Source organism: Kitasatospora sp. NPDC028055 (assembly GCF_040637885.1).
GTDB lineage: Bacteria > Actinomycetota > Actinomycetes > Streptomycetales > Streptomycetaceae > Kitasatospora.
Window position 1 is genome coordinate 57,672 of record NZ_JBEZXE010000020.1, and the last position, 57,671, is coordinate 115,342.

The following is a 57,671-nucleotide window of genomic DNA, read 5'->3' on the forward strand; positions in this document are numbered from 1 at the left end:
CTCCATGTTCCGGGCCTTGACGGCCGAGGTGCCGCGCTCCGTGGTGACGCGCAGGCTTCCGAGCAACTGGTATCTCACAGTGGGCCTCCTGAGGGCGGGTCGTCCGGCTCAGGGTGTCCCACGGGGGGCCGTCCGCGCATCAGCGGAACTACGTACGGACGGCCCCGGTGCCGCGGCTCCGCTCCGCTCTACCGCCGGTCCAGCGCGCGCAGTTCGGCGCCGAGGGCGAGTCGGCGGTCCAGCGGGCCGCCGCTCATCCGCAGCACCGTGAGCAGCGTCCACAGCCGGGTCTGCGGGAAGAACCGGGGCGAGCCGTGCACGTCGTCGTGCACCCGCAGGCGCAGGCTGCGCAGCGAGCGCCGCAGCCGGTCGGTGTCGGAGGGCGGGATGATCTCGTCCCGGGCGCTGGCGACCAGGCCGACCGGTACGTCGACTTTGCTCAGCCGGTCCGGGTCCAGGGCGAGCGGGGCGAGGGCGTCGAACACCGAGCCGGCGTCGGTGCGGGCGAGGTGGGCGAGGGTGTCCACGGTGACCCGGGGAACGGTGGCGTGCCACGCCCGGTCGGTGAAGAAGTCGTGCACCGGCAGGCCGGCGCCGACCACCCCGCGGATGCGCGGATCGGTGAGCGCGGCGTGCAGCGCCAGGTTGCCGCTGAAACTGAGCGCCAGCGCGTACGTCCGCGCGGTGTCGGCGCGGTCGGCGACGGCGTCCAGGACGGCGGGCAGCAGTGCGGGCGCCGTCAGGTCGTACGGCAGCGGGTTCTCGCCGACGCCGGGCATCTCGGTGACCACCCCGGCCAGGCCGAACTCGGCCAGCTGGAGCAGGACCGGCGCCCACTGCTCCTTGAGGCTGATGATCCCGCCGGACATCAGCAGCAGCGGCTTCGGCCGCTCCGCCGACGGCCCGCCCGCCGACAGCCGTTCCGCCGTCAGCCCGCCCGCCGTCAGCCCGCCCGCCGACGGCCCGCCCGCCGACGGCCCGCCCGCCGTCAGCCCGCCCGCCCAGGCGGCGACCGGGCCGGCCGCGGTGGGCACCTCGATCCGTTCGATGCCGGGGAAGTCGGCGGCCCAGCGGGCGAACACGTCCCGGGCGCGCTGCTCGGCCTCGCGCCGGGCCGAGCCGGACGGGTAGGGGAAGCGGGCCATCGTGTAGTAGCGGCCGGCCTCCAGCAGCCGGCCCTCGCGTTCCAGCCGGTCGCCCGCCTCGGTCCAGCGGCGCACCCAGGAGCCGGGGCCGCCGTCGCCGTCGTCCACGACACCGTCCAGCACCGCGCCGTACTGGGCGGGGGTGATGCCCTGGGAGGTCGCCTGGGCGACCACGAACTGCTTGAGTTCGGCGAGGTCGTTCGCCGGGGCACGGCCGGTCATGCCGTCGCCTCCGATCGGACGGGGGCGGGCGCTCCGGCCGCCGCACCGGCGGTCGTTCCGTCCTCCCCGGGAGCGGGCCACTCCTCCAGCGCGGCCCGGATCTCGGTCAGGACGTCCGCCGCCTCCGCGCCGTCGATGACCCGGTGGTCGAAGGCCAGGCTGAGCCGGAACACCGGCGCGGCGACGATCGCGCCGTCCCGGACCACCGGCCGTTCGACGATCCGGCCGACGCCCAGGGTGACGGTCGTGCCGCCCACGGAGTGGAAGCCGTCGACCGGTCGGTGGCCGAGCGAGGTGACCGCGAAGGTGCCGGTGATCAGCGGGCGCAGCCGCAGGTCGCGGGCTGCGCGGGCGAACCGCAGCCGGCCGCGCAGCCAGGACAGCCGGTGCAGGGCCCGGATGCCGGCGAACTCGGGCAGCTCGGCCGGGTCGCCGTCCAGTACCCGGTCGAGCCGGCGCTGCACCTCGGCGAGGCCGGCGGTGTGCGGCTCGGGGACGACGGTGGACAGCACCACCCGGGTGCCGCCCAGGGTGCGGTCCAGGGTGACCTTGCCGGACACCGTCGGGAAGGTGGCCACCCGGGGGCGCGGGCCGCCCCGGTAGGCGGAGTTGGCCTCCGGGTGGCGGGCCAGCACCCCGCCCGCCGCCACCAGCAGGTAGCCGACCACCGAGCGGCGCTGTCCGGCCGCGCGGGCCGCGGCCCGGTCGGCGAGCAGCCGGGTGGCGTCCACTTCGGTGTCCAGGAAGACCGGGGAGAAGTCCCGGATCGCCTCCAGGAAGTACAGGGTGTGCCGCCGCTCGCGCGGCGGCGGTGCGAGCCGCGGATCGGCTCCGCTCGGACTGGTCATGACGGGCCCCTCGGGTCGGATCGGTCCGGTCGGTCGGTGGTCACGGGTCGGACCGGTGGTCACGGGTCGGTCGGTGGTCACGGGTCGGACCGGTGGAGGGGTCGAGCCTGGCGCACGGGGCCAAACAGGCTCTGAACGGAGTCGTCCCCGGGTTCGTGAAATCCTTGTTACGTCCGGCCAGTTGATCGGTAGTCGAAGCTACGATCGGCCGAGGTTGGGGGGATCCGCCAGTTCCGCCCGCCACGGGGGAGGGGGAAGGGACAGCAACCGTGATCGCAGTCCGGCAGACCCGAGACATCCGAGAAACCCGAGACGCCAGAGAAGCCCAGGACGCCAGAGACGATCGAGAAACCCGGGAAACCCGCGTCGTGACCCGTGACCGTGCCCGCACGGACACCGTCAGACGCGCCGAACTGAGCCAACTCCAGTCCGTCCTCGACGAAGTGACCAACGGCCGCCAGCAGGTGGTGGAGCTCGCCGGAGACCCGGGCAGCGGCAAGTCCCGCCTGCTCACCGCGCTCGCCGAGGAGGCCGCCGCCCGCGGCTTCACCGTGCTGCGCGCGCTGGCCGACCCGGCCGAGCAGGGCATGGCCGGCAGCCTGTTCGTGCAGGTCCTGCGCGCCTGGATCGGCCTCGCCGACCGGGCCGGGCTGCGCGACGAACTGCTCGCGGTGATCCGCCGGATCGCCGGGTCCGTGGGTGATCCGGCGAGCGGCTGCCCGGTCCCCGAGCGCCTCTGCGCCCTGCTCGAACAGCACACCTGCCGGGGCCTGTTGATCGTCCTGGACGACGTCCACGCGGCCGACCCCGGCTCGCTCGCGCTGCTCGACCGGCTGATCCGCTGGCCGGTGCGCGCCCCGCTCGCGCTGGTGGTCGCCCACCGGCCCCGGCAGGCCCCGCAGGGGCTGCTCGCCACCCTGGCCCGCGGCAGCCAGCTCGGCACCACCCGGCGGATCGAGCTCGGCCGGCTCGACCTGGCCCGGGCCGCCGAACTGCTCGACCTGCCCGCCACCGACCCCCGGATGCGTGCCCTGCACCGGGACGCGCACGGGAACCCGCTCTACCTGCTGGCCCTCGCCCGGGTCTGCCCCGGCCGGCTCTCCGGCCGTCCCGAGGGCTCGCTCGCGGACCTGCGGGGCCTGCCGCCGGACGCCGCCCTGCCGGACCGGCTGGTCCGGCACCTGGTGACCGAGCTCGCCGTCCTCGGCCCGCGCCAGCGGCTCGTCCTCGCGGCCGCCTCGGTGCTCGGCACCGAACTGGACCCGCACGGGGTCGCCGCGGTCGCCGGCACGACCCAGGACGAGGCCTGCCGGATCCTCGACGAACTGCGCCGGCTCGACCTGCTGCGACCGCTCCCCGGCAGCCCGCACAGCGGCTTCCGGCACCCGCTGGTGCGGTGGCTGGTCTACGACGGCGCCGACAGCTGCTGGCGCGCCGACGCCCACCGCCGGGCCATCGAGGTCCTCGCGGCCCGGGGCGCCCCTGCCGACCGGCTCGCCCCGCACATCGAACGGGCCACCCCCGGGCAGGACCCGCAGGACGCGGCCGTGCTCACCGCGGCCGCCCGGACGGCGCTGCGCACCGGGGACACCGAGCTGGCCGGGCACTGGCTGGGCGCCGCCCTCACCGCGCTCGGCCGCCGGGGCCCGGCCGACGACCGGGTGGCCCGTCAACTGCTGGCCGCGGCGGACGAGGTGGCGGCCCGCACCGGATCGCGCGCCCTGCTCACCGAGGCCACCGTGCGGCTGGGTGGCGAGGACCGCCCCGACGGGGCCGCGGCCGGCCGCCCGCCGGGCGCGAAGCCGCGGGGCCGGGGTGACTCCGCCCGGGCCCGTCCCACCCGCGCGTCGGCCGCCGCCCAGCCGCCCGCGCCCGGCGCGCCGACCGGGGCCGGTCCGTACGGCGGACCGACCCTGGACCTGCTCACCGGGCGGGAACGGGAGATCGCCGAGCTCGCCGGCACCGGCCTGCGCAGCCGCGAGATCGCCGACCGGCTCGGGCTGAGCGCCCGTACCGTCGAGGTGCACATCGCCCGTACCTACCGGAAGTTGGGCATCGGCTCCCGCGCCGCGCTGGTCCGGCTGGTGGTCGAGGAGCACCGCCGGGCGTCGTGACCGGGGCCGGTCCGGTTCGGCCCGGGGGTCGGACACCGGCCGGGACCCGGCCCGGACCCGGCCCAGCCCGGCCCGCCTCAGGGCGGTCCCGCAACCGCACCGGAAGCCGTCCTGCGGAACGGCCGCGCGGCGGGAATAGCCGTCCGCCGAGGACTGTTGAGGCGCTGGACGGCTGCCGACGGCCGCCGACGACCGCGGTGCGCCGGCCTGTGCGCCCGTGTGCGCGGCGGGGAGGGCGGCAGGGTGAGCGCGGAGGAGGAGCACCGGTGAGGTACGAGGTACTCGGCCCGCTCAGGGTCAGCGACGCGGACGGCCAGGTCGTGATCACGTCCCGCAAGACCGAGACGGTGCTGGCCGTCCTGCTCGCCCGGATGGGCCAGGTGGTCTCGGTGGACGACCTGGTGAGTGAGCTGTGGCCCGCCGGTCGGCCGCAGCGCGCCCGGGACGCCGTCTACGTGTACGTCTCGCAGCTGCGCAAGCTGCTGACCCGCCCCGGCGAGCCCGATCCGGTCATCACCCGGGCGCCCGGCTACGTCCTGTGGACGCCGCCGCGGGCCGTCGACTTCCAGGCCCTCCAGGAGCAACTGCCGACCGCCCGGGCGATGATGCGGGAGCGGCGGTACGAGGAGGCCTGCGAGCTGCTGGAGGAGATCGTCGCCCTGTGGCGCGGCCCGGTGCTGGCCGGGCTGCAGGCCGGCCCGGTGGTCAACACGTTCGCGGCCTGGCTCCAGGAGCTCCAGCTGGAGTGCAGCGAACTGCTGGTGGAGTCCAAGCTGATGCTCTCCCGGGACCGCGAGGTGGTCTCCCAGCTGCGCTGCCTGATCCGCGAGCACCCGTTGCAGGAGAGCTTCTACGCCCAGCTGATGCTGGCCCTGTGGCGCTCCGGCCGGCAGGCCGAGGCGCTGGGCGTCTACCACTCCGCGCGCGACACGCTCAACCGGGAACTCGGCCTGGAGCCGGGCTGCTGGCTGCGCAACCTGCAGCGCACCATCCTGGAGGTACGCGGCGAGGGCCCCGCCCGGCGGACGCCCGCGGCCGTACGGGCCTGACGGCGCTCCGCCACCGACGCCGCCGCGCCACCGATCTCGCTCCGCCGCCACCGCCGCCGCTCCGCGACCGTTTGGGTGCGGTTTAGGCCCCTTCGGCACCCTTGGGGAGGCAGTACCGGAACCCCGAGCGATGACGGAGCGATTCGAGTGAACGATGTCCCCACCCGCCGCCTGGGCGGTCTGGAAGTCGGTGCCCAGGGGCTCGGCGCCCTCGGCCTGAGCGAGTTCTACGGCCCGACCGACCCCGAACAGGCCGTCGCCACCATTCGTCGGGCGCTCGACCTGGGAGTCACCCTGATCGACACCGCCGACGTCTACGGGCACGGCCTGAGCGAGGAGTTGGTCGGCCGGGCGGTGGCCGGCCGGCGCGACGAGGCGGTGGTGGCCACCAAGTTCGGGGTGCTGCGCACCGGCGACGGGATCGGGCAGGCGGTGCGCGGCGACGCCGCCTACGTGCGGGAGGCCGCCGACGCCTCGCTCAAGCGGCTCGGGCTGGACCACATCGACCTCCTCTACCCGGCCCGGGTCGACCCCTCGGTGCCGATCGAGGAGACGGTCGGCGCGCTGGCCGAGCTCGTCCGGGCCGGGAAGGTCCGGTACATCGGGCTCTCCGAGGCCGCCCCGGCGACCATCCGCCGGGCCCACGCCGTGCACCCGCTGGCCGCCGTGCAGACCGAGTGGTCGCTGTTCTCCCGCGAGCTGGAAAGCGAAGTCGTGCCGCTGGCCCGCGAGTTGGGCATCGGCATCGTGCCGAACGCGCCGCTCGGCCGGGGCCTGCTCACCGGGCGCTACCGGGCCACCGAGGTGTTCGGGCCGACCGACTTCCGGACCGTCGCCCAGCCGAGGTTCACTCCGGAGAACTTCCCGGGCAATCTCGCGCTGGTCGACCGGCTGGAGCCGCTCTCCATCGAACTCGGCGTCTCCGTCGGCCAGTTGGCGCTGGCCTGGGTGCACCACCGGGGCGAGGACGTGGTCCCGATCCCGGGTACCCGGCGGATCGACCACCTGGAGGAGAACCTCGCCGCCGCGACGCTGGCCCTCGGTGCCGAGGAACTGGCGGCGATCGAGGCCGCGGTGCCCGCCGAGCAGGTCGCCGGTGACCGGCTCACCGAGTTCAGCCGGCAGTTCGTCGACCGCTGATCGGCGGCCGACCGTACGCACGGCACGCACGGCACGCACCGCACCCGCTCCGCACCCGCACCGTACGAACTGCACCCGCACCGCACGCACCGGACGGACCCTCGGGCCCGTCCGGTGCGCGCTGCTGTCCGCCGGTCAGGAGGTCACCGGCTCACCGCTGTCCTGCGGGCTGACCTCCTCCAGCACCGGTTCGGCCGCGAAGGCCTTGGGCCGGCCCGGGAGGAGCAGGCCGACGGCCACGATGACCGCGGTCATCGCCAGCTCCCACCAGAAGGCGGAGGAGTACGCGTCCCGGACCGAGTGGCCGTCGGCGACCCCGCGCTGGACCAGCAGCGCGACCAGGGCCACGCCGAAGGAGCCGCCGACCTGGTTCAGCGACAGCATGGTGCTGGTCGCCCCCGAGGTCTTCTCCAGCGGCACGGTCCGGTAGAGCGAGGCGAGCGTGGGCGCACCGACGCAGCCGAGGCCGAGGCCCGAGACCAGCGCGTAGAGGCCGAGCACCAGTTGGCTGGTGGCCCCGTCGGACAGCGCGTTGCCCAGGGTGCCGAGCACCACCAGCGCGGCGCCGACCGGCACCAGCAGGTTGGCGCCGAGCCTGTCGCTGAGCCGCCCGGCCAGCGGCATCCCGAGGAAGGTGCCGACCCCGAAGGGCGCCAGCAGCAGCCCACTGGCCATCAGGCTCTGCCCGTGCACCTGCTGCTGGTACAGCGGCAGCAGCACGTACAGCGAGAACACCGCCGCGCCGGTGAGCGCCATCGCGACCACCGCGGCCGTGAAGCCCTTGTTGGCGAGCAGGCGCACGTCGATCAGCGGGGTGCGGCGGGTGGTGAGCGCGTGCACCACGAAGCCGGCCACCAGCGCCACCCCGATGAGCAGCGACACCAGCACGGTGGGGGAGCCGAAGCCCTTGTGGGCGGTCTGCGACAGCCCGTACACCAGGACGGCGAAGCCGGGGCTCAGCAGCACGGTGCCGAGCACGTCGAAGGTCGCGCGCTCGCCCTCGGCGGGGGCGTCGGCGGGCACCACCTTGAACGAGAACACCAGCGCCGCCAGCACGATCGGCACGTTCACCAGGAACAGCCAACTCCAGTGCAGGTTGTCCGCGATGACCCCGCCGAGGATCGGGCCGATCACCGGGCCGAGGGTCATCGGCAGCGCCAGCAGGCCCATCACCCGGCCGAGCCGGGCCGGGCCGGCGGCGCGGGCGGTGAGCGTCATCATGACCGGCTCGATGATGCCGGCCGCCACGCCCTGGAGGATGCGGAAGGTCACCAGCGCGCCGATGTTCCAGGACAGCGCCGAGGCGACGGCCGTCACGGTGTAGAGCACCAGGCCGAACAGCCAGACCTTCTTGCCGCCGAAGTGGTCCACCGCCCAGCCGGTCACCGGGATGGTCGCGGCCACCGCCAGCAGGTAGCCGGTGATGACCCATTCGGCGGTGGTGAGCGTGGTGTGGAAGTTGTCGGCCAGCGGGCTCAGTCCGACGCCGACGATGGTCGCGTTCAGCGTCGCGGTGACCGATGCGAGCGCCATGACGACGATCAGCTTGACCAGCGGACCGTCCAGCCGATTCTCGGCCGATTGCGTCATTTCAGTCCTTAGCGATAGCAGGGGAGGAGAAAACGGAGGAGGGGGCGGTCGCGAACCGCGTGGCGCCCCGTGGCCGCGGAATGCGGTGGGGGATTTCCGGCGAATCCGGAGAAGGGGCGTTCCGAGAACCGGCGTGCTGAAAGAGCGTATAAACAAGTCAGGCCCGGCGGCCATCGTCCCTTAGACACCGTTAAGGCCGTCGGCCCGGAATGCGGGTCGACGGCCTTCGGCGGGGCGCCCGGCCGCCGGTCGGGCATCGGTGACCTGCGGATACGCCCCGCCGGCCGGGGGTCGGGAGGGTTCCCGGCGGCTTTAGGATCGCTCCTCTCAGGCCGGGTCCGGTCGGGCGGCCTCCACGGTCAGGGCCCGGGCCGGGCAGAGCTGGTGGGCGAGCCGGACGTCCTGCTCCCGCTCGGCCGGGGGCTCCGGCTCCAGCAGGGTCACCAGCCCGTCGTCGTCGTGCTCGAAGACGTCCGGCGCGGTCAGCACGCACAGGCCCGCGCCGATGCAGCGGTTCCGGTCGGTGGAGATCCGCACCCCGGCCGCGCTCACCAGGCCACCGGCAGACGCTCGACGCTCTGCATGGTGCCGGTGCGGCGCATCACCAGCTCCTCGGCCGGCACCGCCAGCCGCAGCCCGGGCAGCCGGCGGACCAGCGTCTCGAAGGCGATCTCCAGTTGCAGCCGGGCCAGGTTCTGCCCCAGGCACTGGTGGATGCCGTAACCGAAGGTCAGGTGCTGCCGGCTGGCCCGGGCCAGGTCGACCTCGTAGGGCTCGGCGTGCACCCGGTCGTCCCGGTTGGTCATGGTGGAGGAGACCACCAGGCCGTCCCCGGCCTTCAACACCAGGCCGTCGATCTCGATGTCGTCGGTGATCCAGCGCACCCCGGCGAAGTCCGTCACCGCGGTGATCCGCAGCAGCTCCTCGATCGCGGTGGCGGCCGGCACCACGCCGTCGCGCAGCGCCGCCAGCTGCTCCGGGTGCTCCAGCAGGGCCAGCACGCTGATCGGGATCATCGAGGAGGTGGTCTCCAGGCCCGCGATCAGCAGCACCATGGTCAGCTGCACCACCTCGTCGTGGGTCAGCTCGCCGCTCTCCACGTGGGCCACCAGCCGGCCCACCAGGTTCTCGTCCGGCTTGCGCTCCTGGGCCGTCACCAACCGGTCCAGGTAGCGGACCAGTTCGGCGGCGGAGGCCTCGGTGTGCTCCGGGTCCCGGCCCTGCATGACGCCGGCGGTGGCGGTCTGGAAGAAGGCGTGGTCCTCGTACGGGATGCCCAGCAGCGCCGACATGACGAGCGACGGGATCGGCGCCGCGAAGTGCTCCACCAGGTCGGCGGGGGAGCCGAGTTCCTCGATCCGGTCGATCAGTCCGTTGACGATCCGCTCGATGTCGGGGCGCAGCGCCCGCGCGTGCTTGAGGCTGAACTCCGGGTTGAGCAGCCGTCGGTGGTGGTGGTGGACCGGCGGGTCCTCGCCCACCAGCACCAGTTTGCGGGCGGCCGGCGCGCCCAGGTGCGGGGCCATGGTGGGGTAGGCGTCGTAGCTGCGGTCGGAGGACAGCCGCTCGTCGGCGAGCAGCCGGCGGGCCTCCGCGTAGCCGGTGATCAGCCACACCCGGCGGTCGTCCCACAGCGTGACCTGGTTGATCGGGCCCCGTGCGCTGATCTCCCGGTAGACGTCCGGTGGCTGGTAGGGGCAGGTACGGCGCACCGGGAACGACGGTGCTTCGACGGAACTGGCGGACAACGCGGCCTCCCGGTCGGATTTCCCGGAACGGTTTTCCGGGGGGAATTCTGGTTGCTCCGGCGCATGCTAGTTCCGCTCCCCGGGCGCGGGCCACGGCAGTTCCGACGGGAATCAACGGTAATTCAATGAGCGTTTGTCGCGGATTCAGCGGCGCATTCGCCGGGCGACGGGGGGCGGTTCAGCGGACGCGCCGGGCCGGTTTAGCTCCGTTGCCTAGCGTGATCGGTGCGCCGTTCCACCGGCGCCGTCCCCGTCCTTGTGCTGATCGGAGTTGTCGCATGGCATCGATTTCCCTCCCCGGCCCGCTGGCCCCCGCCGCAGCGGCCCTGCGGGGCCGGCTGCTGGCCTGGCTGGCGGTGCCGCCGCTCGGCCCGACCGGGCCGAACCCGCCGGTCGGCGACCCCGACAACCTGCTCCACCTGACCGACCTCGCCGAGACCCTGATCAGCTACGAGTCCACCAACTCCGATTTCAGCGGGGCCACCCCGACGCTGGACGACCTCGCCCACGTCCGCTACGAGCTGCGCGACCAGCAGGGCGCGCTGGTCGGGACGACCAGGGGGATCGGACGGATGCTGCGCAAGGGCCCGGAGGGCAACTTCCTGGGCTACTTCTCGGAGGAGATCCGGCTGATCGACGGCAACGTCATCCGCACCGGCGGCATCGTCGACGACGCCCGGCTGACCCTCGGCGAGCAGCAGACCATCAAGGCCGTCGCGGTGGCCGGCCCGCTGCGCGGGGCGATCGGCTTCCGCCAGTTCCGGCCGGTGGAGACCCACAAGTCGTACGCCTCGGCGATCGTCCTCTACCGCTGAACACCCTTGCTCCGGGCCGCCGTTCGGCCCGACGCGCACTCCGACCGATGCGCACTCCGACCGAGTACTCCGATCGACGCGCACTCCAACCCGACGCGCACTCCGACCCGGCTGGGAGCAGACCGCAGATGGACCCCGCAGAGATCCGCCTCCTGGCGGCCGGCACCGCGTTGCCGGGCCCGCCCATCGACAACGCCGCCCTGGGCCGCCGGTTCGGCATGGACGCGCTCTGGGAGCAGTGGGTGGACGCCTTCATCGGCACCCGCACCCGGCATCTCGCCCTCGACCTGGAGACCGGTGAGCAGCGCGACACCCTGGCCGACCTCGGCACCACCGCCGGTGGGCGCGCGCTCGCCGCGGCCGGCACCGACCCCGCCGACGTCGACCTCGTGGTGCTCGGCACCGCCACCCCGGACACCCTGATGCCCGCCACCGTCAACCTGATCGCCGACCGGCTCGGCATCGACGGCGTGGCCACCTACCAGTTGCAGTCCGGCTGCTCCGGCGCTGTCCAGGCGATCGACGTCGCCCGCCAGCTGCTCTCCACCGGCCGGCACCGCACCGCCCTGGTGCTGGGCGGCGACGTCATCGCCAAGCACTACGACCTGACGGCCGACCTGCGCGCCGTCCCCCCGGCCGAACTGGTCAACTACGTGCTGTTCGGCGACGCCGCCGGGGCCGCGGTGCTGAGCGCCGACCCGGCCGCCGGCCCGACCGCCGTCCGGGCCTCCTTCGTCCAACTGGCCGGCCGGGGACGGGAACCGGGCCAGGTACTGGAATGGTTCGGCCCGGTCGACCGGCACAGCGGGCGGCCGACGGCCCGGGAGGACTACAAGGCGATCGAGGAGACCGTCCCGCTGTTCGCCGAGCAGATCCTGCACCGGCTGCTCGCCGAGGCCGCCTGGCAGGAGGGCGAGGTGACCCACCTGCTGCCGCCGCAGCTGTCCACCCGGATGACCGCCCGGATCGTCGAGCGCCTCGGGCTGACCGGCGCCGAGGAGATCAGCTGCGTCGGCGAGACCGCCAACACCGGCAACGCGCTGGTCTTCTTCCAGCTCGAACAGGTCCTGCCGAAGCTCTCCCCGGGTGACCGGGCCGCCGCGATCGCGGTCGAGTCCAGCAAGTGGATCAAGTCCGGGTTCGCCCTGGAACACGTCTGACCCCTCCCGGCCCAACCCGCCGCCTCCGGGCCCCGCCGCACCGCCTCCCGGCCCCGCCGCACCTCTCCGGCCCCGCCGCACCCCGAACCATCGAAGGGCAGAGCACGCATGTCGAACGACGAGAAGCTCCGCGACTACCTCAAGCGGGTCAGCGCCAGCCTCCAGGACAGCCGCCTGCGGCTGCAGGAGGCCGAGGCCAGGTACACGGAGCCGATCGCCATCGTCGGGATGGCGTGCCGCTACCCGGGCGGGGTCGGGTCGCCGGAGGAGCTGTGGCGGCTGGTCGCCGAGGGCCGGGACGCGATCTCGGAGTTCCCGGCCGACCGGGGTTGGGACCTGGACGGGCTGTACGACCCGGACCCGGAGCGCACCGGCACCTCCTACACCCGGCACGGCGGCTTCCTGGCCGAGGCGGCCGGCTTCGACGGCGAGTTCTTCGGCATCAGCCCCCGCGAGAGCAGCACCATCGACCCCCAGCAGCGGCTGCTGCTGGAGACCACCTGGGAGGCGCTGGAGAGCGCCGGCCTGGACCCGGCCGCGCTGCGCTCCACTCCGGTCGGCGTCTTCACCGGGATCATGTACAACGACTACGGCTCGCGGCTCAACCCGCTGCCGGCCGCCGTCGAGGGACAGGTCGGCATCGGCAGCGCGCCCAGCGTCGCCTCGGGGCGGATCGCCTACACCTACGGCTTCGAGGGGCCGGCGGTGACGGTGGACACCGCCTGCTCCTCCTCGCTGGTGGCCCTCCACCTGGCCGCGCAGGCCCTGCGCTCGGGCGAGTGCACACTGGCGCTCGCGGGTGGGGCCACCGTGATGGCCACCCCCAACACCTTCGTCGAGTTCAGCCGCCAGCGCGGGCTGTCGCCGGACGGCCGCTGCAAGGCGTTCTCGGCGGGCGCGGACGGCACCGGCTGGGGCGAGGGGGTGGCCCTGCTGCTCCTGGAACGGCTCTCCGACGCCCGGGCGAACGGGCACCCGGTGCTCGCGGTGGTGCGCGGCTCGGCCGTCAACCAGGACGGCACCAGCAGCCAGCTCTCCGCCCCGCACGGGCCCTCGCAGGAGCGGGTGATCCGGGCGGCGCTGGCGGCGGCCGGGCTGGGTACGGCGGACGTGGACGTGGTGGAGGCGCACGGGACGGGGACCAGGCTGGGGGACCCGATCGAGGCGCAGGCGCTGCTCGCCACGTACGGGAAGGGCCGTTCGGCCGGACGGCCGTTGTGGCTGGGGTCGGTGAAGTCCAACATCGGGCACGCCCAGGCGGCGGCCGGGGTGGCGGGTGTGATCAAGATGGTGCAGGCGCTGCGGCACGGTGTGCTGCCGGCCACCCTGCACGTCGACGAGCCGACCGGGGAGGTGGACTGGTCCACCGGCGGGGTGGAACTGCTGCGCGCGCCCGTGGACTGGGCGCCGGGCGAGCGGCCGCGCCGTGCGGGGGTCTCCGCCTTCGGGATCAGCGGGACCAACGCGCACGTGATCCTGGAGGAGGCTCCGGCCGCGGCTGAGGCGGAGGCGGAGGCGGCTCCGACCGAGGGCCCGGCGGTTGCCCCGGTGCTGCTCTCGGCGCGCTCGGAGGCGGCGTTGGGCGCGGCGGCCGAGCGGCTCGCGGACTGGTTGGAGAACGGCGAGGGCGCGCAGGTCGGGCTCGCGGAGGTCGCGGCCTGGACGCTCACCCGGAGCGCCCGGCACCGGATCGGGGCCGCCGTGGTCGCCTCGGACCGGGCCGAACTGATCGGCGGACTACGGGCGTTGGCCGGGCAGTCGGCGCACCCGGCGGTGGTGTCGGGGCGGGCGGCGTCCTCGCCGGGTCGGGTGGCGTTGGTGTTCCCGGGTCAGGGTTCGCAGTGGGTGGGGATGGGGGTGGCTCTGGCCGAGTCCTCGCCGGTTTTCGCGTCCCTCCTGGCGGACGCCGGAAGGGCGCTGGAGCCCTACGTGGATTGGGAGTTGGAGCAGGCACTGCGGGATCCGGTCCTGTTGGAGCGGGTGGATGTGGTGCAGCCGGTGCTGTGGGCCGTGATGGTCTCGCTCGCGGGGCTGTGGCGCTCGTACGGACTGCCGGTGGACGCGGTGGTGGGTCACTCGCAGGGCGAGATCGCGGCGGCTGCGGTGTCCGGGGCGTTGAGCCTGGAGGACGCTGCGGCGGTGGTCGCCTTGCGCAGTAAGGCGATTCGGGCAGTGGCGGGTGACGGCGGGATGGCGTCGGTGCCGCTTCCGGTGGTCGAGGTGGAGTCCTTGATCGCCCGCTGGGACGGCGCGTTGGAGGTCGCGGCGGTCAACGGCCCGTCCTCGACGGTGGTTTCCGGAACGGCTACGGCGATCGGCGAACTGGTGGCCTGGGGTGAACAGCAGGAGGTACGGGTGCGGCGGGTCCCGGTGGACTACGCCTCGCACTCGGCCCAGGTCGAACCCCTCCAGTCCGAACTCCTCGACCTGCTGGGCCACATCAACCCCAAGTCCTCCGACATCCCGTTCTACTCCACCGTCACGGGAACCCTGCTGGACACCAGCGCCCTGGACGCCGGGTACTGGTTCCGTAACCTGCGCAGCCGGGTTCGCTTCGAGGACACCGTCCGCGTCCTGGCCGCTGAGGGCTTCACGACCTTCGTGGAGGCCAGCGCCCACCCGGTGCTGACCGTCGGCATCCAGGAGACCTTGGCCGACCACCCCGACACCTTGGTTACCGGCACCCTGCGCCGCAACCGCGAGGACGACCAACCCCTGCTCCAGGCCCTGGCCGCCGTCGAACTCCACGGCCACCGCCTCACCTGGCCCCTCGCCACCCCCACCACCCCACCCGGCCTCCCCACCTACCCCTTCCAGCACCGCCACCACTGGCTCGACGCCCCCACCCCCGCGGGCGGCCCGGACGCGTCCGCCCACCCCCTGCTCGGCGCGACCGTCGAACGCGCCGACGACGGCGGGCTGGTGCTCACCGGCCGCCTCTCCCCGCGCAGCCACCCCTGGTCGGCCGAGCACACCGTCGCGGGGACGGTCCTGTTCCCGGGTACGGGCTTCGCCGAACTCGCCCTGGCCGCCGCCGAGTCCGCCGGGTCCTCCGCCGTGGACGAGCTGGTCCTGCTGGCACCGCTGACCCTCGGCGAGGCGGTGCTCGACCTCCAGGTCCTCGTCCCGGCCGCCGACCAGGACGGCCGCCGGACCTTCGACGTCTACTCCCGCCCCGAGCACGGCGGCGCGGGCGACTGGACCCACCATGCGACCGGCACCCTGGCCGCCGCGTCGGCCGAACCGGCAACCCCCATCGAGGAGTTCCCCGCCGACTGGCCCCCGGTCGAGGCCGTCCCCCTCGAACTGGCCACCGCCGCCGCGCGGTTCGCCGCCGCCGAGGTCGGCTACGGCCCGACCTACCAGGGCCTGCGCGCCGCCTGGCAGCACGGCGACGTGCTCTACGCGACCGTCGAACTCCCCGAGCCCGCACACCCGGACGCCGCCCGCTACGGCATCCACCCCGCCCTGCTGGACGCCGCCCTCCAGGCCGAGGCGGCGGCCGACGGCCCGGACGGCCCGGACGGCCCCGACGGCCCCGACCGCCCCGACCGCCCCGACCGCCCCGACCGCCCCGCCGAACTGCGGCTGCCGTTCGCCTGGAACGGCCTCGGCCTGCACGCCGTCGGCGCCACCGCGCTGCGGGTGCGGCTGGACCGCCTGGACCAGGACACCCTCAGGGTCCTGGCCGTCGACCCCGAGGGAGCCCCCGTCCTCACCGTCGACACCCTGGTGCTACGCCCGGTGGCCGCCGACCGGCTGACCGCCCCCGCCCCCCGGGGCCCGGCCCGGCCCACCCGCACCCCGGCCCGCCGGGCCGCCGGGCGCACGGCGGGGGAGGGCGGCGCCGTCGAGCGCCTGCGCCGGCTGTCCGGCCCCGACCTGGAGCGACAGCTGCGCGAGCTGGTGCGGGGCGAGGTCGCCGCTGTCCTGGGCTACGCCACCCCCGCCGAGCTCGACCCCGACCGGGCCTTCCGCGACCTCGGCTTCGAGTCCCTCACCGCCGTCCAACTGCGTGACCGGATCGCCGCCGCCACCGGCCTCAAGCTGCCGCCGACCCTGGTGTTCAACCACCCCAGCCCGCGCGCCCTCGCCGAGCACCTCGGCGAGCTGCTGCGCCGCAGCGGCAGCGCACCGGCCACCGCGCCCGCCCGTACCCGGGCCGCCGCCGACGAACCCCTCGCGATCATCGGGATGGCATGCCGCTACCCGGGCGGGGTCGGGTCGCCGGAGGAGCTGTGGCGGCTGGTCGCCGAGGGCCGGGAGACGATCTCGGAGTTCCCGGCCGACCGGGGCTGGGACCTGGACGCGCTGTACGACCCGGACCCGGAGCGCACCGGCACCTCGTACACCCGGCACGGCGGCTTCCTCACCGGCGCCGCCGACTTCGACCCGGCGTTCTTCGGCATCAACCCGCGCGAGGCCGTCGCGATGGACCCCCAGCAGCGCCTGCTGCTGGAGACCTCCTGGGAGGCGCTGGAGAGCGCCGGCCTGGACCCGGCCGCGCTGCGCTCCACCCCGGTCGGCGTCTTCACCGGCCTGATCTACACGGAGTACGGCGGCCGGGTGCGCGGCTCCGCCCCCGAGGCGGAGGGCTACCTCGGCACCGGCAGCGCGGGCAGCGTGGCCTCCGGCCGGATCGCGTACACCTACGGCTTCGAGGGGCCGGCGGTGACGGTGGACACCGCCTGCTCCTCCTCCCTGGTCGCCCTGCACCTCGCGGGCCAAGCGCTGCGCTCCGGCGAGTGCAGCCTCGCCCTGGTCGGCGGCGCCACCGTGATGTCCACCCCGGACACCCTGATCGAGTTCAGCCGCCAGCGCGGCCTGTCGCCGGACGGCCGGTGCCGGGCCTTCGCGGCCGCCGCCGACGGCACCGGCTTCTCCGAGGGCGTCGGCCTGCTGCTGGTCGAACGGCTCTCCGACGCCCGGGCGAACGGGCACCCGGTGCTCGCGGTGGTGCGCGGCACCGCCGTCAACCAGGACGGTGCCTCGAACGGTCTGACCGCCCCGCACGGGCCCTCGCAGGAGCGGGTGATCCGGGCGGCGCTGGCGGCGGCCGGGCTGGGTGCGGCGGACGTGGACGCGGTGGAGGCGCACGGGACGGGGACCAGGCTGGGGGACCCGATCGAGGCGCAGGCGCTGCTGGCGACGTACGGCCAGGACCGGCCTGCGGAACGGCCGTTGTGGCTGGGGTCGGTGAAGTCCAACATCGGGCACGCCCAGGCGGCGGCCGGGGTGGCGGGTGTGATCAAGATGGTGCAGGCGCTGCGGCACGGTGTGCTGCCGGCCACCCTGCACGTCGACGAGCCGACCGGCGCCGTCGAATGGGGGAGCGGTGCGGTCGAGCTGCTGCGCGCACCCGTCGAGTGGGCGCCGGGCGAGCGGCCGCGCCGCGCGGGGGTCTCCGCCTTCGGGATGAGCGGCACCAATGCGCACGTGATCCTGGAGGAGGCCCCGGCCGCCGACGTGTCGGCGCCGGAATCGGAGTCGGAGCCGGTTCCGGTGCTCGCCCCGGTGCTGCTCACGGCGCGCTCGGAGGCGGCGTTGGGCGCGGCGGCCGAGCGGCTCGCGGACTGGCTGGAGGGCCCGGGTGCCCAGGTCGGCCTGTCCGAGGTGGCGGCCTGGACGCTGACGCGCGGAGCCCGGCACGGGTACGGCGCCGCCGTCGCCTCGGGCGAGCGCGCCGAGGTGGTGGCCGCACTCCGCGCGCTGACCGACCATCCGGCGGTGGTGTCGGGTCGGGTGGCGTCCTCGCCCGGTCGGGTGGCGTTGGTGTTCCCGGGTCAGGGTTCGCAGTGGGTGGGGATGGGGGTGGCGCTGGCCGAGTCGTCTCCGGTGTTCGCGTCTCTCCTGGCGGACGCCGCTCGGGCGCTGGAACCGTATGTGGATTGGGAGTTGGCGGAGGCGTTGCGGGATCCGGTCCTGTTGGAGCGGGTGGATGTGGTGCAGCCGGTGCTGTGGGCGGTGATGGTCTCGCTGGCGGGGCTGTGGCGTTCGTACGGGTTGCCGGTGGGCGCAGTGGTGGGTCACTCACAGGGTGAGATTGCGGCGGCGGCGGTGTCGGGGGCGTTGAGCCTGGAAGACGCTGCGGCGGTAGTGGCCTTGCGCAGTAAGGCGATTCGGGCGGTGGCAGGTGACGGCGGGATGGCGTCGGTGCCACTGCCGGTGGCAGAGGTGGAGTCGCTGATCACCCGCTGGGACGGCGCGTTGGAGGTCGCGGCGGTCAACGGCCCCTCCTCGACGGTGGTTTCCGGCACCGCGACGGCGATCGGCGAACTCGTGACCTGGGGCGAACAGCAGGACGTACGGGTCCGGCGGGTTCCGGTGGACTACGCCTCGCACTCCGCCCAGGTCGAGCCCCTTGAGTCCGAACTCCTCGACCTGCTGGGCCACATCAACCCCGGGCCGTCGGAGATCCCGTTCTACTCCACCGTCACGGGAACTTTGCTGGACACCAGCGCCCTGGATGCCGGGTACTGGTTCCGCAACCTGCGCAGCCGAGTCCGTTTCGAGGACACCGTCCGTACCCTGGCCGCCGAGGGCTTCACCACCTTCGTAGAGGCCAGCGCCCACCCCGTACTGACCGTCGGCATCCAGGAAACCCTGGCCGACCACCCCGACACCCTGGTGACCGGCACCCTGCGCCGCAACCGCGAGGACGACCAGCCCCTGCTCCAGGCCCTGGCCACCGTCGAACTCCACGGCCACCGCCTCAGCTGGCCCCTCACCACCCCCACCACCCCGCCCGGCCTGCCCACCTACCCCTTCCAGCACGACCACTACTGGCTCGACCCCGCCCCGGACATCAGCGACCCAGGCCACCTCGGCCTGCAGAGCGCCGACCACCCGCTACTGGGCGCCACCACCGACCTGCCGGACGGCACCGCGCTCTACACCAGCCGGATCTCCACCGGTACCCACGCCTGGCTGCTCGACCACGCCGTCACCGGCACCCCGCTGCTGCCCGCGACCGCGCTGGTCGAACTCGCCCTGCACGCCGGCCACCGCGCCGCCGTCCCGGCCCTGGCCGAACTGACCCTGGAGGCACCGCTGTTGCTCGACGACGGCGCCGTGCACCTGCAGACCACCGTCCAGCCCCCGGACGCCGACGGAGCCCGTGCCCTCGCCGTCCACTCCCGCCCGGCCGCCGCCGGCCCGCAGGAGCCGTGGACCAGGCACGCCACCGCCCTGCTCCTGCCCGACCGCCGGTCGGCCGCCGCCCCCGAGGGCCGCCCGGCGGCCTGGCCCCCGCCCGGCGCCACACCGGTGGACCCGGCCGACCTCTACCCCGGGCTCGCCGACCGGGGTTACGACTACGGCCCGGCCTTCCAGGGCGTCCGCGCCCTGTGGCGCGCCGGTGACGCCGTCTACGCGACCGTCGAACTCCCCGAGGCCGCGCACCCGGACGCCGCCCGCTACGGCATCCACCCCGCCCTGCTGGACGCCGCCCTGCACCCGCTCGCCGCCGGCCTCACCGCCCCCGAGCCCGTCGCCCCCGAGGACGGCACCCCCGAGCCCGTCGCCCCCGAGGACGGCACCCCCGAGGACGGCACCCCCGAGGACGGCACCCCCGTGGACGCCGACCGGGGAACGGCGCTCCCCTTCGCCTGGACCGGCGTCACCCTCAACGCCACGGCCGCCACCAGCCTGCGGGTCCGGCTGACCCGGCACGGCGCCGACTCGGTCGCACTGTCCGCCACCGACCCGCTCGGCGGGCCGGTGCTCTCCGCCGAGCGGATCGCCCTGCGCCCGCTCGCCCCCGGCGCACTCACCGCCGCCCGCCCGGTCGGGCGGGCCGACGGCCTGTACCACCTGGACTGGACGCCCGTGCCCCCGCCGACGGCCGCCCCCGCCGGGCAGGCGGTGGTCGAACTGCCCGAGCACCACCTCTCGACCAACCCCGCAGACCCCACCGACCCCACCACCACCGAACTCCCCGACCCCGCCACCCTGTTCACCACCGCCCCACCCGCCCTCGCCGTCCTGCCACTCACCCTCCCCGAGCACCCGCATCCGCACCCGGCCCCGGCCCCGGACCCGGGCGCCGCCACCACCGCCCTGCTCGCCTTCGTCCAACGCTGGCTCGCCCAGGACCACCTGGCCGACACCCGCCTCGCCGTGCTGACCCGCGACGCCCAGCACACCGGCCCCGCCGACCGCCCGGTCCAGCCCGTCGCGGCCGCCCTCTGGGGCCTGCTGCGCAGCGCCCAGACCGAGCACCCCGGCCGGTTCCGCCTGCTGGACACCGACGGGCACCCCGACTCCCGGGCGGCGCTGGCCACCGCCCTCGCCCTGGACGAGCCCCAACTCGCCCTGCGCCGTGGCACGGTGCTCGCCCCGGCGCTCGCCCCGCTGCCCGCCCGGCCCGAGCTCACCGCCCCCGGGGACGGCCCCTGGCGGCTGGCCCCCACCGGGGACACCCTGGACGCGCTGGCCCTGCTCCCCGCCCCGGACGCCGCCCGCCCGCTCGCCCCCGGCGAGGTGCGGATCGCCGTGCGGGCCGCCGGACTGAACTTCCGGGACGTGCTGATCACCCTCGGCGTCTACCCGGACCGCGCCCTGCTGGGCACCGAGGCGGCCGGTGTGGTCACCGAGGTCGGCCCGGAGGTGACCGGCCTGGCGCCCGGCGACCGGGTCACCGGCCTGGTGTCCGGGGGCATCGGCCCGGTCGCGGTCACCGACCACCGGCTGCTGGCCCGCGTCCCGGCCGGCTGGAGCTTCGCCCAGGCCGCCGCCGTCCCCGCCGCCTACCTGACCGCCCACTACGCCCTGGTCGACCTGGCCGGGCTCCGCGCGGGCGAGCGGCTGCTGGTGCACTCGGCGGCCGGCGGTGTCGGCATCGCCGCCGTCCAGCTCGCCACCCAGCTGGGCGCCGAGGTGTACGGGACGGCCGGGCCCGGCAAGTGGGACACCCTGGCGGCGCTCGGCGTCGACCCGGCCCGGACCGCGTCCTCCCGCACGCTCGACTTCGAGGGGCTGTTCCTGGCCGGGACGGCCGGCGCGGGGGTGGACGTGGTGCTGAACTCCTTCACCGGGGACTTCGTCGACGCCTCGCTGCGGCTGCTGCCGCGCGGCGGCCGCTTCGTCGAGATGGGCAAGGCCGACCTGCGCGACGCCGACCGGATCGCCGAGCAGTACCCGGGCGTGCGCTACCGCTCCTTCGACCTGCTGGAGGCCGGCCCGCAGCGGATCGGCGAGCTGCTGACCGAGCTGCTGGCGCTGTTCGAGCGCGGGGTGCTGACCCTGCCGCCGATCACCGCCTGGCCGGTCGCCCGGGCCGGGGAGGCGCTGCGCCACCTCGGCCAGGCCCGGCACACCGGCAAGGTCGTGGTGACCGTCCCCGCGCCGCTCGACCCGGCCGGCACCGTGCTGGTCACCGGCGGCACCGGCACCCTCGGCGCACTGACGGCCCGGCACCTGGTGACCGAGCACGGCGCCCGGCACCTGCTGCTGGCCGGCCGGCGCGGCCCCGAGGCGGCGGGCGCCGCCGAGCTGGCCGCCGAACTCACCGGACTGGGCGCCGAGGTGACCGTCGCCGCGGTGGACGTCGCCGACCGGGCGGCGCTGGCCGCGCTGCTCGACTCCGTCCCCGCCGAGCACCCGCTGACGCTGGTGGTGCACGCCGCCGGCGCCCTCGCGGACGGCGTCCTGGAGGCCCTCGACCCGGCCGCGCTGGAGGCGGTGCTCGCCCCCAAGGCCCGGGCCGCCCGCCACCTGGACGAGCTGACCCGGCACGCCGACCTCGCCGACCTGGTGCTGTTCTCCTCCGTCTCCGGGGTGCTCGGGGGCGGCGGACAGGCCAACTACGCGGCGGCCAACGCCTACCTGGACGGCCTCGCGCAGCGCCGCGCCGCCGAGGGCCTGCCCGCGACCTCGCTCGCCTGGGGCCTGTGGCAGCGGGCCAGCGCGCTGACCGGGCAGCTCACCGACGGCGACCGGGCCCGACTGGCCCGGGGCGGCCTGGTGCCGCTCACCGACCGGGAGGGCCTCGCCCTGCTGGACGCGGCCCGCGCCACCGGCCGGGCGGCCGTCGTCACCACCCGCTTCGACCTGCGGGCGGGCCGCGCCGCCGGCACCGTGCCCGCGCTGCTGCGCTCCCTGGCGGGCGCCCCCGCCCGGCGCAGCGCCGCCGGTGCGCCCGCCACCGGGGCCCCGGCCCCGCTGCTGGACCGGCTGGCCGGCCTCGACCCGGCCGGGCGGGCCGAGGCCCTGCTCCAACTGGTGGTCGGCCAGGCCGCCGCCGTGCTGGGCCACGGCGGCGCCGGGACCGTCGCCGCCGACCAGGCCTTCAAGGAGATCGGCTTCGACTCGCTCACCGCCGTCGAACTGCGCAACCGCCTGGGCGCGGCCACCGGTCTGCGGCTCGCCCCGACCACGGTGTTCGACCACCCGACCCCCTCGGCGCTGGCCGCCCACCTGCACCGGACCCTGGCCCCCGAGGACGAGGCCGCGCCGGACCCGTTCCTGCGCGAGCTCGACCGGCTGGAGTCCCTGCTGCCCGCGCTGGCCGCCGCGGACGGCGTCCGGGGGGCGGTCGGCCGGAGGCTGCGCGAGCTGCTCTGGCGCCTGGACGACACCCCGGCCGAGGACGACGGCGAGCGCACCGAGGACCTCGCGACGGCCAGCGACGAGGAACTGTTCGCCGCGCTCGACGACGAACTCAACCATCCCGGAACGGAGGTCTGAGATGCCCGGGACGACCGAACCCACCGCCACCCCCGGCGGCACCGAGGAACGGCTGCGAGACTACCTGCGCCGCGCGACCGCCGACCTGCGCCAGGCCAGGCGCCGGATCGAGGCCCTGGAGGAGCGCGCGCACGAGCCGATCGCGATCGTCGGCATGGCCTGCCGGCTGCCCGGCGGCGTGCGCACCCCCGAGGACCTGTGGCGGCTCCTCGCCGAGGGCCGGGACGCGGTCGGCGACTTCCCCGCCGACCGCGGCTGGGACCTCGACGTGCTGTTCGACGAGGACCCGGCCACCCCCGGCACCTCCTACGCCCGCCAGGGCGGCTTCCTGGACGGCGCCGGCGAGTTCGACGCCGCCTTCTTCGGCCTCGGCCCGCGCGAGGCGCTCGCCATGGACCCCCAGCAGCGGCTGCTGCTGGAGACCGCCTGGCGGACCTTCGAGTCCGCCGCCCTCGACCCGGCCGCCCTGCGCGGCAGCCGGACCGGCGTGTACGTCGGCATGATCGGCCAGGACTACGCCCCGCGCCCGCACGAGGTGGCCGGCGAGCTCGACGGCCACTTCATGACCGGCAACGCCGGCTCCGTGGCCTCCGGCCGGCTCGCCTACCACTTCGGCCTGCACGGACCGGCCCTGACCGTCGACACCGCCTGCTCCTCCTCGCTGGTCGCGCTGCACCTGGCCGCCCGCTCGCTGCGCTCGCGCGAGAGCGACCTCGCCCTGGCCGGCGGCGCCTGCGTGCTGGCCCACCCGAGGGTGTTCCTGGAGTTCAGCCGCCAGCGCGGACTGGCCCCGGACGGGCGGTGCAAGGCCTTCGCGGCGGGCGCCGACGGCACCGGGCTCGCCGAGGGCGTCGGCCTGCTGCTCCTGGAGCGCCTCTCCGACGCCCGCGCCAACGGCCACCGGGTGCTGGCCGTGCTGCGCGGTTCGGCCGTCAACCAGGACGGCCCCAGCAACGGGCTCACCGCCCCCAGCGGACCGGCCCAGGAGGCCGTCATCCGGGAGGCGCTGGCCGACGCCCGGCTCACCCCCGACCAGGTCGACGCGGTCGAGGCGCACGGCACCGGCACCACGCTCGGCGACCCGATCGAGGCCCGCGCCCTGCTCGCGGTGTACGGCCGCGTCGAGCGCGAACGCCCGCTGCGGCTGGGCTCGTTGAAGTCCAACATCGGGCACACCCAGGCCGCCGCCGGTGCCGCCGGGGTGATCAAGCTGATCCTCTCCCTGCGGCACGGGACCCTGCCCGCGAGCCTCCACCTGGACGCGCCCACCCCGCACGTCGACTGGACGGAGGGCGCCGTCGAACTGCTCGCCGAGGCCGCGCCCTGGCCGCGCGGGGAGCGCCCGCGCCGGGCCGCCGTGTCCTCCTTCGGGATCAGCGGCACCAACGCCCACCTGGTCCTGGAGGAGGCCCCGGAACCGCCGCCCGCCGAACCGGGTGCCGGCCCCGCCGACCGGCCCTGGCTGCTCACCGCCCGCACCCCCGAGGCGCTGCGCGACCACGCGCTGGCGCTGGCCGCGCACGCCGAGGCCGGCGCGGCGGACCGCGCCGGGGACACCGCCCACTGGCTCGGCCACGGCCGGGCGCGGTTCCCGCACCGGGCCGCCGTGCTGACCGACCGCCCGGCGGAGATCGCCCCGGCCCTGCGCGCCCTGGCGGCCGGCCGTACCCACCCCGCCCTGGTGCGCGGCACCGCCGTCGCCGCCCCCAGGGCCGCCTGGACCTTCACCGGCCAGGGCTCCCAGCAGCCCGGCATGGGGCGTGAACTGCACGCCGAGCACCAGGAGTTCGCCAAGGCCCTGGACGAGGTGTGCGACGCCCTCGACCCCCACCTGGACCGCCCGCTGCGGGACGTGATGTTCGCCGAGCCGGGCTCCGCCGACGCCGCACTGCTGGACCGCACCCGCTACACCCAGCCGGCCCTGTTCGCCCACCAGACCGCGCTGGCCCGGCTGCTCGGCACCCGGCTGCCCCCGCCGGTCGCGGTGCTCGGCCACTCGATCGGCGAACTGTCCGCCGCCCACCTGGCCGGGGTGTTCGGCCTGGAGTCGGCGGCCGCGCTGGTCGCCGCCCGGGCCCGGTTGATGGACGAACTGCCAGTCGGCGTGGGCGCGATGCTCTCCGTCCAGGCCCCCGAGGAGCGCCTCACCGCACTGCTCGCACCGTACGGGGAGGCGCTCGGCCTGGCCGCCGTCAACGGTCCGGCCTCCACCGTGGTCTCCGGCGACGCCGAGGCGATCGCCCGGCTCGACCGCGAGCTCACCGGCCTCGGCCTGCGCACCCGCCGGCTGCGGGTCTCGCACGCCTTCCACTCCGCCCAGCTGGACCCGGTGCTGGAGCGCTTCCACGCCGAGGCGCAGCGGATCGGCTACCGCGCCCCGAGCCTGCCGGTGATCAGCAACGTCACCGGCGAGACCGCCGACCCCGAGCGGATCGCCGGCCCCCGGTACTGGACCGAGCAGATCCGTGCCACCGTCCGCTTCGAGCAGGGCGTGCGCACCCTGCGCGAGCACCACGGCGTCACCGCCTACCTGGAACTCGGCCCGCACAGCACGCTCGCCGCGCTGACCGCCGCGATCCACCCGGAGGCCGTCCAACTGGCCGTGCAACTGCGCGAACGGCCCCAGTCGAGGGCGCTCGCCGCCGCGCTGGCCGGGGCCGAGGTGCACGGGCTGCCGGTCGGCGAGCCGACCGGGCCGGCGCCCGCCGCCGACCCCGACACCGTGCCCGGCCATCCCTTCGCCCCGGTGGTCCACTGGCTGGCCACCCCCGGTCCGTCCGGCGCCGGCCCCGCACCCGCGCCGCTGCCCGGGGCCACCACCGCGGAGCGGGCGCCCGCCGAGGACCCGGCCGCCCTGCTGCGGCGCTGGACGGACGCCGGGCCCCGGCACCGCACCGCCGTGCTGCTCGCCCTGGTCACGGAACAGGCCGCCGAGGTCCTCGGCTACGCCGACCCGGCGCGGATCGGCGAGCGGGAGCGCTTCCAGGACCTCGGCTTCTCCTCCTTCACCGTCCTGGACCTGCGCAACCGGCTCGCCGACGCCACCGGGCTCACCCTGCCGCCGGTGGTCGCCTTCGACCACCCCACGCCGGCCGAGCTGGCCGCGCACCTCGACCGCCTGCTGGCCGAGTCCGTCCTGCCCGCCGCCTGACGCACCGCCGCCTGACGCACCGCCGTCTGACGCACCCACCGCCCGAGGCACCACGCCCGTCCAGCCCCCTCCGTCCACCCCTCCGCCGAACCTCCCAGAGGAGCGAACCCCGGTCATGCGCGTCGGAATCACCTACCTCAGCATCTCCCCGTCGGTCGACCGGTCCTCCGCCCGGCAGAAGTACCTGGACTTCGCCCGGCAGGTCGAATGGGCCAACGACCGGGGCTTCTCCGGCATCTGGATCACCGAGCACCACTTCTCCGGCTACAGCCTCAGCTCCTCCCCGCTGCTGCTGCTCGGCCAGGCCGCCGCGCTCGCCCCCGACCTGCGGATCGGCACCGGCATCCTGGTGCTGCCGCTGTGGGACCCGGTCCGCCTGGTCGCCGACGTCAACACCCTGGACCAGCTCTCCGGCGGCCGCCTGGACCTCGGCATCGGCCGCGGCTACCAGCCGCACGAGTTCCTCGGCTTCGGCCGCGACCTCGACCGGAGCCGGGCGGCCTTCGAGGAGTCCGCCGACCTGGTGCTGCGGCTGCTCACCGAGACCGAGGTCACCCACAAGGGCGAGTTCCACCGGATCGACGCCCCGGTGACCGTCCTGCCGCCCGCCCACCAGACCCCGCACCCGCCGGTGTGGGCCGCCGCGGTGTCGCCGGAGTCCACCCGCTTCGCCGTCCGGCGCGGCTTCCACCTGCTCGGCCTGGCCCTGTCGACCCCGGCCGAACTCGCCGCCCAGTGGCAGGCGGTGAATGCCCTGGCGGCCGAGGAGGGGGTCGCGGCCCAGGGCCTGGAGTACGCCGTCAACCGCTTCGTCCACGTCGGCACCGACCCGGCCGGGCGCCGGGCCGCCGCCCGCGAGGTCGCCCGGCAGATCCAGACCTCCCGGGCCCTGGCCGAGGGCGCCTACCCGACCGGCGGCCGGCCGCCGGTCCCGGTCGCCGTCGACCCGGCCGACGAGGAGCTCGCCTACCAGCGGCTGCTGGCCGGCTCGCCCGAGCAGATCGTCGAGCAGATCGCGGAACTCGCCGCCGCCGGGGTCACCCGGGTCAACGCCGCCTTCGAGTACGGCACCCTGCCCGCCGACACGGCCTTCGCCGCGCTGCGCACCTTCGCCGCCGAGGTGCTGCCCGCGCTGCGGGAGCTGCCCGTACGGCTCTGAACCCCCCACCCAACAACCCCCCCACAGTCCCCACAGCCCCCATACGCCGCAGGGGTGGGACACCGGCCGGTGTCCCACCCCTGCGCACCTCCGGTGGTCAGGAGGACAGGCCCGCGAGCTCGGCCAGCCGGGTGTAGGACTCCCGGCGGTCCGCCGGGTCGTAGGTGTTCGCCACCACCATCACCTCGTCCGCGCCCGACTCGGCCACGAAGGCCTTCAACTTCGCCGCCACCGTGTCCGGCCCGCCGACCACCTCCGAGCGCAGGTCGTTCAGCGGCGGGGTGCGCTGCGCGGCCTGCTCGGCCGGGGACGGCCGGTGGCTCAGCGCCTCCTCGACGGAGAGCAGCGGCGCGGACCGGCCCACCGCGTGCTGGGCCAGCGCGAGCCGCCACGGGGTGGCCAGTTCCTCGGCGTGCCGGTCGTCCCGGCCCACCACCACGGTCAGGGTCAGGACGGCCCACGGCCGCGCGCCCTCGCGGGCCGGCCGGAACTGCTCCCGGTAGCGGCGCAGCGCGGTGAAGGCGTTGGCCGGGTCCTGGTAGGCCGCCAGGTACGCGTAGCCCAGGCCGAGCCGGGCCGCGGTGCCCGCCGAGGCGGGGCTGCCGCCGAGCAGGAAGACCTCGGGCAGCGGGGCGTCGGTCGGTACGGCCCGGACCGCGGCGAGCTCGTGGCCGTCCGGCAGGGCGGTGTGCCCGCCGAAGGCCAGCAGCTGGGCCAGCTGGCCGTTGAACACGTCCGGGGCGAGCGAGGAGCGCTGCAGCAGGGCGGCGGTCGGCCCGTGCCCGGTGCCGGTGGAGCGGCCGATGCCGAGGTCTATCCGGCCCGGGTGCAGCGCCTCCAGGGTGCGGAACTGCTCGGCGACGTGCAGCGGCGAGTGGTTGGGCAGCAGCATCCCGCCGGCGCCGATCCGCAGCCGGGTGGTGCGGGCGGCCAGGTGGGCGATGACGATCTCGGGTGCGGAGATGCCCACCGCCGCCTCGGCGTGGTGCTCGGCGACCCAGTACCGGCGGTAGCCCAGGGCCTCGACGTGCCGGGCGAGTCGGACGGCCTCGTCGAGCAGTTCGGAGCTGCCGGTGCCGGCCCGCCGGGGGCCCTGGTCGAGGACGGAGAACGCGGTCATGCCTGTTTCCTCAGGAGTCGGCCCCCGGCGCGCCGGGGGCGGGTGGACCGGGTCGGGGCGGCGGTGGTCACACGCCGGCCGGGGCCGGGGAGGGGTACGGGTGCGGCAGTCCGTAGTGCTCGCGCAGCGTGGTTCCCCGGTAGGAGGAGCGGTAGACGCCGCGCTTCTGCAGGATCGGCACCACCAGTTCGACGAAGGCGGGCAGGCCGTCGGCGAACACGTCCGGCATCAGCGTGAAGCCGTCCGCGGCGCCCGAGGCGAACCACTCCTCGGCGACGTCGGCGACCTGCTCGGGCGTGCCGATCGCCTCGATGTGCGCCCCGCGCCAGGGGGCGTGGCCGGCCAGCTCGTCCAGCCGGCGCAGCCGGGCCAGCGCCTCGCGGCGGCTGTCGGCGACGGTGGTCATCAGCCCGGGCAGGATCTTGACCGACCGGGGGTCGCGGCCGTGCCGTTCGGCCCGGGCCCGGACGTCGGCGGCGTAGGCGTGCGCGACGTCCGGGGTCTTGGCCCCGGAGAACACCACGTCGGCCGTTCGCCCGGCCAGTTCGCGCCCCGGCTCCGAGGCGCCCGCCTGCACCACCAGCGGGTGGCCCTGGGCGGAGGGCGGCAGCGGCAGCGGCCCGTGGACGCTGAAGTGCTCCCCCTGGTGGGATATCGGCCGCAGCCGCTCCGGGTCGGTGAACCGCCCGGTGCGCACGTCCGCGACCAGCGCCTCCGGCTCCCAACTGCGCCACAGCGCCTTGACGATGTCGACGAACTCCTCGGCGCGCGCGTACCGGTCGGTGCGCGGCGCCAGCCCGCTGCCGCCGAAGTTGGCCGCCACCTGCGGGATGTAGGTGGTGACGGCGTTCCAGCCGGCCCGCCCGCCGCTGAGCACGTCCAGCGACTTGAACCGGCGGGCGATGTTGTACGGCTCGTTGGAGGTGGTGGAGGCGGTGGCGATCAGTCCGATCCGGGAGGTGGCGGCGGCGATCGCGGTGAGCAGCAGGGTCGGCTCGTGGTAGTACGCGCCGTGCGGGCTGGTCCGGATGTCGGCGAAGACCCCGGGGGTGTCGGAGAGGAAGACCGCGTCCATCACCCCGCGTTCGGCGAGCCGGGCGGCGGCCACCCAGGTCTCCACCCGGGCGAAGCCGTACGGGTCGGAGCCGGGTTCGCGCCAGGCGGCGGGGTGCACGCCCATGGCGCCGCCGACCATGTGCAGGTTGAGGTGGAGCTCGCGTTGGGTGCTCATCGGACCTTCCCGGGGTTCGGACCGTCCAGGTGGGGGACGGCGTCCAGCAGTTGACGGGTGTAGGGGTGGCGCGGCGCGGTCAGGACCTCGGCGATGTCACCGGACTCGACGACCTCGCCGTCCTTCATCACCAGCACCTCGTCGGCGACGTGGCGCACCACGCCGAGGTCGTGCGAGACGAACACGTAGGCCACGCCGAGTTCGGCCCGCAGCTCGGCCAGCAGGTCGAGGACCTGGGCCTGGACCGAGACGTCCAGCGCCGCCACCGGCTCGTCGAGCACGACGATCCGCGGGCGCGGTGCCAGCGCCCGGGCGATCGCGACCCGTTGGCGCTGCCCGCCGGACAGCTCGCGCGGACGGCGGTGCAGCAGTTCCGGGCCCAGCCCGACCTGGGCCATCAGCTCGGCGACCCGGCCCGCCCGGGCCCGCCGGGGCACCCCGGTGGCGGCCAGCGGCTCGGCGATGATCCGGGCGACGGGGTAGCGCGGGTCGAAGCTGCTGAGCGGGTCCTGGTGGACGACCTGGATCCGCCGGTGCAGGGCGCGCCGGCGGGCGCCGCGCAGGCCCTGCCAGGACTGCCCGTCCACCTCGACGCTCCCGGTGTCCGGCGCGGCCAGGCCCAGCAGCAGGCGCCCGGTGGTGCTCTTGCCGGAGCCGGACTCGCCGACGATGCCGAGCGTGCGGCCCTCCCGCAGGGTCAGCGAGACGTCCCGGACGGCGGCCAGCGGGGCGTGTCCGGGGACGGCGAAGGACTTGCCGAGGCCCTCGGCGCGCAGCACCACCCGCTCCCCGGTGCGCGGCCGGGGCAGTGCGCTCCCCGCCCGCGGCCCGGACAGCCGGGTGCCGCGCGCCCGCGGCCGGGGCACGGCCGCGAGCAGCTGCCGGGTGTACGGGTGCCGGGGCTCGGCCAGCACCTCGGCGGTGGGGCCCTGTTCGACCACCTCGCCGTCCTTCATCACCAGCACCCGGTCGGCCACCCGCGCCACCACCGCCAGGTCGTGGCTGATCAGCAGCAGTGCCCGGCCGGCCCGGCGCCGCTCGGCGAGCAGCTCCAGGATCTGCGCCTGGACGGTGACGTCCAGGGCGGTGGTGGGCTCGTCGGCGATCAGCAGCGCCGGGTCGGCGGCGAGCGCGGAGGCGATCAGGGCGCGCTGGCGCAGGCCGCCGGACAGCTGGTGCGGGAACTGCCGGGCCCGCAGCCCCGGTTCGGGCACCCCGGCCTCGGCGAGCAGCGTCAGGACGCGCGCGGGCACCTCGGCGCGGGGCACGGTGCGGTGGGCGTGCAGCGCCTCGGCGATCTCGTCGCCGACCCGGCGCAGCGGGTCGAGCGAGACCAGCGCGTCCTGGAGCACGAAGCCGATCCGGCGCCCGCGCAGCGGCCGCCACCGGCGGTCGCTCAGCGCGCCCGCGTCGTGCCCGTCGATCCGGAACAGCTCGGCGGTGGTGCGCGCCCCCGGCCCGGCCAGTCCGACCAGGGTGCGCGCGGTGACGCTCTTGCCGGAGCCGGACTCGCCGACCAGGGCGACGCTCTCGCCGGCGCCGACGGTCAGCGACAGGCCGCGCACGGCGGTGACCGGGCCGCGCGGGCCGGGGAAGGAGACGTGCAGGCCGCGCACCTCGACCACCGGTGGCGCGGGCTCGGTCCGCGGGTCCGCCGTCCCGGGCCGGGTCTCGGTGCTCATCGCGCCACCCGCCCCTCGGCCCGGTCCTGGAGCCACTGGCCGACGGCGGAGACGGCCAGCACGGTGAGGGTGATCGCCGCGCCCGGGAAGACCGCCGTCCACCAGGCGACCTGCACGTAGTCGCCGCTGCCGGCCAGCATCGCGCCCCACTCGGCGGTGGGCGGCTGCGGGCCCAGCCCGAGGAAGCTGAGCGCGGAGCCGGTGACGATCATGCCGCCGACGCCGACGGTGGCCAGCGCCACCAGCGGCCCGACGGCGTTCGGCACGACGTGCCGCAGGACCACCTGGAGCCGGGACCAGCCGAGCACGGTGGCCGCCTCGACGTAGCCGGTGCCGCGCACCCGCAGCACCTCGGCGCGCACCAGCCGGGCGTACCCGGGCAGGGTGACCAGGGCGAGCCCGGCCACCAGGTTCCCGGTGCCGGTGCCCAGCACCGCGACCACCAGCAGCACCAGCAGCACGCCGGGGATGGACAGCAGGACGTCCAGCAGCCGGCCGGCGATCCGGTCGACGGTCCGGCCCCCCTGGGCGGCCAGCACGCCCACCAGGGTGCCGGCCGCCAGCGCCAGGGCGGAGGCGGCCAGCCCGATCAGCAGCGAGGGCCGGGCGCCGTGCACGACCCGGGAGTAGACGTCCCGTCCGTTCTCGTCGGTGCCCATCCAGTGCGCGGACCCGGGCGGTAGCAGGGTGTCGGCGGGGTTGGCGGCGTCCGGCCCGGTCCCGCTGAACAGGCCCGGCGCGAGCGCGGCCAGCAGCAGGAGGACGCAGACCGCGAGCCCCAGCGCGACGCCGGGGCGGATGCGGGGGATGACCACGGGGTTTCCTCCTCAGCTCTCGCTGGTGCGCAGCCGCGGGTCGACCAGCCGGTAGGACAGGTCGACGGCGGTGTTGACGACGGTGTAGACCAGCCCGGCGACCAGCACGATGCCGATGACCAGCGGCAGGTCCTTGTTGCGGACGGCGGTGACGGCGAGCGTGCCCAGCCCCTGCCGGGAGAAGACCGACTCGATCACCACCGCGCCGCCGATCAGCGAGCCGGTCAGCCAGCCGACCAGGGTGGTGACCGGCAGCAGGCCGTGCCGCAGCGCGTGCCGCAGCCGGACGGCCGCCTCGCCGACGCCCCGGGCGCGGGCGGTGGTGACGAAGGGTTCGTCCAGGGTCCGTTCCAGGCCGCGGCGCAGCACCCGGGTGATCACGGCGGCCGGCCCGGCGGCCAGCGCCAGGGCGGGCAGCACGAGCCCGTCCAGCCCCGGTGCGCCGAGCGCGGGGAACCACCGCAGCCGGAAGGAGAACAGGGCGAGCAGCAGGGTGCCGAGCCAGAACGCCGGCACGGCCACGCCCAGGCCCTCCAGCAGCGCGACCGGGGTGCGCACCCAGCGCGGGCGTCCGGCCGTCAGCAGGGCCGCCGGGACGGCCAGCGCGACGGTCACCAGCACGGTGGCGCCCAGCAGTTGGAGGGTCGGGCCGAGCTGCTGGCCGATCGCGGTGCGCACCGGCAGGTGCAGCACGTAGGAGTCGCCGAGGTCGCCGCGCAGCACATGGCCGAGGAAGGTCAGGTACTGCACCGGCAGCGGCCGGTCGAGGCCGTACTCCCGGGTGATCTCCTCGCGCAGCCCGTCGCTGGTGCCGCGCAGGCCGGTGAGCAGGTCGACCGGGTCGCCGGAGGTGAGGTGCAGGGCGAGGAAGGCGACCGTCACCGCACCCCAGAGCACCAGGACGGCGCTGCCGAGCCGGCGCAGCGCGCCGCCGATCACCGGGCGAGCCAGGCGTCGGCGAAGTTCGGGAAGCTCTGCTGCTCGAAGACGACGCCCCGCACCCGGGCGGAGGCGCCCAGCACGTAGGCGTTGCTGAACACCGGCAGGATCGCCGCGTCCTCGGTGACCTTCTGCTGGACGGCGGCGTAGAGGGTCTTCTGCCGCTGCACGTCGGTGGTCGCGAGCGCCTCGGCGAGCTGGGCGTCGACCTGGTCGTCGCGGTAGCGGGCGGCGTTGTTGTCGATCTTGGCGGTGGGGATGTGGGCGCTGCCGAAGACCAGCCGCAGCGCGTCCGGGGAGGCGTTGTTGGCGCTGCTGTTGAGCAGGTCGTAGTCCCCGGCCAGGACGCGCTTGACGTAGCTGCCGGTGTCCAGGTTCTGGTTGCGGATCTCGATCCCGAGGTCCTTGGCAGCGGCCTGGATCTGGGTGGCCAGGGCGGTGTACTGGCTGAAGTACTCGCCGATGTACAGGAAGTCCAGGCTCAGCCGCTTCCCGTCCCGGGTGCGGTAGCCCTCGCCGTCGCGCGCCGTCCAGCCGGCCTCGTCCAGCAGCTTCCCGGCGGCCGCCGCGTCGTACCGGTACCTGTCGGCGACGCCCGCCGCGTACTGCGGGGTGGACGGGGAGAGCGGTCCGGTGGCGGCCGGGAAGACGCCGAAGTAGAGCTTCTGGACGATCAGGTGCCAGTCGATGCCGTTGCGCAGCGCCCGGCGCAGCCGGACGTCGGCGAGCGGGCCCTTCTCGGTGTTGGGGTTCAGGCTCCACGGCACGCCGGGGGAGACGGCGCTCTGCACGGTGAACTTCGGGTCGGCCTTGAGCTTGGCGACGTTGACCGGGGCGATCGCGGCGGCGGCGTCGGCCTGACCACTGGTCAGCGCGCCCTGGCGGGAAGAGCTGTCGGGAACGATCCGTACGGTGAGCCGGTCCAGGTGGGCGGGGCCCCGGTTGGCGGCGCCCTCGGGGGCCCAGGCGTAGTCGGCGCGGCGCTGGTAGGTGATGCCCTGCTGGGGGGTGAAGCCCTCGGCGCTGGTGAAGGGGCCGGTGCCGACGATCTTCGAGCAGAGCGCCTTGGGGTCGCCGGCCAGGGTGGCGGGCGACTCGATGCCGAGGCTGGGGGAGGCCAGGCCGGTGAGGAAGGAGGAGGCGGGCGCGGCGAGGGTGACCTCCACGGTCTGCGGGTCGACCACCCGGGCCGAGCGGTAGTTCTCGATCAGCTGGGCGGCCCCGGCGGACTTGGTGGCGGGGGCGACCACGTGGTCCAGGTTGGCCTTCACCGCGGCGGCGTCGAAGGCGGTGCCGTCGCTGAACGTGACGCCGGTGCGCAGGGTGAAGGTGTAGGTCTTCTGGTCCTCGGAGATCTTCCAGGACTTCGCCAGCCAGGGCTGGACGGTGCCGCTGTCGTCCTGCCACACCAGGGAGTCCAGCGCGGCCCGGGAGAACAGGGCGTCCGCCTGGCCCTGGTGGGGGTCGAGGCAGGTCGGGCCGTAGGGGACGGCGAGGGTGAGGGTGCCGCCGGCCACCGGCTTGTCACCGGAGGCGGCGTCGGCGCCGCCCGGCGTGGTCGCGGAGCCGGCGCAGGCGGCGGTCAGCGGGAGCAGGGTGAGGGCGGCGACGAGGCCGAGTCTGGAGCGGAACCCCCTGCTGTGTACGGCGGTTCGGCGGCGGGGCGGGCGAGCCGTGGTCCTACTGGAAATGGTGGGGTCGAGGGTGTCGGGGTGCGGTCGCATGGCGGGGCTTCTCTCCGAGGCGCGGACGGCGGCGGGGCCGCCGGGGACGGGTCGGGGTCGCCGCGAGGGCCGTCGCGTCGGCCGGTCAGGGGCTGCCGGATCGCGCGGGGGCACAACGCGGCCGGGTACAGAGCGCGCTGTCGGTACGGGAGAGGTCGATCGCCCGACGGGTGGCGGCGAGCAGCGGGCGCATGCCCGGCAGGCCACGCGTGGCGGACACCCCGTACTCCTAGGAGACCGGCTCCGGAACCGGAGCGCCGATGAATGGTCAGTTCTCGCCCAGGGACTGGCGCGAAACGATTCCCACTGACCCGGGTAGTTAATCAGACTGAACTGGGTTGTTCAATTGCCATCCGTTCCACCGGATGCAGATCCCGGCCCAGCAAGGCACTTGGTGCGCAGCCTCCCCTGAAACTGAACTCGCGAGTTCAGATCGGATTTAGCAATGGACCGTGCGCTACTGTGAGGAACGTGAACGAACGTGAACTCCCGGGTACGGGCCGTGGCCGGATCGACAAGCGCAGCGCCATCCTGGACGCAGCGGTCAAGGTGTTCACGCGCGAGGGCTACGCGCAGGCGGGCATCGACGCCATCGCCGCGGCGGCCGGAGTGGCCAAACCGACGCTCTACAACCACTTCGGGGACAAGGAGAACCTCTTCCGGGTGGTGATGCGGGACGGCGCCGAACGCACTGCCAACCGCATCGTCGCCGCCCTCGCCAGCCTCCCCGACGACGGACAGGACCTCGCGGCCGAACTGGAACGGGTGGCCCACCGGGTGGTCGAGTGCCAGCTCAGCGACGAGGGCTGGGCCCTGCAACGGCTGCTCTACGCCGAGGCCTCCCGGCTGCCCGACCTCTACGACCAGGTCGTGGCCCGCGGCTCCCAGCCGGTCCAGGACGTCCTGGCCGGCCGCCTCTCCAGTCTGGCCAACCGCGGCCACCTGGACCTCGACGACCCGGCCGTGGCGGCGGCCCAGTTCATCGCCCTGGTCTCCGGCAACCTCCCCGGCCTCTCCGCCCTCGGTACCCGGCCCGTCGCCCCCGCCGACCTCGCCACCGCCGTCCGCACCGGCGTCGACACCTTCCTGCGCGCCTTCGGCACCCCGCGCCGCCGCCCGGCCCGCCGCCCCTGACCAGCGGCGGCGTCCCCCGGACGATCGGCTTCATCGGTCTGTCATCGCCCACTGCGATGGTCCTCCGGTGACCTGGGCCCACCGCGCACCGCAACCGCGCGGGCGGGTGGGCCGACCTCGTGGGGAGGAACGCACATGCAAGCACGACGGATCGCGGCCGCGGCCGCCGGACTCCTGATGACGGTGGGCCTGACGGCGGCCCAAGGCGCCACGGCGCAGGGGGCGACCACGCGCGTGGCCGCCCCCTGCGAGGGCACCTACACGATTGTCGTCGGGGGCACCGGCAGCTCCTGGAACAACGACGGCTTCTACGGCAACATCCAGCAGCATGTCGGCTACCCGACCCAGATTCCCAACGGCGCGAGCACCCGGGCGGGCGTCAACGAGCTGAACCGGCTGGTCCGCGACCAGCGGGCGGCCTGTCCCGACCAGCACGTCAAGATGGCCGGGTACTCGCTGGGCGCCGGCGTGGTGCACGTCTGGGTGACCGAGAACTGGCAGACCTTCGGCAACGTCAACGCCATCCTGGTCGCCGACCCCAAGCGCCAGGGCCCGCCCGGGGCCAACGGCGGGGCCGTGCCGTTCGGCGGCATCATCGGCGCCCCGCTGGCGGGGGCCGACCGGTTCTTCGGCAACGTGCCGGTCAAGACGATCTGCCACTGGGACTACGTCTGCGACGAGTCCGCCGGCATCTGGACCTACCCGAACAACCACGTCAAGAACTACCCCGAAGACTTCAACATGGACCACCACAACGACGGCGCCAACGAGCAGTGGTACAACGGCGCCTGGTACCCGGCGAGCTGGTAGCCGCCCCGCACATCGCCGGGCCCGCAACCGGCTCCCTCACCACCTGTCAGTGACCGGGCACCGCCCGGCCACCGGCAGGTGGTGAGCCGTCTGCGGGGGTGGCGGGGTTCTCCGTCATCGGTCTGTCATCGCCCCTCCCTAGCGTGGCCGCGTACGGACAAAACCCTCGGATGACAGGGAAGGGACGGCCCGATGGCGCGGAGGGGACTCACAGCGAGGCTACCGGTGGTGGTCTTGGCCGCAGCGGCACTGATGGGCACGACGGTGGCCGCCGGACCACCGGCCGGCGGCTCGGCCACCGCCGGGGCACCGGACAAACCGACGATCCGCTACACCGAGTACGGCATCCCGCACATCATCGCCGCCGACCTGGCGGGCCTGGGGGAGGGCTACGGCTACGCCGCCGCCAAGGACAACATCTGCACCCTGGCCGACACCTACCTGATGGTCAACGCCCAGCGCTCCCGCTACCTGGGCCCGAACGGCAAGGCCAGCCCCGGCCAGAACCAGAACAGCACCACCAACCTCAACAGCGACCTCTACTTCCAGCGGATCAACGACAACCGGGTGGTGGAGGGGCTGATCGACCAGCCCGCGCCCAAGGGCCCGGAGCCGGAGGTCAAGGAGGCCATCCGCGGCTACGTCCGGGGCTACAACCGGTACCTGGCCGAGACCGGCGTCGGCAACATCTCCGACCCGGCCTGCCGCGGCGCCGCCTGGGTGCGGCCGATCACCGAGCTGGACGTCTACCGGCACGCCCACGCCGAGATCATCATGGGCAGCGCCGACCCGCTGGTGGACGGCGAGGTCAACGCCGCACCCCCGGGCGCGTCGGTCGCCGCCCAGCCGGCCACTGTGGCTCCCCAGCCCTCCCCCGAGGAGACCGGCAACCGGATCCGCGAGGCGATGGCCGCCGCCCGGCAGCAGGGCAGCATGGGCAGCAACGCCCTGGCGGTGGGCGCCCAGGGGGTGTCCGGAGGCACCAGCATGCTGCTGGCCAACCCGCACTTCCCCTGGCAGGGCAAGAACCGGATGTGGCAGGCCCAACTGACCATCCCGGGCCGCTTCAACGTCTCCGGGGCCAGCCTGCTCGGCCTGCCCGCCGTGAACATCGGGCACAACGACGACGTCGCCTGGAGCCACACCGTCGCCACCGTCGCCCCGTTCGGCCTCTTCGACGTCCAGGTGGACCCGCTGCACCCCACCAACTACCTGGTGGACGGCGTCTGGACGCCGATGACCTCGCAGCAGGTCGGGGTCGACGTGCTGAACCCGGACGGCTCCGTCGGCCGGGTCACCCGGACGCTGTGGGCCACCCGCTACGGCCCGATCACCACCTCGGTCATGGGCCAGCCGCTGCCCTGGATCGTCAGCGCCCACGCGGTGCGGGACGCCAACATGGACAACCTGCGGGCGCTGAACACCTGGTTCCACCTCGACCAGGCCAAGGACGTCAACGAGGTGGTGAACGCCCTGGAGACCACCGAGGGCGTCCCCTTCTTCAACACCGTCGCCTCGGACCGCAAGGGCAACGCCCTCTACGCGGACATCCAGGCCACCCCGAACATCACCGACGACCACGCGCGGTCCTGCCTCACCCTGACCGGCCAGATCCTGTTCAACCAGTCGCTGCGGCTGCCCAACGTGCCGCCGGTCTCGATCTTCGACGGCAAACGCAGCGAGTGCGACTGGCCGAACGACCCGAACGCCGTCGCGCCGGGGCTGATGGACCCGCACAAGCAACCGCGGCTGATCCGCTCCGACTTCGTGGGCAACGCCAACGACAGCGCCTGGCTGGCCAACCCCGAGCAGCCGCTGTCCTTCCCCCGGGTGATGGGCGACACCGCGGCGCCCCGGTCGCTGCGCACCCAGGAGCTGATTCTGACCGCGCAGAACCGGATCAACGGCACCGACGGCCTGCCGGGCCGGGGCTTCACCCCGGAGACCATGCGGCAACTGCTGTTCGCCGACAACAGCAGGGCGGCCGACCTGGCCCTCAACGCCACGGTGAGCGCCTGCCAGGGCGCGCCGTTCGGGCTCGTGCTGGTGGACGGCAACCTGGTCAACATCAGTGAGGCGTGTCCGATCCTGGCCGCCTGGAACCACAAGTTCACCCCGGACAGCCGGGGTTCCTGGCTGTTTGAGAACGTCTGGTTCCTCCTGGGCGGCGGGCAGGCGATCGAGAAGCTGCCCTGGCGGGTGCCCTTCGACCCCAAGGACCCGGTGCACACGCCCAATTCGCTGGACGCCGGCAACGACGTCGTCCGCAACTCGGTCGCCCGGGCCGTGCTCTCCCTGCGCAACGCCGGCATCCCGCTGGACGCGCGGCTCTCGGACGTCCAGAAGGTCACCCGCAACGGCGAGCAGATCCCGGTCCCCGGTGCGATCCACGAAACGGGGGTGCTGAACGTGGTCACGCCCGGCTCGGTCGACGGCAAGTTCGACATCACCTTCGGCTCCAGCTTCATCCAGGAGACCCGGTTCACCGCCGACGGGCCGCCGCAGGCCGCCTCGGTGCTGGCCTACTCCCAGTCCGCCAACCCGAACTCGCCGCACTACGCGGACCAGACCAAGCTGTTCTCGACCGGCCAGTGGGTGCCGGAGCGCTACACCGAGGAGCAGATCGCGGCCTCACCGGCCCTGGAGGTCAAGGTCCTTGACTGAGTCCGCTCAGCGCACGACGACGCACACGACGTCACCAACGACGCCACCCACGACGACACCCACGAGGGGGAGCACCATGACGAGGACACCGCACCGCCGGCGAAGGCTGGCGGCCCTGCTGGCCGCCGTCGTCGGCATCCTCGGGACGGCCACCACGGCGGCTCCGGCCGCTCCGGCCGCTTCGGCCCAGGCCGCCGCCGTCGGCACCGGGGTACCGCCGCGGATGACGGACGGGTACGGCCTGACCCAGGTCGACCAGAGCGTGGGCAGCCCCACGAACTTCTACCTCACCGTCACCACGCCCGAGGTCACCGGCAAGCACCACATCAAGATCATCCTGCCGAGCGGCTACTACGACGACCCGACCCGGCGCTACCCGGTGCTGTACTTCCTGCACGGCTCGCCCGACGACCCGATCCAGCAGAACTACCCGGCACTGACCACGTCCAACGCGATGATCACCGTCATCCCGGACGGCGGCGCCCGCGGCTGGTACGCGAACTGGCTCAACCAGAACACCCAGCTCGGCGCCCAGAACTGGGAGAACTTCCACCTCAACCAGGTGATCCCGTTCATCGACGCGAACCTGCGGACCGTCGCCACCAAGAAGGGCCGGGCCGTCGCCGGGGTCTCCATGGGCGGGTTCGGCGCCCTCCACTACGCCCAGGACCGCCCCGACCTGTTCAACCAGACCGCGTCCCTGTCCGGGGACATCGACCTGTCGGCCGACTCCATGGACCTCCGGGTGGCCGTCGTCGCGTCCCTCATCGACGCGCAGGGCGCCATTTGCGGCTCGGCCTCCGGGTCCTGCGGTGACCCGAACAACGACCCCTACAAGCCGGGCGTGGACAGCGACGCCCTGTTCGGGTCCCCCTACCCGGTGTTCAACGCGGACTGGCGGTGGAACGCGGCCGACCCCTCCCAGCACATGGACCGGCTCGCCGGCGTCGGCGTCTCCATCTACGTCGGCAACGGACACGGCTCGGCCACCGACCTGGAGTTCTGGCTCGAAGGCGCGTCCAAGCACGTCAAGGAGCACATGGACGCCCTCGGCATGCCCTACTACTACGTCGACTACGGCGACGGCTCCGCCTGGGGGAGCCAGTGCAACGGCGGCCACAACGCCTACTGCTGGGAACAGGACCTCCGGGACCTGATCCCCCGGCTGGAACGGGCCTTCGCCTCCTGAGTCCGGTCGGGCCCGGCCGGGTAGCCCCGGCCGGGCCCGACCGGTGGCCTCAGGCCCCGCGCAGGATCAGCCGCTGCGTCCGCCGCAGCACCGGGCTCGGCGGAACCCCCAGCTCGTCCGCGAGCCGGCGGCGGGTGCGGTCGAACACGGCCAGCGCGTCGGCCTGCCGACCGCCACGGAACAGCGCGCCCATCAGCATCGCCGCCACCGGCTCGTTCAGCGGGTGCTCCGTGGACAGCGCCATCAGCTCCGTGATCGCCCCGGTGTACTGCCCCAGCCGGAGCCGCCACTCCGAGCGCCGCTGGGCGAGGGTGATCCTGCGCTCGGTCAGCCGCAGCCGCTCCAGTTCGGCGAGCGGGCCCGGCAGCCCGGCCAGCGGCTCCCCGCCGAACAGGTCCAGCGCCCGGGAGCAGAGCCGGACCGCCTCGGGCAGGTCACCCGCCCGGTGCGCCGTCCCGGCGGCGGTGACCAGCTCCTCCATCCGGGCCAGGTCCACCTCGGTCGCCGCGGCGACCAGGCGGTAGCCGTACCGGTCGCGCTCGATCACCGAGGCCGGACAGTCCCCGCGGCGCAGGGCCTTGCGCAGCCGGTACACGTGCACCGGCACCACGTTGGTGACCGGCGGCTCCGACCCCCACACGCCGTCCAGCAGCTCCTGCTGGCTGACGGTCCGTCCCCGGTGCAGCGCGAGTGCCGCCAGTACGGCCTGCTGACGCAGGTGCCCCAGGTCCAGGTCCCTCCCGTCGTGCTGCGCCCGGAGCGGCCCGAGCACCGAGATCCGCACCTTCGGAGCGCCCGTCGCGGCCCCGGCGCCGCGTGGCCCCGGCCCGGGCACCCGCCCCGACGTGGGCACCAGTGTTCGGGGGCCGCAGCCGGGCGCGACCAGCCCGCAGTCGAAGGCGTGCACGATGGCGGCGGCCCGGTCGCGCAGCCCGAGCTTCCCGAGGACCCGCGCCAGGACTCCGGCCACCACCTCCTCGGGGACGGCGAGGTCGGCCGCGATCTCGTCGTCTCTCAGGCCGCAGCCGACCGCCCGGAGCACCGCGCGCTCCTGGTCCCCGAGTTCGGCGGTGCTCGGCCGGGTGGTGGTGGCGGTCGTCGACATCGCTGCTCCCTGCACTCCGCGCCGGCCGGTCCGGTCGGCGCCGTCGACAAGGTAGTGGCGGGCCTGCCGGGCCCGGAATCCGGAACGATCCGGAGTGGCGCGCCGGACGGCCCCGGTACGCCGGGACGGCCCCGGCGCGCCGTGGTGCTCAGGGGCAGTCGAGGAGGGTCGGGCGGTCCTTGGTCCGGACGGCCGGGAGCCAGGCGGTGGCGGTGTCGGGGAGGTGGACCCGGTACCAGAGGGTGGAGGCGCGGTCCTCCTCGTCCACGATCGGCAGGCCGGTGGCGAGCTGGCAGTCGGCGTCGAGGGTGTCGCCGTGCCAGACGCGGGTGGGGACGACGTTGCCGGCCGTGTACGGGCGCAGCGGGTCGACGGCCAGGCCGAGGCTGCACCCGGGGTCGCGGTCGGCGCGGTCCTGGCAGCTGCGCTCGGCGTTGAAGACCCGGATCCGGCCGGGGTGCCCGGGCGGCTCGGAGCGCGGCCAGAGCGCCGCGGCGGAACCGGCCGCCGTCGCGGCGGCGACCAGCGCGAGCAGGGCCGCGCGCAGCCGCGGGCGGCGGCCCCGGCGCGGCCGGCGGCCGGACCGGTGGTCACGGATCCGGGCCAGCAGGCTCTCCGCGGTGTGCGGGGCGCGGGCGGCGTGGGTCGGGGCGAGGCAGTCGGCGGCCAGCTCGCGCCAGAACGGCGGGACGTCGGAGGCCAGGCGCAGCGCGGCGCGGCCCTCGGCGTACTGCTGGGCGGCGGCGCTGCGCGCGGTCGGGGTGGCGCCGGGGAAGGGCGGGACGCCCGCGGCGAACACCTCGTGGATCACGATGCCGAGCGCCCAGATGTCCGCGGTGGTACGGATCTTGACACCCTGCTCGCCGAGCGGCTCCTTCCACCGCTCCGGCGGGAGGTAGTCGGGGGTGCCCATCGGGGCGCAGTGGCCGTGGGTGCCGGTGAGCTCGATGGCGAGGCCGAAGTCGGAGAGGCGGACCTCGCCGTCCCGGCCGATCAGGACGTTCTCGGGCTTGAGGTCGGTGTGCACCCAGCCGGAGCGGTGCAGGTGGGCCAGGCCCTCGCAGATGCCGGCCACGATCCGGCCGCCCCGGTCCTCGTCGACGCCGCCGGCGAGCAGTTCGCGCAGAGTGCACTGCGCGCGCTCCATGACCAGGACGATCGCGCCGTCCAGTGCGGGGTGCTCGGGGGCGGTCAGGGTGAGGGTGTCGAGCAGCGGGACCAGCCGCGGGTGCGGCGCGGTCCGGGCCAACTCGACCTCGCGCCGGGCGGCCTCGGCGACGCTGCGGGCCTGCCGGGGCGCGAGCCCGGCGGTCGGCAGCACCTTGAGCGCGACGCTGCCGTCCGCGTCGGTGACCGCAGCTGTGTCCGTGACCTCGTTCGTTCCGCTCCGGCGCGCGGCGTAGACGGTCGCCCAGCCGCCCTCGCCGATGAGCCCCGTCACGGTCCACCCGCCGACCCGGTGACCGGGTGGCAGCAGGTCCTCGCCGTCCCCGCAGAAGGCCGGATCGTGCATGCTCGCTGCCCTCCCTACCGTTCCCGACCGTCCGGGCCCGGCGCCTCGGGGCGCGGCAGCAGCGCGAGGTGCTCCTCGCGGACGATGCCGAACTTCAACGCCAGCCCGACGACGGCCTCGCGCTTGCCGCTGCGGCGGTCCGGGCGCGCCGCGCCGTCGGGCAGCTCGACGCGGAGCTTCTCGTCGGCGAGGTAGTCGAGGTGGGAGCTGACCGCGCGCGCCGTGAGCCGGCCGCAGGCTGGGTGGCTGCGCAGCCGCGCGACCACCTGGGGGGTGGTGGGCACGGCGGCGGGGGAGAGGTCGCGCAGCCACGGCTCGCAGAGCGCGACCAGCACCAGGAAGTAGGTGGCCGTCTCGTCCAGCGAGTACGCCGTCATGGTGCGGCTCTCCCAGGAGCCGCCGCGGGCGTGCGGGTCGAGGTAGACGTGGTCGGGCGCGAACACCTGGAAGGACAGCGGGGTTTCACGCCGCGAGGGCAGCACCACCCGGGAGAACTCGAAGGGGATCGGCGCGCCGATCCGCCGCGGCGGCACCCGCAGGTACTCACCGGCGCCCTCCGGGTTCTCCACCAGGTAGGCGTGGGTGTTGCTGAGGTTGCTCAACTGCCAGTGGTCGTCGGTCGCGTGGATCTCCCCGGCCAGCCGGGAGACCGTCTCGTCGCCGAGCCGGAGCTCCACCGGCGTACCGACCGAGCCCCGCCCGAAACGCGCCCGCTCCCCCGGCCCGAGCCGCAGGGTCACCGCCTCGTCGCCGTTCCCCTCCGGCAGGTGGACGAGAATCCCACTCACCGTTCCCCCGTCCCGCACACTGCTGTCCCGTACCGCACACCGACCGTTGCCCTGACGGACGGAACGTTACCTCCTTGAGCATGACAATAAACAGAATGGTGGTGCAGGCCACGTGACGGCGAGGTTGGGGCGTTCGGTGAGCGGGACGGTCGGCGCGGACCGGCAGGCCGTTCCTGCCGATCCGCGGTCGGGGGAGAGCCGGTGGTGTCAGCCCACGGCGGGGCCGGCGGTGGTGTTCAGCCAGGCCCAGTCGGACCAGGTGGAGAAGCCGGTCTGCCACTTGTGGTAGACGCCGGCGCTGCTGGCGCCGAAGACCTCGATCCGGCCGTCGGCGTTGGCGGCGGCGAAGATCTCGGTGCCGCCGCCGCCGAAGCCGTCCCACTGGCCGTAGGGCGCGTTCACGCCGGTCTGCCAGATGTGCTGTGCGGTGCTGCCGTTGATGGCGAACGCCTCCACCCGGCCGTCCGGGGAGCGCTCACTGGTGATCCGGGAGTCGGCCGGTCCACCGGCGGCCTCCCAGCCGGACCAGGTGGTGGGGTTGGTCTGGTACTTGTGGAAGACGCCGGTCGGGCCGGAAGCGAGGACTTCGAGGCGTCCGTCCTCGTTGTGGTCGACGGTGAGGGCGCGTCCGCCGCCGCCGAAGTTCTCCCAGGTTGACCAGCCGCCGCTGGGGGTGGTCTGCCACTGGTGCTGGAAGGTGCTGCTGTTGAGCGCGAACACCTCCAGCCGTCCGTCGGGGGCCTTGCCGAGCCGGACTTCGCTGTCGGCCGGTCCGCCGCCCGCCGACTCCCAGTCCGACCAGCCGCTGTTGGGTGCCGTCTGGTACTTGTGGAAGAGGCCCACCGGGCCGGAGGCGAAGACCTCCAGTCGCCCGTCCTGGTTGGCGCCGACGGCGAGGTCGTGGCCGCCGCCCCCGAAGGCCTCCCAGTTCGACCAGGCGCCGGACGGGGCGAGCTGGTAACGGTGCTGGAGGGTGCTGCCGTTGAGGGCGAACATCTCCAACCGGCCGTCCGCGTTCGGTCCGATCGCCAACTCGGCGCCGCCGGGGCCGCCCAGGGACTCCCAGGCCGACCAGGCACCGTTCACCGACGTCTGCCAGGCGTGCGAGACACCGTTGGCCCCGGCCGCGAAGACCTCCAGCCGGCCGTCCGCCCCGCGCGCCGACACCACCTTTCCGGACTTCGCCGGGTACACCAACGGCGCCGGCCCCGGGTCGTGGTGGCCGAGCCGGTCCGCGGCGGCCTGCGCCGCACCCAGGTAGCGCTCGTGCGCGCGCTGGTTGTAGGTCGACCAGGGCTGCCAGTTGGTACCGCCGTTGGAGATGCGGTAGGCCGCGTCGGCGTTGCACTGGGCGTCGAAGGCGCAGGCGTCGCTGACCTCGGGGTGCCAGTAGTCGTTGATCTCCCACAGGCCGCGGTCGCGGGACGGCGGGGTGTTGTTCTGGACGTTGGACGCCGAGGGGTTGCAGCTGGACTCGGCCATGCCGACGGCGATCGCGGTCACCAGGGCGTCGCCCCGGAAGCCCGCGTTGTAGCCGACCTCGGCGCACAGGTCGATGCCGGTGGCGGCGGGCGCGGGCGTGGCGCCCGCCGTCAGGCCCGCCGCCACACCCAGGGCGGCGACCGCGGACAGCAGGACGCGGTGGGGCGCCCGTCGGGCGCGTGGTGTGCTGGTCACGTGAGGTCTCCTCAGTTGACGGCGGGGCCGGCGGTGGTGTTGAGCCAGGCCCAGTCGGACCAGGTGGAGAAGCCGGTCTGCCACTTGTGGTAGACACCGGCGCTGCTGGTCCCGAAGACCTCGATCCGGCCGTCGGCGTTGGTCGCGGCGGTGATTCCGGTGCCGCCGCCGCCGAAGGTGTCCCACTGGCCGTACGGGGCGTTCAGCCCGGTCTGCCAGATGTGCTGCGCGGTACTGCCGTTGATGCCGAAGACCTCGACCCGGCCGTCCGCCGTCGGCTGGCTGGTCAGCCGGGAGTCGGCCGGTCCGCCCGTGGGCTCCCAGCCGGACCAGGTGGTGGGGTTGGTCTGGTACTTGTGGAAGACGCCGGCCGGGCCGGAGGCGAGGACTTCGAGGCGTCCGTCCTCGTTGTGGTCGACGGTGAGAGCGCGTCCGCCGCCGCCGAAGGTCTCCCAGGTTGACCAGCCGCCGCTGGGGGTGGTCTGCCACTGGTGCTGGAAGGTGCTGGCGTTGAGCGCGAAGACCTCCAGTCGGCCGTCGGGGGCCTTGCCGAGCCGGACTTCGCTGTCGGCCGGTCCGCCGCCTGCCGATTCCCAGTCCGACCAGCCGCTGTTGGGTGCCGTCTGGTACTTGTGGAAGAGGCCCACCGGGCCGGAGGCGAAGACCTCCAGTCGCCCGTCCTGGTTGGCGCCGACCGCGAGGTCGTGGCCGCCGCCCCCGAACGCCTCCCAACCCGACCAGGCGCCGGACGGGGCGAGCTGGTAACGGTGCTGGAGCGTAGCGCCGTTGAGGGCGAACATCTCCAACCGGCCGTCCGCGTCCGGCCCGATCGCCAGCTCGGCGCCGCCCGGGCCGCCCAGGGACTCCCAGTCCGACCAGGCGCCGTTCGCCACCGTCTGCCAGGCGTGCGAGACGCCGTTGGCCCCGGCCGCGAAGACCTCCAGCCGGCCGTCCGCCCCGCGCGCCGACACCACCTTCCCGGACGGCACCGGGTACACCAACGGCGCCGGACGCGGACCGGTCCCCGGTCGGCAGGGCATGGTGATGCCGCGGTCCGCGAGGTAGGGAACGGGGTCGGTGTGCACCGTCGCGTTGGCGTCGGCCCAGACCCGCAGGTGCAGGTGCGGGCCGCTGGACTCGCCCTCGCTGCCCATCAACGCGATCTGCTGGCCCGCCGTCACGTGCTCGCCGACGGCCACGTCCCGCTCGCTCATGTGCCCGTACTCGGTGATGGTCCCGTCCGGGTGCAGGATGCGGATCCACTGGCCGTAGCCCTGCGCCGGTCCGGAGGCCGTCACCTCGCCGTCGCCCACCGCGTAGATCGGGGTGCCGTAGTCGTTGGCGATGTCGATGCCGTTGTGCTCCGGGGTGTAGCCCTGGGAGATCTGGCCGCGGGCCGGGCAGGACGCCGCGAACCCGGCGACCGCCGCCGGCGCGGCCCCGGCGGGCGCGGCCGGTACGGCGACCGGCAGCAGCAGCGCGGCCGCGGCCAGCGCCAGCCGCGGAACGGAACCCAGCACCGGTCCGCCCCTCATGCCCTGCACCGGCGGCGGCGAGCCCTACGACTGGGGTGGTGCACGGTCATCCCGACCTCCTGAAGACGCGTGACAGCGGCCCCTCCGGACCGCCCGGGGCACGCTAACCACCCGCCACCCGCCCGGGAACCCGGAACCATCCGGACTGACACCACCACCCGGCCCCACCGACACTGCCCCCGGGCGCGAGGACGCCACGCCCACCCCCCTCTCCCGGCCACGTGCCCCCGGCCCCTGGCGGGCCCGTTCGCCGGCCCGGCCGTCACCCCACGTCAGAGCGGCCACCGGGCGGCCTCGGACCGACGACCCGTCAGTCCTGCCCCGGAGCCCCACGCGACGCACCGGACGAACCACGCCCCACGCCTCGCGGATAATCCTCGTGGAAATGACCGAGAACGCCTTGAGCCAAGGCCCGTTCGATTGACCCTCATAAACCCGGTCCGGATACTGATCGAGTACGACGCAACGGAAGCTCGTTGCGCAGCGGACTCCGATTCGTCATTCCATCCGACTGAGGAGCATCCATGTTCACGAAAGCGAAGAAGGCCGCGAGCTCGATGGCCCTGGCCTTCGCCGCGGCGGCCACCCTCACCGTGGCCGTGCCGTCCGGCAGCGCCTTCGCCATCGACCACATCCCGTGCGACGGGAACCGCAATGACTTCCTGAAGATCTGGTCGCACCTCGACGGCCGCGACAGCGTGGACTGCTACGCGAACGCGGGGTCGATCGACTTCGGCGGGTGGTGGGTCGACCGCATCTCCACGGGGAACAACGACCTGATCTACTCCGACGCCAACGGCGACTCGGTGCGGGTCAACCGCTGGACCGACATCTCGTACCCGAACCGCCCGCCGAAGGTGAGCTCCATCCGGATCCTCTGACGAGACCGCCGGAGCGGGCCCCGAACGGAAATTCCCCGCCCGCACCACCGCAACTCCCCGCAGCCCCCGGGACTTGGATCGCCATCGAATCTTCCGTGAGGTAAATCCGCTCCACCCCGGCCCACCGGTGCCGGCCCCGCCCCCAGGCGCGGCCGGCACCGACCTGTGCTCCCGCGGCCGCATGCCGGTCAGCTGTCCAGGCCGCAGGCCACCGCGACCGGGGCGTGGCCGGACCAGCGCCCGGCGTGGGTGTCGGCGCGCTCCAGCGGCCGTCGGTGGCGCGGGCGGCGAGGCTCGGGGTGGCGACCTGGCGGTCGATGCGCCGGCGGATGGACGCCTTCTCGAAAATGGCCCTCCCGTGAGCAGCGGGACAGCGTTGGCACCGGTTCGGGCCGTGTTTGGTCCGCGCGTGTCGGACACGCACGGGTACGTGGGCACCTGGTGCAGGCGTCGTCGGGGACCAGCGCACGCTCTTGAAGGAGTGAGAGATCGTGGGTTCCTTCGAGAAACGGCGCGATCCGCCGCGCCACCGGGAGGCTCTCCGAGCAACCCCCGCGAGCGCGGGGCGGATCCCCGCCTTAGAGGACTTACGCCGTGACGCTCCACGCCTCGCCGGGCTAGGAGGGGTTGGCCGGCGGGGACGAAGAGCCAATCCGGCTGATCCCGAGGTGGTGGCACAGAGCCGTCCCGGTGGTGGACGGTCGTGGCGCCCCTGGCGAGGGGCGCCACGACGGACGGCTGGCGGGATCGCGGCCTCGTGCGGCTGGGCTGGGGGGCGCCGTACGCTACCGCTCCCCTACTCCGGCTGATCTCCAGGGCCTTTCTCGTAGAGCGGTCGGGCGTCACCGGTCCGATCGGTCATCATGCTGAGCAGATTGGCGAGCCGGAAGGATGCGATCGCTCGCAGCCGTGTCCCGTCCTGCGGACCGAGGTGTCCGAGGCTCTCCCGGTACGTCACCCCGGCTTCCCCGAAGTCCCCCGCCCGGGCGTGCAAGTCGCCCTGGTGCCGCGGGATCCGGCTGCAATCGGCCTGCGGCGAGCGCGGAACCCGACGCCCGATCAGACGAACCGCCACAGGTGGTCGCTGGTGCCGTTGTCGTCCCAGAGCACGGCCTGCGCTCCCCAGGCGGTGGAGGCACCGGAGATGCCGAGGACGCGGCCGCCGGCGGCGCACTGGATCCGGAAGGTGTCGCCACCGCTGTGGCGCAGGCGCCACCGGTGGTCGGCAGCGCCGTTGTCGGCCCACTGGACGATCCGGGTGCCGTTGGCGGTGCCGCCGTTCTCCGCGGCGAGGACCTTGCCGCTGTTGGCGTTGCGCAGCCGCAGGTAGCCGTCGGTGTCGAGGGCGGCCGTCCAGAGGTGGTCGGCGGTGCCGTTGTCGTCCCACTGGACGGCGAGGCCGCCGTCGGCGGTGGACATGTTCTGGATGCCGAGGAGGAGTCCGCTCGCGACGTTCTGGATCCGCCGGGCGCCGACGGGGGCGAACTGCCACTGGCCGGCGGCGGCACCGCTGTCGGGCAGCTGTACGGCGGCGGCGCCTTGGGCGGTGGAGCCGCCGGCGATGCCGAGCAGCTTGCCGGTGTGGACGTTGCGGAGCTCGTGGTAGCCGTTGCCGGCGTCGACCACGGTCCACCGGTGGTCGGCGGTGCCCGTGTCGGCCCACTGGAGGATCGGGGCGTTGTCGGCGGTGGACATGTCCTGCACGCCGAGGACCTTGCCGCTGTTGGCGTTGCGCAGCCGCAGTGCGGTGCCGTCGACGACGAGGGCCCAGTTGTGGTCGGCGGTGCCGGTGTCGGGCCACTGCAGGGCGAGGCCGCCGTCGGCGGTGGACATGTTCTGGATGCCGAGGACGAGTCCGCTGGCCGCGTTGACCAGACGGAAGCTCGCGCTGTCGGTCCGCCAGTAGACGGTGTAGTTGAAGCCCTGGGCGTCGTGGAACGGGCCGAGGTCGACCCTCGCTCCGTCGGCGGTGGCCGTGAAGGCGAGGGCGGTGCTGCTGGTCCGGGTGATCGTGGCGGGGTCCAGGGCCGGGAGGGCGGACAGCGCGGTGCTGCCGTAGTTGCCGGCCAGGACGGCGGGGCCGTAGGTGACCGCCGCGACCCCCGGGCTGTCGTTGGCGGCCTGGAGGGCCACCCGCATGGGGAGCTTCACGGTGACGGTGTCGCCGGAGACCCAGGACCGGGTGAGGGTGGCGTACGTGCCCGGGGTGGCCGCGGTGTTCTGCGCGACGCCGTTGACGCTGACGACGGCGCCCGAGGTCCACCCGGGGATGCGCACGCGCAGGGACCACGTCCCGCCGACACTGCCGGTGACCTTGAGCGTCGTGGTGTCCTCGGCCGGGAACGCGGTGGTCTGGGTGACCGTGATGCCCCGCTGGGTCCAGTCCAGGACGGACGGGAGGAACAGGTTCACCGTGAGGGTGGTGCCGTCGTGGAAGTAGACGGAGTCCATCAACTTGGTGTTGGACTCGACGCCCGTTCCCTGGCAGCACCAGAAGGTGCCGTAGTCGGTGCTCCAGGTGCCGCCGCCCCAGGCCGGGCCCTTGCCCCGGCGGCCGCCCGGGTTGAGCGAGCTGAAGTACGTGATGTGGCCGTGCGGGTCGGCCGGGTTCTGGGCGCCGAGGACGTGGTTGAGCAGCGTCTTCTCGTAGAAGTCGAAGTACGAGGCCTGGTCCGGGCTCAGCTGCCACAGCTCCCGGGTCAGCTTGAGCATGTTGTAGGAGTTGCAGAGCTCGCAGGTGTCGTCGGTGAGGTAGCCGGAGATGGCGTTCGCGGCCCGGAAGTGCTCCGCCTGGCTGTTGCCGCCGATGGCGTAGGTGTGCGCGCCGGTGGTGATCGCCCAGGCGTTGGCGGCGATGTCGCGGTAGCGGGTCGTCCCGGTGGCCTTGTACGCGCGGACGGCCCCGATCCACTTGGGCACCTGGGTGTTGGCGTGAAGGCCGTTGAGCTGGTCCAGGTTCGCGGCGAGCGGGTCGAGGACGGCGGCGTGGTCGAAGCGCTGAGCGGTGGTCAGCCAGCGCGTGTCACCGGTCTGTTGGCAGAGATCGGCCAGCACCTCGCTCATTCCGCCGAACTCGGTGCCCAGCACCGACTGCATCGTGCCGTAGCCGAGCGCTGCGGTGCGGCGGTCGACCCAGTCGGCGAGCGCGAGGAGCACGTCGCGGGCCTGGGTGTTGTCCAGGAGGCGCCACACGTCGAGCAGGCCGGCCATGGTCTTGTGGACGCAGTAGTACGGGACGTTGCCGTTGCTCAGTCTGCCCGCTTCGAGGCTGGCGAAGTCGGCCTCGGGGAAGCCCGAGAGGTAGCCGGCGGAGAAGCCCGCGGCGGCGTTGTTGGCCTGGCACTTGGCGAGTTCGGCCACCATCCGGTTGGCCTTGTCCCGGCAGGTGGTGTCCCCGAGCGCGGCGGCGGCCTGGGCCCACGCCGAGAGGAAGTGGCCCTGCACGTGGGTGCGGAAGGGGAACCCGGGGTCGTCCCAACCACCGTTCGCGGCAGCGGCGTTGGTGGAGAGCCGGTGGTTGGCGCGGAAGTTGTACAGCAGGCGGTCGACGTCGACGAAGCGGAGGTAGGCCAGGGTGCGGTTCTGGTTGTCGAGCCAGCGGCTGCTGGTGAGCCGGACCTGACCCAGCTCGAACGGGAGCGTCGACACTCCGACGTCGGTCCTGACCGGGGGCGTCTGCGCCGCGGCGGAGACGGGACCGAGGGCGGGGCCGGGACCGAGGGCGGAGACGGGACCGAGGGCGGGGCCGGGACCGAGGGCGGGGCCGGCGGCTGCGGCCACGGCCGCGACGCCGGTCGCCTTGAACGCGGCACGGCGGCTGAAGGGGTGAGCCGGCATGGCGAACTCCATCGTGTGCAGGAGAAGGAAGCGGGGGAGTACAGCGGCCGTAGTCCTTCGCACAAGCGCACGTCGCCGCCCAGCGAGGCTTGGTGCGGCGACCGCTTGTTGCAAGAGTGTTAACGCTCACAATTAGCGTGTCAATAGATCGGTCGACGGCGTGAACGCGGGCGCCGCCGGCGGATGACGGGCAAGCCCCAGGCGGGGGGGCCCGGGGCCTGCCTCTTGCGCGCCGATTCCCGTCGCGGGTGGCTGCCCGAGCGGCCGGCGTTCATCACGATCAGGTTTCAGCCACCTGCCCAGGGCTTGCCCTGCGCGGATGTAATCGATTCCAATCGTCGGAACGCGTTGATGTAATCGATTCCACGAGGAGGTGGGGCGGCTGTGACGAGCATCAAGGACGTCGCCGCCGAGGCAGGCGTGTCCGTCGCCACTGTCTCGCGTGTCCTGAATGAGCATCCTTCGGTGAGTGCGGACGCGCGGGCGCGGGTGCTGGCCGCCGTCGCAGCGCTCGGGTACCGGCCCAACGCCGTGGCGCGGTCGCTGCGCACCGATCAGACCCACACGCTCGGCCTCGTGATCAGCGACGTGCTGAACCCGTACTTCACCGAGCTCGCACGGTCCGTGGAGGAAGAGGCGCGGGCGCTGGGGTACAGCGTGATCATCGGGAACGCCGACGAGCGGCCGGAACTGCAGGACCACCACGTACGGACGCTGCTGGACCGCCGTATCGACGGGCTGCTGGTCTCGCCCACCGACGGCGGGTCGCCGCTCATGCTGGACGCCGCCCGGGCCGGGACACCGATGGTGTTCGTGGACCGGTGGATCCCCGGCGTCGACGTGCCGGTGGTGCGGGCGGACGGGCGGGGTGCCGTACGGGATCTCGTCGCGCACCTGCACCGGCTGGGGCACCGGCGGCTGGCGATCATCGCCGGGCCGGCGGCCACCACGACCGGGCAGGAGCGGGTGGAGGCGTTCCGCGAGGCGCTGGCGGAGTGCGGCCTCGACCTGCCGGACCGGTACATCGGCCAGGGTGACTTCCAGGCCGCCAGCGGCCGGCGGGCGACCGAGCGCTTCCTCGACCTCGCCGAGCCCCCGCAGGTCGTGTTCGCGGCGGACAACCTGATGGCGCTGGGCGCCCTGGACGCCGTCCGCGCCCGTGGCCTGCGGGTGCCGGAGGACATCGCGCTCGCCGCGTTCGACGACATCCCCTGGTTCGTGCACACCGACCCGCCGATCACCGCGATCGCCCAGCCCACGGGCGAGCTGGGCCGGGCCGCCGTGCGCGCGCTCGTGGACCGCATCGAGGGGCGGGCGCCGCGATCCGTGACGCTCCCCGCCCGTCTCGTCGTCCGCCGCTCGTGCGGCGAGAGCCCCGTAACCGAGACCCCCGTGACGAACAGGAGCCAGTCGTGAGCGACGCGGACGAGTTGCTGCGCATCGAGGGCGTTCGGAAGACCTTCCCCGGGGTGGTCGCGCTGGACCGCGTCGACTTCGACCTGCGGCGGGGCGAGGTCCATGTGCTGCTCGGTGAGAACGGCGCGGGCAAGAGCACCCTGATCAAGATGCTCTCCGGTGCCCACACGCCCGACGAGGGCCGCATCCTGGTCGGCGGTGAGGAGGTCCGCATCCATGGTGCGCAGGACTCCGAGCGACTCGGGATCGCCACCATCTACCAGGAGTTCAACCTCGTCCCCGATCTGACGGTCGCCGAGAACATCTTCCTGGGACGCCAGCCGCGCCGGTTCGGGGTGATCGACCGGAAGCGGATGGAGGCGGACGCCTCGGAGCTGCTGGAGCGCGTCGGCGTCAGCGTGTCGCCCCGGGCGCGGGTGCGCGAACTGGGCATCGCACGCCTGCAGATGGTCGAGATCGCCAAGGCGCTGAGCCTGGACGCGCGGGTCCTGATCATGGACGAGCCGACCGCCGTGCTGACCTCCGAGGAGGTCGAGAAGCTGTTCGTGATCGTGCGCAGACTGCGCGAGGACGGCGTCGGGATCGTCTTCATCACGCACCATCTGGAGGAGATCGCCGCCCTCGGGGACCGGGTCACGGTCATCCGGGACGGCAGGTCGGTCGGACAGGTGCCTGCCTCCACACCGGAGGAGGAGCTCGTACGGCTGATGGTGGGCCGGTCCATCGAGCAGCAGTACCCGCGCGAGCGGGCTGTCCCGGGCGCCGCCCTGCTGTCCGTGGAGGGACTGTCCCGGGACGGTGTCTTCCACGACGTCAGCTTCGAGGTGCGCGCCGGCGAGGTCGTCGGCGTCGCGGGGCTGGTCGGGGCGGGTCGTACCGAGGTGGTCCGGGCCGTCTTCGGGGCCGACCCGTACGACCGCGGTACGGTCCGCGTCGACGGGGCTGCCCTGAAACGGCACGACATCGGCGCCGCCATGACCGCGGGAATCGGGCTGGTGCCCGAGGACCGCAAGGGCCAGGGGCTGGTGCTCGACCAGTCGGTCGAGGAGAACCTCGGACTCGTCACCCTCAAGTCCGCCACCAGGGCCGGAATCGTCGACCTCAGGGGTCAGCACGACGCCGCGGCGCGGATCGCCGGGCAGCTCGGCGTACGGATGGCCGGGCTCGGTCAGCAGGTGCGCACGCTGTCCGGCGGCAACCAGCAGAAGGTCGTCATCGGCAAGTGGCTCCTCGCCGACACCAGGGTGCTGATCCTCGACGAGCCCACGCGCGGCATCGACGTCGGCGCCAAGGTCGAGATCTACCAGCTCATCAACGAGCTGACGGCCGCCGGGGCCGCCGTCCTCATGATCTCCAGCGATCTGCCCGAGGTGCTCGGGATGAGCGACCGGGTGCTGGTGATGGCCCAGGGCCGGATCGCCGGCGAGCTGTCCGCCGACGAGGCCACGCAGGACGCGGTCATGTCGCTGGCCGTGAGCAATCCCACTACCGAACTGGAGGCCCCCCGTGGCCGCTGAAACGCTCAAGAGCGGTACGGGCGCCGGTGGCGCCGCGGCGTTGCGCCGTCTGCTGCTCGACAACGGCGCGCTGACCGCGCTGATCGCCCTCGTCATCGCCATGTCGGCGCTGTCGGGCGACTTCCTCACCACCGACAACCTGCTCAACGTCGGCGTCCAGGCGGCCGTGACCGCCGTCCTCGCCTTCGGCGTCACCTTCGTGATCGTCTCGGCAGGCATCGACCTGTCGGTCGGGTCGGTGGCCGCGCTGTCGGCGACCGTACTGGCGTGGAGCGCCACGGCGCACGGAGTGCCGGTGGCCGTCGCGGTGCTGCTGGCACTGGCGACGGGTGTGGCCGCCGGCCTGGTGAACGGCTTCCTGGTCTCGTACGGCAAGCTGCCGCCGTTCATCGCGACGCTCGCGATGCTGTCGGTGGGGCGTGGCCTGGCACTGGTGATCTCGGACGGATCGCCGATCGCGTTCCCGGCCTCCGTCTCCCACCTGGGTGACACGCTCGGGGGGTGGCTGCCGGTGCCGGTGCTCGTCATGGTGGCCATGGGGCTCGTCACGGCGTTCGTCCTCGGCCGTACGTACATCGGCCGCTCGATGTACGCCATCGGCGGCAACGAGGAGGCGGCCCGGCTCTCGGGTCTGCGGGTGCCCAGGCAGAAGCTCGTGATCTACGCGCTGTCCGGGGTGTTCGCCGCGGTCGCCGGTGTCGTCCTGGCCTCCCGGCTCTCCTCCGCGCAGCCGCAGGCCGCCACCGGGTACGAGCTGGACGCCATCGCCTCCGTCGTCATCGGCGGCGCCTCCCTCGCCGGGGGTACCGGCAAGGCGTCGGGGACGCTGATCGGCGCGCTCATCCTCGCGGTGCTGCGCAACGGGCTGAACCTGCTGAACGTCTCCGCGTTCTGGCAGCAGGTCGTCATCGGTGTCGTCATCGCCCTGGCGGTGCTGCTCGACACGGTGCGGCGCAAGGCCGGGGCCACTCCCACGGCGATCGGGGCGCCCGGCGGCGGAAGGGGCAAGCAGGCCGCCACGTACGGGATCGCGGCTGTCGTGACGGTGGCGATCGTGGCTGCGACGTCGTTCCTGCACGGCGATCCGAAGGCCGGCACCCGGAAGGTCGGCCTCTCGCTCTCCACGCTCAACAACCCGTTCTTCGTGCAGATCCGGTCGGGTGCGCAGGCCGAGGCGAAGCTGCTGGGGGTGGACCTGACCGTCACCGACGCGCAGAACGACGCCTCGCAGCAGGCCAACCAGCTGCAGAACTTCACCAGTTCGAAGCTCGCGGCGATCGTCGTCAACCCGGTGGACTCCGACGCGGCGAGCAACTCCGTGCAGGCCGCGGGCAAGGCGAAGATCCCGGTCATCGCCGTCGACCGCGGCGTCAACAACGCCGATGTGAACGCACTGGTCGCCTCCGACAACGTCGCCGGGGGTGAGCAGGCGGCGAAGGCCGTCGCCGAGAAGCTCGGTGGCAGCGGGAAGATCGTGATCCTCCAGGGGCTGGCCGGTACCTCCGCCGCGCGGGAGCGGGCCGAGGGCTTCGCCAAGGGGCTGGAGGCGTACCCGGGGATCGAGGTCGTCGCGCAGCAGCCGGCCGACTTCGACCGGACCAAGGGGCTCGACGTCATGTCGAACCTGCTCCAGGCGCACCCGGACGTCCAGGGCGTCATCGCCGCCAACGACGAGATGGCGCTCGGCGCGGTGAAGGCGCTCGGGTCCAGGGCCGGCGAATCCGTGCAGGTCGTCGGCTTCGACGGAACTCCCGACGGGCTGAAGGCGGTCGAGCAGGGGGCGCTGTACGCGTCCGTGGCCCAGCAGCCGTCGCAGCTCGGGAAGATCGCCGTGGACAACGCGGTCAAGGCGATCAAGGGGGAGAAGGTCGAGGAGACCGTCAAGGTGCCGGTGAAGGTGGTCACCAAGGAGACCGTGGCCGGGTTCAGCGGCTGAGACGGGGAACGGGGTGGCCGGGGTGCCCGCGGAAGCGGGGCTCCGGCCGCCTCGTTTCGGATTTCCTGAGTTTCGGATGTCCTGATTGGGGAGTTTCATGGGTTTCACGTACGACTACGACGTGCTGGTCGTGGGGTCGGCCAACGTCGATCTCGTGATCGGTGTCGAGCGCAGGCCCGGGGCCGGGGAGACGGTGCTCGGGTCGGACCTCGCCGTCCATCCCGGCGGCAAGGGGGCCAACCAGGCGGTTGCCGCCGCGCGGCTCGGGGCGCGCACAGCGCTGCTCGCGCGGGTCGGGGACGATGCGAACGGGCGGCTGCTGCTGGAGTCGCAGCGCAGCGCGGGGGTCGACACGGAGGGCGTCCTGGTGGGCGGGGCCCCGACCGGCGTCGCGCTGATCACCGTCGACCCGTCGGGGGACAACAGCATCGTGGTGTCGCCCGGTGCGAACGGGCGGCTCACGCCGGAGGACGTCCGGGCCGCCGAGCCGCTGATCCGCGCCTCTCGGGTGGTCTCGACGCAGTTGGAGATCCCGTTGGAGTCGGTCGTGGAGGTCGTGCGGCAACTGCCGTCCGGCACGCGGTTCGTGTTGAACCCCTCCCCGCCGCAGGCGCTGCCGGCCGAGGTGCTGGCGGCCTGCGACCCGCTGATCGTCAATGAGCACGAGGCCCGGGTGATCCTGGGCGGCGGGACCATCGGCGACTCCCGTTCGGGCGACGATCCCGCCGCGTGGGTGCGGGAGTTGCTCGCGAGCGGGCCCCGATCGGTCGTGGTGACGCTCGGCTCGGAGGGAGCGTTGGTCGCCTCCGCCGGGGAGGAGGTCGTACGGGTCGCGTCGGTGAAGGTCGACGCCGTCGACACGACGGGTGCCGGCGACTCCTTCACGGCCGCACTGGCCTGGAAGCTGGGCGCGGGCGCTTCGCTCGCGGAGGCCGCCGGGTACGCCGCCCGGGTGGGCGCCGTCGCCGTGACGCGGCGGGGGGCCCAGGAGTCCTTCCCCACCGCCGAGGAGGTCGAGGCGCGGTGAAGAAGGGCGGGATTCTGAATCGCCATCTCGCTGGCGCCGTCGCCGAGTTGGGGCACGGCGACCAGGTGCTCCTCTGTGACGCGGGGATGCCGATTCCGGACGGGCCCCGAGTGGTCGACCTCGCCTTCCGGGCGGGGATCCCGTCGTTCGAGGACGTACTGGCCGGGCTCCTCGACGAGTTGGTGATCGAGGGGGCGCTCGCGGCGCAGGAGGTACGGGAGGCGAACCCCGCCGCGGACGGGCTGCTGGCCGGCTCCTTCGCCGAACTGGCCTACGTACCGCACGAAACGCTGAAGGAGCTGAG

General features: G+C 74.2%; 37 protein-coding genes (2 of these 37 cut by a window edge). 18 read left to right on the forward strand and 19 right to left on the reverse strand.

The genetic code is table 11. The annotated features are described in order from the left end of the window. The 3 genes from AB0F71_RS21025 to AB0F71_RS21035 form a co-directional block, all read right to left on the reverse strand. Window positions 1-78, reverse strand: the beginning of a protein-coding gene (locus AB0F71_RS21025; protein WP_360236495.1) for an AfsR/SARP family transcriptional regulator. It extends 798 nt beyond the left edge of the window; the window shows 78 of its 876 coding nt (coding positions 1-78); it begins with the start codon at window positions 76-78; its stop codon lies beyond the left edge, outside the window. A 110-nt stretch (window positions 79-188) separates the two neighbouring features. Beyond that, window positions 189-1,367: an alpha/beta hydrolase gene (locus tag AB0F71_RS21030; protein ID WP_360236498.1), complete on the reverse strand. Its 1,179-nt coding sequence runs from the start codon at window positions 1,365-1,367 to the stop codon at window positions 189-191. Further along, window positions 1,364-2,215, reverse strand: coding sequence for a 2-oxo acid dehydrogenase subunit E2 (locus AB0F71_RS21035; RefSeq protein WP_360236501.1), 852 nt, complete (start codon window positions 2,213-2,215; stop codon window positions 1,364-1,366). The genes AB0F71_RS21030 and AB0F71_RS21035 overlap by 4 nt, the downstream gene beginning before the upstream one ends. 368 nt (window positions 2,216-2,583) lie before the next feature. On the opposite strand from AB0F71_RS21035, the gene AB0F71_RS21040 reads away from it, so the two are divergent. From AB0F71_RS21040 to AB0F71_RS21050, 3 genes are all read left to right on the forward strand, one after another. Next, entirely contained in the window at window positions 2,584-4,329 is a 1,746-nt protein-coding gene (locus AB0F71_RS21040) for an AAA family ATPase (protein ID WP_360236504.1), read from the forward strand. Window positions 4,330-4,595: 266 nt separating this feature from the next. Further along, on the forward strand, window positions 4,596-5,378 hold the full coding sequence (locus AB0F71_RS21045) for a BTAD domain-containing putative transcriptional regulator (protein WP_360236507.1): 783 nt from the start codon (window positions 4,596-4,598) through the stop codon (window positions 5,376-5,378). Window positions 5,379-5,525: 147 nt separating this feature from the next. Then, entirely contained in the window at window positions 5,526-6,518 is a 993-nt protein-coding gene (locus tag AB0F71_RS21050; protein WP_360236510.1) for an aldo/keto reductase, read from the forward strand. A gap of 135 nt (window positions 6,519-6,653) precedes the next feature. Here AB0F71_RS21050 and AB0F71_RS21055 read toward each other — a convergent pair whose 3' ends face one another. The 3 genes from AB0F71_RS21055 to AB0F71_RS21065 all read right to left on the reverse strand — a co-directional run bounded on the left by AB0F71_RS21055 (window position 6,654) and on the right by AB0F71_RS21065 (window position 9,856). Beyond that, a complete protein-coding gene (locus AB0F71_RS21055) occupies window positions 6,654-8,108 on the reverse strand; it encodes a DHA2 family efflux MFS transporter permease subunit (protein ID WP_360236513.1) in 1,455 nt (484 codons plus the stop codon). 327 nt (window positions 8,109-8,435) lie between these two features. Next, a complete protein-coding gene (locus AB0F71_RS21060; RefSeq protein WP_360236516.1) occupies window positions 8,436-8,660 on the reverse strand; it encodes a ferredoxin in 225 nt (74 codons plus the stop codon). After that, window positions 8,657-9,856, reverse strand: a complete 1,200-nt coding sequence (locus tag AB0F71_RS21065; RefSeq protein ID WP_360236519.1) for a cytochrome P450 — start codon at window positions 9,854-9,856, stop codon at window positions 8,657-8,659. Before AB0F71_RS21065 ends, AB0F71_RS21060 begins: the two co-directional genes overlap by 4 nt. A gap of 278 nt (window positions 9,857-10,134) precedes the next feature. On the opposite strand from AB0F71_RS21065, the gene AB0F71_RS21070 reads away from it, so the two are divergent. The 5 genes from AB0F71_RS21070 to AB0F71_RS21090 all read left to right on the forward strand — a co-directional run bounded on the left by AB0F71_RS21070 (window position 10,135) and on the right by AB0F71_RS21090 (window position 26,827). Continuing rightward, complete coding sequence (locus AB0F71_RS21070; protein ID WP_360236522.1) at window positions 10,135-10,671, forward strand: hypothetical protein; 537 nt, start codon at window positions 10,135-10,137, stop codon at window positions 10,669-10,671. 128 nt (window positions 10,672-10,799) lie between these two features. After that, window positions 10,800-11,831, forward strand: a complete 1,032-nt coding sequence (locus tag AB0F71_RS21075) for a 3-oxoacyl-ACP synthase III family protein (protein ID WP_360236524.1) — start codon at window positions 10,800-10,802, stop codon at window positions 11,829-11,831. Between the two features lie 108 nt (window positions 11,832-11,939). Next, window positions 11,940-22,517 (forward strand): SDR family NAD(P)-dependent oxidoreductase, encoded by a 10,578-nt coding sequence (locus AB0F71_RS21080; RefSeq protein ID WP_360236527.1) that lies wholly within the window; start codon window positions 11,940-11,942, stop codon window positions 22,515-22,517. Window position 22,518: 1 nt separating this feature from the next. Beyond that, a complete protein-coding gene (locus AB0F71_RS21085) occupies window positions 22,519-25,668 on the forward strand; it encodes a type I polyketide synthase (protein WP_360236530.1) in 3,150 nt (1,049 codons plus the stop codon). Window positions 25,669-25,783: 115 nt separating this feature from the next. Next, window positions 25,784-26,827: an LLM class flavin-dependent oxidoreductase gene (locus AB0F71_RS21090; RefSeq protein WP_360236534.1), complete on the forward strand. Its 1,044-nt coding sequence runs from the start codon at window positions 25,784-25,786 to the stop codon at window positions 26,825-26,827. A gap of 97 nt (window positions 26,828-26,924) precedes the next feature. On the opposite strand, the gene AB0F71_RS21095 is transcribed toward AB0F71_RS21090, so the two are convergent. From AB0F71_RS21095 to AB0F71_RS21125, 7 genes are all read right to left on the reverse strand, one after another. Next, on the reverse strand, window positions 26,925-27,947 hold the full coding sequence (locus AB0F71_RS21095) for an LLM class flavin-dependent oxidoreductase (protein ID WP_360236537.1): 1,023 nt from the start codon (window positions 27,945-27,947) through the stop codon (window positions 26,925-26,927). Window positions 27,948-28,014: 67 nt separating this feature from the next. Then, on the reverse strand, window positions 28,015-29,178 hold the full coding sequence (locus tag AB0F71_RS21100) for an NtaA/DmoA family FMN-dependent monooxygenase (RefSeq protein WP_360236540.1): 1,164 nt from the start codon (window positions 29,176-29,178) through the stop codon (window positions 28,015-28,017). Next, window positions 29,175-30,860 (reverse strand): ABC transporter ATP-binding protein, encoded by a 1,686-nt coding sequence (locus AB0F71_RS21105; RefSeq protein WP_360236543.1) that lies wholly within the window; start codon window positions 30,858-30,860, stop codon window positions 29,175-29,177. The genes AB0F71_RS21100 and AB0F71_RS21105 overlap by 4 nt, the downstream gene beginning before the upstream one ends. Then, window positions 30,857-31,675 carry an ABC transporter permease gene (locus tag AB0F71_RS21110; RefSeq protein ID WP_360236546.1) on the reverse strand — a complete coding sequence of 273 codons (819 nt, stop codon included), beginning with the start codon at window positions 31,673-31,675 and terminating at the stop codon, window positions 30,857-30,859. The genes AB0F71_RS21105 and AB0F71_RS21110 overlap by 4 nt, the downstream gene beginning before the upstream one ends. A 12-nt stretch (window positions 31,676-31,687) precedes the next feature. After that, entirely contained in the window at window positions 31,688-32,614 is a 927-nt protein-coding gene (locus AB0F71_RS21115; RefSeq protein ID WP_360236549.1) for an ABC transporter permease, read from the reverse strand. Then, window positions 32,611-34,338, reverse strand: a complete 1,728-nt coding sequence (locus AB0F71_RS21120) for an ABC transporter substrate-binding protein (RefSeq protein WP_360236552.1) — start codon at window positions 34,336-34,338, stop codon at window positions 32,611-32,613. The genes AB0F71_RS21115 and AB0F71_RS21120 overlap by 4 nt, the downstream gene beginning before the upstream one ends. Before the next feature lie 85 nt (window positions 34,339-34,423). Then, window positions 34,424-34,558 (reverse strand): hypothetical protein, encoded by a 135-nt coding sequence (locus AB0F71_RS21125; protein WP_360236555.1) that lies wholly within the window; start codon window positions 34,556-34,558, stop codon window positions 34,424-34,426. A gap of 251 nt (window positions 34,559-34,809) precedes the next feature. Between AB0F71_RS21125 and AB0F71_RS21130 the strand changes: the two genes are divergently transcribed. The 4 genes from AB0F71_RS21130 (at window position 34,810) to AB0F71_RS21145 (ending at window position 40,135) form a co-directional block, all read left to right on the forward strand. After that, window positions 34,810-35,472, forward strand: coding sequence for a TetR/AcrR family transcriptional regulator C-terminal domain-containing protein (locus AB0F71_RS21130; RefSeq protein WP_360236558.1), 663 nt, complete (start codon window positions 34,810-34,812; stop codon window positions 35,470-35,472). 135 nt (window positions 35,473-35,607) lie between these two features. Next, the gene (locus tag AB0F71_RS21135; protein ID WP_360236561.1) at window positions 35,608-36,282 is read left to right on the forward strand and encodes a cutinase family protein; all 675 of its coding nucleotides are present in this window, start codon (window positions 35,608-35,610) and stop codon (window positions 36,280-36,282) included. 192 nt (window positions 36,283-36,474) lie between these two features. Then, window positions 36,475-38,946: a penicillin acylase family protein gene (locus tag AB0F71_RS21140; RefSeq protein ID WP_360236564.1), complete on the forward strand. Its 2,472-nt coding sequence runs from the start codon at window positions 36,475-36,477 to the stop codon at window positions 38,944-38,946. Window positions 38,947-39,022: 76 nt separating this feature from the next. Continuing rightward, window positions 39,023-40,135 (forward strand): alpha/beta hydrolase-fold protein, encoded by a 1,113-nt coding sequence (locus tag AB0F71_RS21145; protein ID WP_360236567.1) that lies wholly within the window; start codon window positions 39,023-39,025, stop codon window positions 40,133-40,135. A 49-nt stretch (window positions 40,136-40,184) separates the two neighbouring features. Here AB0F71_RS21145 and AB0F71_RS21150 read toward each other — a convergent pair whose 3' ends face one another. The 5 genes from AB0F71_RS21150 to AB0F71_RS21170 form a co-directional block, all read right to left on the reverse strand. Continuing rightward, entirely contained in the window at window positions 40,185-41,240 is a 1,056-nt protein-coding gene (locus tag AB0F71_RS21150) for a BTAD domain-containing putative transcriptional regulator (RefSeq protein ID WP_360236570.1), read from the reverse strand. A gap of 148 nt (window positions 41,241-41,388) precedes the next feature. Continuing rightward, window positions 41,389-42,753 (reverse strand): serine/threonine-protein kinase, encoded by a 1,365-nt coding sequence (locus AB0F71_RS21155; RefSeq protein ID WP_360236573.1) that lies wholly within the window; start codon window positions 42,751-42,753, stop codon window positions 41,389-41,391. A 14-nt stretch (window positions 42,754-42,767) separates the two neighbouring features. Beyond that, a complete protein-coding gene (locus tag AB0F71_RS21160; RefSeq protein ID WP_360236576.1) occupies window positions 42,768-43,541 on the reverse strand; it encodes a serine/threonine protein kinase in 774 nt (257 codons plus the stop codon). A 207-nt stretch (window positions 43,542-43,748) separates the two neighbouring features. Further along, window positions 43,749-45,218, reverse strand: a complete 1,470-nt coding sequence (locus AB0F71_RS21165; protein ID WP_360236579.1) for a hypothetical protein — start codon at window positions 45,216-45,218, stop codon at window positions 43,749-43,751. A gap of 11 nt (window positions 45,219-45,229) precedes the next feature. Beyond that, a complete protein-coding gene (locus tag AB0F71_RS21170) occupies window positions 45,230-46,738 on the reverse strand; it encodes a peptidoglycan DD-metalloendopeptidase family protein (RefSeq protein WP_360236582.1) in 1,509 nt (502 codons plus the stop codon). A gap of 539 nt (window positions 46,739-47,277) precedes the next feature. On the opposite strand from AB0F71_RS21170, the gene AB0F71_RS21175 reads away from it, so the two are divergent. Beyond that, entirely contained in the window at window positions 47,278-47,634 is a 357-nt protein-coding gene (locus tag AB0F71_RS21175; RefSeq protein ID WP_360236585.1) for a beta/gamma crystallin domain-containing protein, read from the forward strand. Between the two features lie 1,059 nt (window positions 47,635-48,693). On the opposite strand, the gene AB0F71_RS21180 is transcribed toward AB0F71_RS21175, so the two are convergent. Then, on the reverse strand, window positions 48,694-51,471 hold the full coding sequence (locus tag AB0F71_RS21180; RefSeq protein WP_360236588.1) for a beta-L-arabinofuranosidase domain-containing protein: 2,778 nt from the start codon (window positions 51,469-51,471) through the stop codon (window positions 48,694-48,696). A gap of 384 nt (window positions 51,472-51,855) precedes the next feature. Between AB0F71_RS21180 and AB0F71_RS21185 the strand changes: the two genes are divergently transcribed. From AB0F71_RS21185 to rbsD, 5 genes are all read left to right on the forward strand, one after another. Then, entirely contained in the window at window positions 51,856-52,887 is a 1,032-nt protein-coding gene (locus AB0F71_RS21185; protein WP_360236591.1) for a LacI family DNA-binding transcriptional regulator, read from the forward strand. After that, complete coding sequence (locus AB0F71_RS21190) at window positions 52,884-54,404, forward strand: sugar ABC transporter ATP-binding protein (RefSeq protein WP_360236594.1); 1,521 nt, start codon at window positions 52,884-52,886, stop codon at window positions 54,402-54,404. Before AB0F71_RS21185 ends, AB0F71_RS21190 begins: the two co-directional genes overlap by 4 nt. Further along, window positions 54,394-56,340, forward strand: a complete 1,947-nt coding sequence (locus AB0F71_RS21195) for a substrate-binding domain-containing protein (RefSeq protein ID WP_360236597.1) — start codon at window positions 54,394-54,396, stop codon at window positions 56,338-56,340. The genes AB0F71_RS21190 and AB0F71_RS21195 overlap by 11 nt, the downstream gene beginning before the upstream one ends. 97 nt (window positions 56,341-56,437) lie before the next feature. Continuing rightward, the gene (locus tag AB0F71_RS21200) at window positions 56,438-57,367 is read left to right on the forward strand and encodes a ribokinase (protein WP_360236600.1); all 930 of its coding nucleotides are present in this window, start codon (window positions 56,438-56,440) and stop codon (window positions 57,365-57,367) included. Next, window positions 57,364-57,671, forward strand: the 5' portion of a protein-coding gene (gene rbsD / locus AB0F71_RS21205; RefSeq protein WP_360236603.1) for a D-ribose pyranase. It continues 82 nt past the right edge of the window; 308 of the gene's 390 nt are visible here — the first part of the coding sequence; its start codon is at window positions 57,364-57,366; its stop codon lies off the right edge, out of view. The genes AB0F71_RS21200 and rbsD overlap by 4 nt, the downstream gene beginning before the upstream one ends.

Excerpts from the sequence above, each read along its gene's own strand:
- AB0F71_RS21085 (WP_360236530.1), top strand. The coding sequence starts at position 22,519 with ATGCCCGGGACGACCGAACCCACCGCCACCCCCGGCGGCACCGAGGAA.
- AB0F71_RS21120 (WP_360236552.1), bottom strand. The coding sequence starts at position 34,338 with ATGCGACCGCACCCCGACACCCTCGACCCCACCATTTCCAGTAGGACC.
- AB0F71_RS21105 (WP_360236543.1), bottom strand. The coding sequence starts at position 30,860 with ATGAGCACCGAGACCCGGCCCGGGACGGCGGACCCGCGGACCGAGCCC.
- AB0F71_RS21080 (WP_360236527.1), top strand. The coding sequence starts at position 11,940 with ATGTCGAACGACGAGAAGCTCCGCGACTACCTCAAGCGGGTCAGCGCC.
- AB0F71_RS21180 (WP_360236588.1), bottom strand. The coding sequence starts at position 51,471 with ATGCCGGCTCACCCCTTCAGCCGCCGTGCCGCGTTCAAGGCGACCGGC.
- AB0F71_RS21175 (WP_360236585.1), top strand. The coding sequence starts at position 47,278 with ATGTTCACGAAAGCGAAGAAGGCCGCGAGCTCGATGGCCCTGGCCTTC.
- AB0F71_RS21200 (WP_360236600.1), top strand. The coding sequence starts at position 56,438 with ATGGGTTTCACGTACGACTACGACGTGCTGGTCGTGGGGTCGGCCAAC.
- AB0F71_RS21090 (WP_360236534.1), top strand. The coding sequence starts at position 25,784 with ATGCGCGTCGGAATCACCTACCTCAGCATCTCCCCGTCGGTCGACCGG.
- AB0F71_RS21055 (WP_360236513.1), bottom strand. The coding sequence starts at position 8,108 with ATGACGCAATCGGCCGAGAATCGGCTGGACGGTCCGCTGGTCAAGCTG.
- AB0F71_RS21030 (WP_360236498.1), bottom strand. The coding sequence starts at position 1,367 with ATGACCGGCCGTGCCCCGGCGAACGACCTCGCCGAACTCAAGCAGTTC.
- AB0F71_RS21070 (WP_360236522.1), top strand. The coding sequence starts at position 10,135 with ATGGCATCGATTTCCCTCCCCGGCCCGCTGGCCCCCGCCGCAGCGGCC.
- AB0F71_RS21145 (WP_360236567.1), top strand. The coding sequence starts at position 39,023 with ATGACGAGGACACCGCACCGCCGGCGAAGGCTGGCGGCCCTGCTGGCC.
- AB0F71_RS21035 (WP_360236501.1), bottom strand. The coding sequence starts at position 2,215 with ATGACCAGTCCGAGCGGAGCCGATCCGCGGCTCGCACCGCCGCCGCGC.
- AB0F71_RS21155 (WP_360236573.1), bottom strand. The coding sequence starts at position 42,753 with ATGCACGATCCGGCCTTCTGCGGGGACGGCGAGGACCTGCTGCCACCC.
- AB0F71_RS21135 (WP_360236561.1), top strand. The coding sequence starts at position 35,608 with ATGCAAGCACGACGGATCGCGGCCGCGGCCGCCGGACTCCTGATGACG.
- AB0F71_RS21140 (WP_360236564.1), top strand. The coding sequence starts at position 36,475 with ATGGCGCGGAGGGGACTCACAGCGAGGCTACCGGTGGTGGTCTTGGCC.
- AB0F71_RS21075 (WP_360236524.1), top strand. The coding sequence starts at position 10,800 with ATGGACCCCGCAGAGATCCGCCTCCTGGCGGCCGGCACCGCGTTGCCG.
- AB0F71_RS21095 (WP_360236537.1), bottom strand. The coding sequence starts at position 27,947 with ATGACCGCGTTCTCCGTCCTCGACCAGGGCCCCCGGCGGGCCGGCACC.
- AB0F71_RS21100 (WP_360236540.1), bottom strand. The coding sequence starts at position 29,178 with ATGAGCACCCAACGCGAGCTCCACCTCAACCTGCACATGGTCGGCGGC.
- AB0F71_RS21150 (WP_360236570.1), bottom strand. The coding sequence starts at position 41,240 with ATGTCGACGACCGCCACCACCACCCGGCCGAGCACCGCCGAACTCGGG.